At 69.3% G+C, this 56,498-nt stretch carries 58 protein-coding genes and 2 pseudogenes (1 of these 60 only partly in view); 25 read left to right on the forward strand and 35 right to left on the reverse strand.

All coding sequences use genetic code 11. The features are described 5' to 3' along the window. From ACL03I_RS23170 to ACL03I_RS23180, 3 genes are all read left to right on the forward strand, one after another. Positions 1-155, forward strand: the end of a protein-coding gene (locus ACL03I_RS23170; protein WP_412806945.1) for a YdeI/OmpD-associated family protein. The gene continues 418 nt to the left of window position 1, outside the view; only the last 155 of its 573 coding nucleotides appear in the window; the start codon falls outside the window, past its left edge; its stop codon occupies positions 153-155. Between the two features lie 89 nt (positions 156-244). After that, positions 245-1,090 (forward strand): ATP-grasp domain-containing protein, encoded by an 846-nt coding sequence (locus ACL03I_RS23175; protein WP_412806946.1) that lies wholly within the window; start codon positions 245-247, stop codon positions 1,088-1,090. Between the two features lie 164 nt (positions 1,091-1,254). Continuing rightward, positions 1,255-2,430, forward strand: a complete 1,176-nt coding sequence (locus tag ACL03I_RS23180; protein WP_412806947.1) for a lipase family protein — start codon at positions 1,255-1,257, stop codon at positions 2,428-2,430. A gap of 97 nt (positions 2,431-2,527) precedes the next feature. On the opposite strand, the pseudogene ACL03I_RS23185 reads toward ACL03I_RS23180, so the two are convergent. Continuing rightward, a pseudogene (locus tag ACL03I_RS23185) lies at positions 2,528-2,740 on the reverse strand (4-hydroxy-2-oxovalerate aldolase); the annotation flags it as partial. A 44-nt stretch (positions 2,741-2,784) separates the two neighbouring features. Here ACL03I_RS23185 and ACL03I_RS23190 point away from each other — a divergent pair. Both ACL03I_RS23190 and ACL03I_RS23195 read left to right on the forward strand, forming a co-directional pair. Continuing rightward, positions 2,785-3,423, forward strand: a complete 639-nt coding sequence (locus ACL03I_RS23190) for a hypothetical protein (protein WP_412806995.1) — start codon at positions 2,785-2,787, stop codon at positions 3,421-3,423. A 22-nt stretch (positions 3,424-3,445) separates the two neighbouring features. Then, positions 3,446-3,853, forward strand: coding sequence for a hypothetical protein (locus tag ACL03I_RS23195; protein ID WP_355076782.1), 408 nt, complete (start codon positions 3,446-3,448; stop codon positions 3,851-3,853). A gap of 102 nt (positions 3,854-3,955) precedes the next feature. Here the strand turns inward: ACL03I_RS23195 and dmpG are convergent, their stop codons facing one another. Genes dmpG through ACL03I_RS23215 form a run of 4 tightly spaced genes read right to left on the reverse strand, consistent with a single transcriptional unit; the run spans position 3,956 to position 8,337 of the window. Further along, a complete protein-coding gene (dmpG, locus tag ACL03I_RS23200; RefSeq protein ID WP_397074366.1) occupies positions 3,956-4,993 on the reverse strand; it encodes a 4-hydroxy-2-oxovalerate aldolase in 1,038 nt (345 codons plus the stop codon). A 12-nt stretch (positions 4,994-5,005) separates the two neighbouring features. Next, the gene (locus ACL03I_RS23205; RefSeq protein WP_063022250.1) at positions 5,006-5,914 is read right to left on the reverse strand and encodes an acetaldehyde dehydrogenase (acetylating); all 909 of its coding nucleotides are present in this window, start codon (positions 5,912-5,914) and stop codon (positions 5,006-5,008) included. Between the two features lie 10 nt (positions 5,915-5,924). Beyond that, complete coding sequence (locus tag ACL03I_RS23210) at positions 5,925-6,710, reverse strand: 2-keto-4-pentenoate hydratase (protein ID WP_355076778.1); 786 nt, start codon at positions 6,708-6,710, stop codon at positions 5,925-5,927. Position 6,711: 1 nt separating this feature from the next. Continuing rightward, positions 6,712-8,337 carry an FAD-binding protein gene (locus ACL03I_RS23215; RefSeq protein WP_412806948.1) on the reverse strand — a complete coding sequence of 542 codons (1,626 nt, stop codon included), beginning with the start codon at positions 8,335-8,337 and terminating at the stop codon, positions 6,712-6,714. Between the two features lie 114 nt (positions 8,338-8,451). Here ACL03I_RS23215 and kstD point away from each other — a divergent pair, with 114 nt between their 5' ends. Both kstD and ACL03I_RS23225 read left to right on the forward strand, forming a co-directional pair. Further along, on the forward strand, positions 8,452-10,152 hold the full coding sequence (kstD, locus tag ACL03I_RS23220) for a 3-oxosteroid 1-dehydrogenase (protein WP_412806949.1): 1,701 nt from the start codon (positions 8,452-8,454) through the stop codon (positions 10,150-10,152). 233 nt (positions 10,153-10,385) lie between these two features. Next, on the forward strand, positions 10,386-11,252 hold the full coding sequence (locus tag ACL03I_RS23225) for a MaoC/PaaZ C-terminal domain-containing protein (RefSeq protein ID WP_412806950.1): 867 nt from the start codon (positions 10,386-10,388) through the stop codon (positions 11,250-11,252). A gap of 123 nt (positions 11,253-11,375) precedes the next feature. Here ACL03I_RS23225 and ACL03I_RS23230 read toward each other — a convergent pair whose 3' ends face one another. The 9 genes from ACL03I_RS23230 to zapE form a co-directional block, all read right to left on the reverse strand. Beyond that, positions 11,376-11,831: a TraR/DksA family transcriptional regulator gene (locus ACL03I_RS23230; protein ID WP_412806951.1), complete on the reverse strand. Its 456-nt coding sequence runs from the start codon at positions 11,829-11,831 to the stop codon at positions 11,376-11,378. Between the two features lie 25 nt (positions 11,832-11,856). Continuing rightward, a complete protein-coding gene (locus ACL03I_RS23235) occupies positions 11,857-12,426 on the reverse strand; it encodes a CBS domain-containing protein (RefSeq protein ID WP_412806991.1) in 570 nt (189 codons plus the stop codon). A gap of 122 nt (positions 12,427-12,548) precedes the next feature. Beyond that, entirely contained in the window at positions 12,549-13,946 is a 1,398-nt protein-coding gene (locus ACL03I_RS23240; protein WP_412806952.1) for a PucR family transcriptional regulator, read from the reverse strand. Positions 13,947-14,221: 275 nt separating this feature from the next. Continuing rightward, entirely contained in the window at positions 14,222-14,683 is a 462-nt protein-coding gene (locus tag ACL03I_RS23245) for a hypothetical protein (protein WP_412806953.1), read from the reverse strand. Beyond that, positions 14,680-15,954 (reverse strand): DUF58 domain-containing protein, encoded by a 1,275-nt coding sequence (locus ACL03I_RS23250; protein ID WP_355076768.1) that lies wholly within the window; start codon positions 15,952-15,954, stop codon positions 14,680-14,682. The genes ACL03I_RS23245 and ACL03I_RS23250 overlap by 4 nt, the downstream gene beginning before the upstream one ends. Continuing rightward, positions 15,951-16,913, reverse strand: coding sequence for an AAA family ATPase (locus tag ACL03I_RS23255; RefSeq protein ID WP_355076766.1), 963 nt, complete (start codon positions 16,911-16,913; stop codon positions 15,951-15,953). Before ACL03I_RS23255 ends, ACL03I_RS23250 begins: the two co-directional genes overlap by 4 nt. 29 nt (positions 16,914-16,942) lie before the next feature. Next, positions 16,943-17,431 (reverse strand): hypothetical protein, encoded by a 489-nt coding sequence (locus tag ACL03I_RS23260; protein WP_355077044.1) that lies wholly within the window; start codon positions 17,429-17,431, stop codon positions 16,943-16,945. 34 nt (positions 17,432-17,465) lie between these two features. Continuing rightward, complete coding sequence (locus ACL03I_RS23265; protein ID WP_355076764.1) at positions 17,466-18,383, reverse strand: DUF4129 domain-containing protein; 918 nt, start codon at positions 18,381-18,383, stop codon at positions 17,466-17,468. A gap of 179 nt (positions 18,384-18,562) precedes the next feature. Then, on the reverse strand, positions 18,563-19,639 hold the full coding sequence (zapE, locus tag ACL03I_RS23270; RefSeq protein WP_412806954.1) for a cell division protein ZapE: 1,077 nt from the start codon (positions 19,637-19,639) through the stop codon (positions 18,563-18,565). On the opposite strand from zapE, the gene ACL03I_RS23275 reads away from it, so the two are divergent. After that, positions 19,638-20,210, forward strand: a complete 573-nt coding sequence (locus ACL03I_RS23275; RefSeq protein WP_412806955.1) for a TetR/AcrR family transcriptional regulator — start codon at positions 19,638-19,640, stop codon at positions 20,208-20,210. The genes zapE and ACL03I_RS23275 overlap by 2 nt on opposite strands. Here ACL03I_RS23275 and ACL03I_RS23280 read toward each other — a convergent pair whose 3' ends face one another. From ACL03I_RS23280 to ACL03I_RS23310, 7 genes are all read right to left on the reverse strand, one after another. Continuing rightward, a complete protein-coding gene (locus tag ACL03I_RS23280) occupies positions 20,211-20,648 on the reverse strand; it encodes an NUDIX hydrolase (RefSeq protein WP_397074386.1) in 438 nt (145 codons plus the stop codon). A gap of 113 nt (positions 20,649-20,761) precedes the next feature. Then, positions 20,762-21,940 carry a lipid-transfer protein gene (locus tag ACL03I_RS23285; RefSeq protein ID WP_412806956.1) on the reverse strand — a complete coding sequence of 393 codons (1,179 nt, stop codon included), beginning with the start codon at positions 21,938-21,940 and terminating at the stop codon, positions 20,762-20,764. Further along, complete coding sequence (locus ACL03I_RS23290; protein WP_355076756.1) at positions 21,933-22,337, reverse strand: MaoC family dehydratase; 405 nt, start codon at positions 22,335-22,337, stop codon at positions 21,933-21,935. Before ACL03I_RS23290 ends, ACL03I_RS23285 begins: the two co-directional genes overlap by 8 nt. After that, positions 22,334-23,269 carry a bifunctional MaoC family dehydratase N-terminal/OB-fold nucleic acid binding domain-containing protein gene (locus tag ACL03I_RS23295; protein ID WP_355076754.1) on the reverse strand — a complete coding sequence of 312 codons (936 nt, stop codon included), beginning with the start codon at positions 23,267-23,269 and terminating at the stop codon, positions 22,334-22,336. The genes ACL03I_RS23290 and ACL03I_RS23295 overlap by 4 nt, the downstream gene beginning before the upstream one ends. 18 nt (positions 23,270-23,287) lie before the next feature. Beyond that, positions 23,288-24,448 carry an acyl-CoA dehydrogenase family protein gene (locus ACL03I_RS23300; RefSeq protein ID WP_412806957.1) on the reverse strand — a complete coding sequence of 387 codons (1,161 nt, stop codon included), beginning with the start codon at positions 24,446-24,448 and terminating at the stop codon, positions 23,288-23,290. Further along, complete coding sequence (locus tag ACL03I_RS23305) at positions 24,433-25,497, reverse strand: acyl-CoA dehydrogenase family protein (RefSeq protein WP_355076751.1); 1,065 nt, start codon at positions 25,495-25,497, stop codon at positions 24,433-24,435. The genes ACL03I_RS23300 and ACL03I_RS23305 overlap by 16 nt, the downstream gene beginning before the upstream one ends. Before the next feature lie 25 nt (positions 25,498-25,522). Further along, a complete protein-coding gene (locus ACL03I_RS23310) occupies positions 25,523-27,676 on the reverse strand; it encodes an acyl-CoA dehydrogenase family protein (protein ID WP_412806958.1) in 2,154 nt (717 codons plus the stop codon). 139 nt (positions 27,677-27,815) lie between these two features. Between ACL03I_RS23310 and kstR the strand changes: the two genes are divergently transcribed. From kstR to ACL03I_RS23345, 7 genes and pseudogenes are all read left to right on the forward strand, one after another. Beyond that, positions 27,816-28,466 (forward strand): cholesterol catabolism transcriptional regulator KstR, encoded by a 651-nt coding sequence (gene kstR / locus ACL03I_RS23315; protein ID WP_039794748.1) that lies wholly within the window; start codon positions 27,816-27,818, stop codon positions 28,464-28,466. Between the two features lie 256 nt (positions 28,467-28,722). Beyond that, on the forward strand, positions 28,723-31,296 hold the full coding sequence (gene otsB, locus ACL03I_RS23320; protein WP_412806959.1) for a trehalose-phosphatase: 2,574 nt from the start codon (positions 28,723-28,725) through the stop codon (positions 31,294-31,296). 157 nt (positions 31,297-31,453) lie between these two features. After that, entirely contained in the window at positions 31,454-32,335 is an 882-nt protein-coding gene (locus tag ACL03I_RS23325) for a metal ABC transporter solute-binding protein, Zn/Mn family (RefSeq protein ID WP_412806960.1), read from the forward strand. Positions 32,336-32,339: 4 nt separating this feature from the next. Further along, a pseudogene (locus ACL03I_RS23330) lies at positions 32,340-33,197 on the forward strand (metal ABC transporter ATP-binding protein); the annotation flags it as partial. 695 nt (positions 33,198-33,892) lie between these two features. After that, complete coding sequence (locus tag ACL03I_RS23335; protein ID WP_355076743.1) at positions 33,893-34,762, forward strand: metal ABC transporter permease; 870 nt, start codon at positions 33,893-33,895, stop codon at positions 34,760-34,762. A 254-nt stretch (positions 34,763-35,016) separates the two neighbouring features. Next, positions 35,017-36,189, forward strand: coding sequence for an acyl-CoA dehydrogenase family protein (locus ACL03I_RS23340; RefSeq protein ID WP_355076741.1), 1,173 nt, complete (start codon positions 35,017-35,019; stop codon positions 36,187-36,189). A gap of 55 nt (positions 36,190-36,244) precedes the next feature. Continuing rightward, the gene (locus ACL03I_RS23345; RefSeq protein ID WP_355076739.1) at positions 36,245-37,051 is read left to right on the forward strand and encodes an enoyl-CoA hydratase/isomerase family protein; all 807 of its coding nucleotides are present in this window, start codon (positions 36,245-36,247) and stop codon (positions 37,049-37,051) included. 88 nt (positions 37,052-37,139) lie between these two features. Here the strand turns inward: ACL03I_RS23345 and ACL03I_RS23350 are convergent, their stop codons facing one another. The 6 genes from ACL03I_RS23350 to carD form a co-directional block, all read right to left on the reverse strand. Next, entirely contained in the window at positions 37,140-37,418 is a 279-nt protein-coding gene (locus ACL03I_RS23350; RefSeq protein WP_412806961.1) for a DUF4190 domain-containing protein, read from the reverse strand. A gap of 259 nt (positions 37,419-37,677) precedes the next feature. Beyond that, complete coding sequence (gene rlmB / locus ACL03I_RS23355; protein WP_355076736.1) at positions 37,678-38,655, reverse strand: 23S rRNA (guanosine(2251)-2'-O)-methyltransferase RlmB; 978 nt, start codon at positions 38,653-38,655, stop codon at positions 37,678-37,680. Then, the gene (cysS, locus tag ACL03I_RS23360) at positions 38,655-40,061 is read right to left on the reverse strand and encodes a cysteine--tRNA ligase (RefSeq protein WP_355076734.1); all 1,407 of its coding nucleotides are present in this window, start codon (positions 40,059-40,061) and stop codon (positions 38,655-38,657) included. Before cysS ends, rlmB begins: the two co-directional genes overlap by 1 nt. Positions 40,062-40,125: 64 nt before the next feature. Next, the gene (gene ispF / locus ACL03I_RS23365) at positions 40,126-40,593 is read right to left on the reverse strand and encodes a 2-C-methyl-D-erythritol 2,4-cyclodiphosphate synthase (RefSeq protein ID WP_062968866.1); all 468 of its coding nucleotides are present in this window, start codon (positions 40,591-40,593) and stop codon (positions 40,126-40,128) included. A gap of 2 nt (positions 40,594-40,595) precedes the next feature. Further along, on the reverse strand, positions 40,596-41,321 hold the full coding sequence (gene ispD, locus ACL03I_RS23370) for a 2-C-methyl-D-erythritol 4-phosphate cytidylyltransferase (RefSeq protein WP_355076732.1): 726 nt from the start codon (positions 41,319-41,321) through the stop codon (positions 40,596-40,598). Positions 41,322-41,323: 2 nt separating this feature from the next. Beyond that, positions 41,324-41,812, reverse strand: a complete 489-nt coding sequence (gene carD / locus ACL03I_RS23375) for an RNA polymerase-binding transcription factor CarD (protein ID WP_011206964.1) — start codon at positions 41,810-41,812, stop codon at positions 41,324-41,326. Between the two features lie 399 nt (positions 41,813-42,211). On the opposite strand from carD, the gene ACL03I_RS23380 reads away from it, so the two are divergent. Together ACL03I_RS23380 and radA are read left to right on the forward strand one after the other, a co-directional pair. Then, complete coding sequence (locus tag ACL03I_RS23380; protein ID WP_355076730.1) at positions 42,212-42,952, forward strand: hypothetical protein; 741 nt, start codon at positions 42,212-42,214, stop codon at positions 42,950-42,952. Between the two features lie 95 nt (positions 42,953-43,047). Next, on the forward strand, positions 43,048-44,445 hold the full coding sequence (radA, locus tag ACL03I_RS23385; protein WP_355076728.1) for a DNA repair protein RadA: 1,398 nt from the start codon (positions 43,048-43,050) through the stop codon (positions 44,443-44,445). A 9-nt stretch (positions 44,446-44,454) separates the two neighbouring features. Here the strand turns inward: radA and ACL03I_RS23390 are convergent, their stop codons facing one another. Together ACL03I_RS23390 and ACL03I_RS23395 are read right to left on the reverse strand one after the other, a co-directional pair. Beyond that, on the reverse strand, positions 44,455-45,102 hold the full coding sequence (locus ACL03I_RS23390; RefSeq protein ID WP_356963566.1) for a hypothetical protein: 648 nt from the start codon (positions 45,100-45,102) through the stop codon (positions 44,455-44,457). A 124-nt stretch (positions 45,103-45,226) separates the two neighbouring features. Further along, entirely contained in the window at positions 45,227-45,850 is a 624-nt protein-coding gene (locus ACL03I_RS23395) for a carbonic anhydrase (protein WP_412806962.1), read from the reverse strand. Positions 45,851-45,938: 88 nt separating this feature from the next. Here ACL03I_RS23395 and ACL03I_RS23400 point away from each other — a divergent pair, with 88 nt between their 5' ends. Then, positions 45,939-46,859, forward strand: a complete 921-nt coding sequence (locus ACL03I_RS23400; protein WP_355076722.1) for an A/G-specific adenine glycosylase — start codon at positions 45,939-45,941, stop codon at positions 46,857-46,859. 21 nt (positions 46,860-46,880) lie between these two features. Here the strand turns inward: ACL03I_RS23400 and ACL03I_RS23405 are convergent, their stop codons facing one another. Further along, complete coding sequence (locus tag ACL03I_RS23405) at positions 46,881-47,627, reverse strand: alpha/beta fold hydrolase (RefSeq protein ID WP_355076721.1); 747 nt, start codon at positions 47,625-47,627, stop codon at positions 46,881-46,883. Positions 47,628-47,685: 58 nt separating this feature from the next. On the opposite strand from ACL03I_RS23405, the gene mhuD reads away from it, so the two are divergent. From mhuD to ACL03I_RS23425, 4 genes are all read left to right on the forward strand, one after another. Beyond that, positions 47,686-48,000, forward strand: coding sequence for a mycobilin-forming heme oxygenase MhuD (gene mhuD / locus ACL03I_RS23410; RefSeq protein ID WP_355076719.1), 315 nt, complete (start codon positions 47,686-47,688; stop codon positions 47,998-48,000). Between the two features lie 262 nt (positions 48,001-48,262). Further along, positions 48,263-48,457 (forward strand): CbtB domain-containing protein, encoded by a 195-nt coding sequence (locus ACL03I_RS23415; protein ID WP_039794710.1) that lies wholly within the window; start codon positions 48,263-48,265, stop codon positions 48,455-48,457. Further along, positions 48,448-49,254 carry a CbtA family protein gene (locus ACL03I_RS23420; RefSeq protein ID WP_355076718.1) on the forward strand — a complete coding sequence of 269 codons (807 nt, stop codon included), beginning with the start codon at positions 48,448-48,450 and terminating at the stop codon, positions 49,252-49,254. The genes ACL03I_RS23415 and ACL03I_RS23420 overlap by 10 nt, the downstream gene beginning before the upstream one ends. Positions 49,255-49,289: 35 nt before the next feature. Then, positions 49,290-49,613 (forward strand): hypothetical protein, encoded by a 324-nt coding sequence (locus ACL03I_RS23425; RefSeq protein WP_412806963.1) that lies wholly within the window; start codon positions 49,290-49,292, stop codon positions 49,611-49,613. A gap of 61 nt (positions 49,614-49,674) precedes the next feature. Here ACL03I_RS23425 and ACL03I_RS23430 read toward each other — a convergent pair whose 3' ends face one another. The 3 genes from ACL03I_RS23430 to ACL03I_RS23440 form a co-directional block, all read right to left on the reverse strand. Beyond that, on the reverse strand, positions 49,675-50,115 hold the full coding sequence (locus tag ACL03I_RS23430) for an OsmC family peroxiredoxin (RefSeq protein ID WP_355076714.1): 441 nt from the start codon (positions 50,113-50,115) through the stop codon (positions 49,675-49,677). Between the two features lie 156 nt (positions 50,116-50,271). Further along, positions 50,272-50,592, reverse strand: a complete 321-nt coding sequence (locus tag ACL03I_RS23435; protein ID WP_355081674.1) for a DMT family transporter — start codon at positions 50,590-50,592, stop codon at positions 50,272-50,274. A 1-nt stretch (position 50,593) separates the two neighbouring features. Continuing rightward, entirely contained in the window at positions 50,594-51,241 is a 648-nt protein-coding gene (locus ACL03I_RS23440) for an FMN-dependent NADH-azoreductase (RefSeq protein ID WP_355081672.1), read from the reverse strand. A gap of 109 nt (positions 51,242-51,350) precedes the next feature. Between ACL03I_RS23440 and ACL03I_RS23445 the strand changes: the two genes are divergently transcribed. Beyond that, the gene (locus ACL03I_RS23445; protein ID WP_412806964.1) at positions 51,351-51,962 is read left to right on the forward strand and encodes a TetR/AcrR family transcriptional regulator; all 612 of its coding nucleotides are present in this window, start codon (positions 51,351-51,353) and stop codon (positions 51,960-51,962) included. Between the two features lie 56 nt (positions 51,963-52,018). On the opposite strand, the gene ACL03I_RS23450 is transcribed toward ACL03I_RS23445, so the two are convergent. Then, complete coding sequence (locus ACL03I_RS23450) at positions 52,019-52,882, reverse strand: ABC transporter permease (RefSeq protein WP_355079122.1); 864 nt, start codon at positions 52,880-52,882, stop codon at positions 52,019-52,021. After that, positions 52,879-53,781: an ABC transporter ATP-binding protein gene (locus ACL03I_RS23455; RefSeq protein WP_412806965.1), complete on the reverse strand. Its 903-nt coding sequence runs from the start codon at positions 53,779-53,781 to the stop codon at positions 52,879-52,881. Before ACL03I_RS23455 ends, ACL03I_RS23450 begins: the two co-directional genes overlap by 4 nt. A 229-nt stretch (positions 53,782-54,010) precedes the next feature. Here ACL03I_RS23455 and ACL03I_RS23460 point away from each other — a divergent pair, with 229 nt between their 5' ends. Next, positions 54,011-55,585, forward strand: coding sequence for a histidine kinase (locus ACL03I_RS23460; RefSeq protein ID WP_412806966.1), 1,575 nt, complete (start codon positions 54,011-54,013; stop codon positions 55,583-55,585). 32 nt (positions 55,586-55,617) lie between these two features. Further along, positions 55,618-56,322 carry a response regulator transcription factor gene (locus ACL03I_RS23465; RefSeq protein WP_355079128.1) on the forward strand — a complete coding sequence of 235 codons (705 nt, stop codon included), beginning with the start codon at positions 55,618-55,620 and terminating at the stop codon, positions 56,320-56,322. The last annotated feature ends 176 nt before the right edge of the window (positions 56,323-56,498 follow it).

A 56,498-nucleotide genomic window follows, 5' to 3' on the forward strand; every position in this document is an offset into this window, starting at 1 on the left:
TCAGCGCGAATCCACGCGCACGGAAGAGATTCGAACTGCTCGACCGCACCGCGCAGTATGCGCACTTCCTGCGGCTGATGAAGACACGGAGTTCCGCCGAGCGGGCTGGGCAGGTGCGGCGCATGCTCGATGAGTTGAATCAGCCAGCGGCGTAGTCCGAGTCGACTGCGGCATCGATGATCATCGATAGCGGCGAGGCGAAAATCGGTTGGGAATCGTGTGCGCCGACGCGAGGATATGTGTTGTGCTGCTTCTTGTTCCGGCCGATGTACTTCGTCCCCAACGCGTCGACGAGCATTTCGCCCCGGAGGCGGACGCGGCTCGTGCCGTCGGATTGGAAGTCGCCGTGGTCGATCACGACGCGCTGACCCGCGCCGACGGCGCCGAGGAGGCCGTTCGACGCGTCCGTTCCAGCGGGGTGGCTGTCTACCGCGGCTGGATGTTGCGCAGTGCTGAGTACGCCGCGTTCGAACGGAGCTTGCGGCAGCGGGGCGTCACGCTGCGCACGAGCGCCGAACAATACCGGCGGGCGCACGAGCTGCCGGGGTGGTATTCCGCACTCGCCGAGATGACGCCTCGATCGGTATGGACCAGCGGGGGCGATCGCGTCGCGTTCGATCACGCGCGTCGGGAGCTGGGAACCGGCCCCGTCGTCCTGCGCGACTACACCAAGTCGATGAAGCACTACTGGCACGAAGCGGCGTTCATCCCCGACGTGGCGGACCCGGACGCCGCCTGGCGGGTCGCGAGCAGATTCCGTGAACTCCGCGGCGAAGACCTGACCGGCGGATTCGTCCTGCGCCGCTTCGAGCGTTTCCAGTCTGCCGAAGTGCGCACCTGGTGGGCGGACGGCAAGTGCCGGTTGATCGGCCCGCACCCGGACACCCCGGAGGAAATGCCTGACGTCGCTTTCGATCCGGCCACCGTCGAAGACGCCATCACCACCCTCGGCCTCCCCTTCGTCACGGCCGACTTCGCACTACGCGACGACCGGACCTGGTGCCTGGTCGAACTCGGAGACGGCCAGGTCAGCGACCGGCCTGCGACCATTCCGGCCGAAGAGCTGATCGCCCTCCTCCGCGCGGGTTGAGCACGGGCAGACGAGTATCAGGTACTCGATGGCGGTCCTTGATTTCCGTGATCGAAGAGGTTACGAAGCCCTGCCGCGCGCGAACCGACTGTGGCCGGTACTCGCCGTAAGCTGGAATATGTGGTGCAGCAGTGCACTTCGGGTCGGGTCTGCGAAGGAAGCCGATGTTCGCCAACTGGTTCCACCCTGCCGCCGCCATCCCGAAGCCGCGGCGGGCGATGGCCTTAGTGCTCTGCTCACTCGCTGTGCTCGCTACCGACGTGGCGGGTACAGCCGCACATGCCGACGAGATCGCCGGGGCAACAATGGAACCGGGCTCGGCAGTCGGCTCGCATGGGTTTTCGGGCGGATGGGGTGGCATCGAGTCCGCGCGCTTCATCGAGTACATCACCGAGGGCCCGACCGGCGCGCCGACCATGGCGACCGGCGTGCTCGCGACACCTGACGGAACACCGCCCGCCGGCGGCTGGCCGATCGTCGCCTGGGAGCACGGGACCAGCGGACTCGGCGCGACGTGCGGGATCAGCACGAACCCGCGCTACGACGCGCCCATCGTCCGACGGCTGCTGGACCAGGGGTACGCGGTCGTCGCGCCGGACTATGTCGGCCTCGGCGCGGTCGCGGCCACCACGCACCCCTATCTCCAGTCGCGCACCGAGGCCACGGCGACCGTCGACCTCGTCCGCGCCGCCCGCCACGTCAATGCCGCGCTCGCGCGTAGGTGGGCGGTGACGGGTGTCTCCCAGGGCGGGCACGCCGCGCTCAACACGGGTGGCATCGCCGACATCTACGCTCCCGAACTCGAATTCCGTGGCACCGCGGCGCTCGCGCCACCGTCGAACATCGAAGGAGTTCTTGCACTCGCCGGACCGTATGTGCCGGAGGTCCCCGGCTTCGAAGGCTCCACCGCCCTATTCGCCGCCATGCTGAACGGGATGCGACTCGCCGCACCCGACACAGTGGCTGCCGCACTGACACCCGCGGGTGCGGACGCGCTGGCTCGGATCGACCGGCGGTGCCAACGGGAGTGGCAATCGGCGGTTCGCGGCACAACGATCGGATCGATGCTCCAGCGACCTGTGGCGGGCAGCCCTTTGGCCGACGCCCTCACCGGCTACCTGAGGGTACCGACCTCGGGGTATCGCGGCCCGCTGTTCATCGCGCACGGCACCGCCGACAACGTCGTCCCCATCGCGCTCACCCGGTTGTTACTCACCCAATACACGCTCGCCGGAACGAAATACGAATTCCGCAGCTACGACACCGATCACGAAGGAATCGTCGCCGCCGCTTGGCCGGACGTGCTCTCCTTCGTCGCCGCAGTTCTCGGCCCCGCGTAGTCGACCCACTCGACCGCCGTCGACCGGCAGAGCCTTACTCGAGCGCAGACGAACTGGGTCGCGAACCTCCGTCCGCGCCCCCGCTGCGTTCGCCCGGTCAGGCGGTGACGGTCGCCTTCTCCCGCTGCAATTCCAGCGCGATGTCGATCAGCTGATCCTCCTGGCCGCCCACCAGTTTGCGCTTGCCCGCGCGCACGAGCATTTCGGCGGCGGAGACGCCGTAGCGCTCGGCTTGGCGCTCGGCGTGCTCGAGGAAGCTGGAGTAGACGCCGGCGTAGCCCATCATCAGGGCCCGACGATCTAGCGCACAGCTACCTGTTCCCGACGATTTGACCGTCGCCTGAACGAACCCGCGTGCTCGAGTCCCGTGGACACCTCGCCGGTGATCCGCGCAAGCGCTGTGGACAACTCCAAAAAATCGCCGCTCGGTCGAGCTTACGCACCTCGACAACCCCCGCTCCAGCGGTGGTAGCACCCGCTGGAGCCGTGCTCAACTCGGGGATCAGCCGCCGCATCAAACCAGCACCCCGCAACGGCATCGGAAGGATAAGCATTCATCGACGATGGCGGCCCCTGGCGATGTCGGCGATGGCGATTGCCTGCTGCATCGCTGGCCAGGTCGCACTCCCCGCTGTCGCAGAGGCTACGCCTCCACTATGTCTCGCCTATCAGCTGAAGACCGAGCATGGAACTCTCAAATCTGAAATTAGGCCATATAATGGCGATCCAATCGGCTACTACACGTGGTGGTGGTTCATCAACGACTTAAGCCACCGACCTGGTGAATACGAGTGGCATTTATTCGTCAATAAATCGCCGATAAGCAAAATACAAAAATCAGAGAAGGACGACATGCTGCATTTTGGACAGGCGGTTTACCGTAACGGCAAGAACATCTGGAAGAGCGGCGACGTGCTGCATGTGGACGGCCTCCATACGGCGCCCGATGGCACCGTCTACATCACACCGCTCAACGAATTCATCGTCCCGTAACAGCCGTGGCAGGATAGAGGACGTGGACATAGATGACGCCGTCCGAGGCGCAAGGCTACTCGCTTCCGACATCGAAACTTCGCTCGGATTTGCGGTACATGTAGAAACCGGAACTTCCGATAAATGGCGCAGGTTCGCCGAACGGACCGGGCGCCCCGAGCCGAAGGCTCTGGTGCGCATTGCTGTGCCTGATGCCGGCACTGCCGCAGCCCTCGACCCCACCGAACCGGGTAGCGCGACCGCAGAGGAGTTCGCGATGGAACTGGCTCTGATTCTCCAGGACGATATCCAGATCCATATTCGGGAGCCGTGGCCCAAGGACCCAACCACGAGTGGGCGGTCGTTGGAACCGACCGAACGCGGTTGGCAAAGTCTCGCGGGCAAGGCGTATCTCGTCCGGTACGGACATTTAGGACACTCCGCTGATTAGGCCGAGCCGCACGCCGACGATGCCACCGACACATAATTCGGTGTTCTGGGCGCATCGGGCCGCGAACGGTAGCTTCGTTCGCGGCCCGCTGCGTTCGACCGCTCAGGCGGAGACGGTCGCCTTCTCCCGCTGCAATTCCAGCGCGATGTCGATGAGCTGGTCCTCCTGGCCGCCGACCAGCTTGCGCTTGCCGGCCCGTACGAGCATTTCGGCGGCGGAGACGCCGTAGCGCTCGGCTTGCCGTTCGGCGTGCTTGAGGAAGCTGGAGTAGACGCCGGCGTAGCCCATCATCAGGGCCTGGCGATCGAGCAGGCATTCCTGGGGCATGGCGGGGCGGACGACGTCTTCGGCGGCGTCGGCGATGGCGAAGAAGTCGATGCCCGTCTTCACGCCCAGCTTGTCGCACACGCCGACCAGCGCCTCGACCGGGGTGTTTCCCGCGCCCGCGCCGAAACGCCGTGCGCTGCCGTCGATCTGCTTCGCGCCGGCGCGGATGGCGTAGATCGAGTTGGCCACGGCCAAGTCGAGGTTCTCGTGACCGTGGAAGCCGACCTGCGCGTCGTCGCCGAGTTCGGCCACCAGCGCCGCGACGCGGTCGGAAACCTGCTCAAGCACCAGCGCACCGGCCGAGTCGACGATGTAGACGCACTGGCAGCCGGCGTCGGCCATGATGCGCGCCTGCTTGGCGAGCACCTCCGGCGGCTGAGTGTGCGACATCATCAGGAACCCGACCGTCTCCAGTCCGAGTTCCCGCGCCAGACCGAAGTGCTGGATCGACACGTCGGCTTCGGTGCAGTGTGTGGCGATCCGGCAGATGGACGCGCCGTTGTCCTGGGAGATCTTGATGTCTTCCTTCACCCCGACGCCGGGCAGCATCAGCACGGCGATCTTCGCCCGCTTCGCGGTCTCGGCGGCGATGGTGACCAGTTCCTGCTCCGGCGTCTTGGAGAAGCCGTAGTTGAACGACGAACCGCCGAGACCGTCGCCGTGGGTCACCTCGATCACCGGCACGCCCGCGCCGTCCAGCGCGGCCACGATGTCGCGGACCTCGGTGGCGGTGAACTGGTGGCGCTTGTGGTGGGATCCGTCGCGCAGCGAGGTGTCGGTGACGCGGATGTCGAGTTCTGCTGAGTAGGCCATGTCGAAAGCTCCTTACACCCGGGCCGTGACGATCTGCTCGGCGATGACCTCGCCGACCTGCGTAGCGGCGGCGGTCATGATGTCGAGGTTGCCCGCGTACGGGGGCAGGAAGTCGCCCGCGCCCTCCACCTCGACGAACACCGACACCTTGGCCATGCCGCCGGAGACCACCGAGGGCTCGTCGAACTGCGGCTCGTTGAGCAGCCGGTAGCCGGGCACGTACTGCTGGATGTCGGCGACCATCCGGTGGATCGAGTCGGCGATCGCGTCGGTGTCGGCGTCGTCGGGGATGGCGCAGAAGATGGTGTCGCGCATGATCATCGGCGGCTCGGCCGGATTCAGGATGATGATGGCCTTACCGCGCTGCGCCCCGCCGATGGTCTCGACGCCGCGACTGGTGGTCTTGGTGAACTCGTCGATGTTCGCGCGGGTGCCGGGGCCCGCGGAGACCGACGACACCGACGCGACGATCTCCGCGTACGGCACCGGGACGACCCGCGACACCGCGGCGACGATCGGGATCGTCGCCTGGCCGCCGCAGGTGATCATGTTGACGTTCGGCGCGTCGATATTCGCGCCCAGGTTCACCGGCGGCACGACGGCGGGGCCGACGGCGGCGGGGGTGAGGTCGACGGCGCGGATGCCCGCTTCGGCGTAGCGCGGCGCGGCGGCGCGGTGCACGTACGCCGAGGTCGCCTCGAAGATCAGGTCGGGCAGTTCGGATTGCCCGAGCAGCCAGTCCACGCCTTCGTGCGAGGTTTCCAGCCCGAGCCCGCGCGCCCGCTTCAGCCCCTCGCTGTCCGGGTCGATCCCGATCATCCAACGCGGCTGGATCTTCTGCGAGCGCAGCAGTTTGTAGAGCAGATCGGTGCTGATGTTGCCGGACCCGACGATCGCGGCGGTGACGGTCCCGTTGGACACGACAGCCTCCCTAGGTGAATTGCAAACGGACAGAGCCGAGTCCGGCGAACTCGGCGTGGAAGTCATCGCCCGGACGGGCGTCGATGGCGCGGGTGCACGAGCCGGGCAGCACGATGTCACCTGCCTTCAACCGGACACCGAAGCTCGCGACCTTGCGCGCCAGCCAGGCCACCGCGATCACCGGATCACCCAGGACCGCGTCGCTGCGGCCCTCGGCGACCACCTCGCCGTTGCGGGTGAGCACCGCGTCGATGGCCTTGATGTCGATGTCCTTCGGCGCGACACGCTGCGCGCCGAGCACGAAGCCCGCCGAAGACGCGTTGTCGGAGATGGTGTCGGCCAGGCCGATGTTCCAGTCCTTGATCCGCGAGTCGATCAACTCGATCGCGGGCGCGAAGGCGACCGTGGCGGCGAGCACGTCCTCTTCGGTGCACTCCGCGCCGGGCAGGTCGGCGCCGAGCACGAACCCGACCTCCACCTCGACCCGGGGGAACAGATACCGGCCCGCTTCCACCGGAACGTCCTCGTAGACTTCCATTTCCGCGAGCAGATGCCCGTAGTCGGGCTCGTCCACGCCCATCATCTGCTGCATGGCCTTCGAGGACAGGCCCACCTTGTGCCCGACCACGCGCGCGCCCGCGTCGAGCCTGCGGCGGATGTTGATCAGCTGGATCTCGTAGGCGTCGACCACGTCGATGTCGGGGTGGCGGGCGATCAGCGGATCGATCGCCACCCGGTCGCGCTCGGCGCGCTCGAGTTCGTCGGCCAGTTCGGTTCGTACCGCGTCGGACAGCACGCTAATTTCCTTCCACTGTTGCGTTTTCCAGCGCCGAGACCTGCTCGCCCGCGGCCGACCGCCCCGCCCTGCGGCCGGAGAAGACGCAGTCGGCCAGCGACAGCCCGCTGACGTAGGACTTGGAGCAGACGCCGACCGCGGTGCGCCCGGCCGCGAAGAGCCCGGGGATGTCGGCGCCCTCGGCCGTCTTGACCGCGCCGGTGCGCTCGTCCACGACGACGCCGCCGAGGGTGAGCATGGGGCACGGGTTGGTCAGGCTCGGTTTGATGCCCACATCCAACAACCAGAAGGGGCCGGTACGGACCGGTTCGGTGAACTCGGCGGGTTTCCCGACCGGATCGGGGGCGCCGTTCTCGATCGCGGTGTTGTGCGCGTCGACCGTCGCGCGCAGCCCGGCCGGGTCGATGCCCGCCTTCGCCGCGGCTTCCTCCAGCGTCGCGCCGCGAATCGCGGTGCGACGCATGGTCTCGAACTGCCCGCGCTGGAACCAGGCTCCTTGCTTGCCGATCTGCCCGATCGCGGTGCGCATCAGAGGGTTGTCGGCCAGCAGCCACCCCTTGCCGCCGTGCTCGGTGATCAGCTTGTTGCCGACCGCGGCGCCGTAGCGCGTCTCGTCGATCACCCGCCTGCCATCGGCGTCCACCAGCAGCGCCGCGGTGAACGCGCTCGGCGGCAGCAGGAATCGCCACGCGGAGACGTTGTCCATGTGATCCACGGCCGCGCCGACCTGCTCGGCCATCAGGATGCCGCTGCCGTCGTCGGCGGTGGTGCCGAGGGCGAGACCGCCGTGGAAGGCGGCCGCGTACTGCCGCACCAACTCGCGATTGGCGATGAACCCGCCCGCGCTGAGCACCACTGCGCGCCGCGCGAGCACCCGGATCGTCCTGCCGTACCGGCGTTCCAGCAGGTCCAGCCGCTGTTCCAGTGCCCGTCGCAGCGGCGGGTAGTAGATGCCGGGCTTGGCCGCGACCTTCGCCATGCGGGTGTAACGGTCGCGGACCCGGCCGGGCGCGTCGCGCAAGGTGTGGCACTCGACGCCGATCACCGCGCCCGCGCCGTCGGTGATCAGTCGGGTCACCCGGGTGAGGGTCTCCACGCGCACGCCCGCCCTGGACGCGGCGGCGGCGAGCGGGCCGGTGAGCTGCTTTCCCGAAGTGCCCCTTCCCTTTACCCGATGTCCGCGCTGGGCGGGCGGGATGTCGCGGAACGCGCCGGAGATCTCGCTGCCGGAGTAGTACAGGTAGTAGCGGTCGTTGGGGTAGGAAGTCTTGTACGGGCACAGCGAGGCTTCGAACGGAACGCCGTGCGCCTTCAGCCACTCGATCAGTTCCGGGCTCTCGTCGACGAACCGGCGCAACGTCTCGGGGGCGACCGCGTCGCCGACCTCGCGCTCGAGGTAGGCGTACATGGCCTCCGGGGTGTCCTCCACCCCGGCCTCCCGTTGCACGGAGGTGCCGCCGCCCGCGTAGATGATGCCGCCCGACAGCGCCGACGTCCCGCCTCCGGCGAAGCGTTCGAGCACGAGCACCTGCGCGCCCGCCTCGGTCGCTTCCAGCGCGGCCGCCGCCCCCGCGGCGCCGTATCCGACCACGACAACGTCGGTGGCCAGGTCCCATTCGAGGCCCATGTTCTTAACTCCGGTCTGAAACTGAAACAAGTTTCCTCGACAAACGGAACGTCGAGCAAGTCTTCTGCCACACAACATAGACCAATGGCGCGTCCATTCTATAACGTGTTCTACATGACTGATCGGGAATACGACGTGGTGGTGGTCGGCAGCGGCGCCGCCGGCATGACCGCCGCCCTCACCGCGGCCCACAACGGCCTGAGCGTGGTGGTCATCGAGAAGGCCGCGCACTACGGCGGGTCGACCGCGCGCTCCGGCGGCGGCGTGTGGATCCCGGGCAACAAGGCGCTGCGCGCGTCCGGTCGGCCCGACGACCGCGAGGACGCACGGACCTACCTGCACAGCATCATCGGCGACGTCGTCCCCTCCGAACGGGTCGACACCTTCATCGATCGCGGGGCCGAAGCGCTGGACTTCGTGCTCGATCACTCGCCCCTGAAGATGACGTGGGTGCCCGGCTACTCCGACTACCATCCCGAAGCGCCGGGCGGGCGGCCCGAGGGGCGCTCGTGCGAGCCCAAGCCGTTCGACACGAAGATCCTCGGCGACGAGCGGTTCAACCTGGAGCCGCCGTACGCGAAGGCTCCGCTGAACGTGGTGGTCATGCAGGCCGACTTCGTCCGGCTCAATCTGATTCGGCGGCATCCGAAGGGCATGCTCCGGGCAATGCGCGTCGGCGCGCGCACCTACTGGGCCAAGTTCACCCGCAAACACATCGTCGGCATGGGGCAGGCCATCATCGCGGGCATGCGCAAGGGGCTCATGGACGCGAACGTGCCGCTGTTGCTGAACACCCCGATGACCGACCTCGTGGTGACCGACGGCGTCGTCACCGGCGTCAACGCGCTGCACGAGGGCGAGCCGGTCACCTTCACCGCCCGCTACGGCGTCGTCCTGGGCAGCGGCGGTTTCGAGCACAACGCGGAAATGCGCACCAAATACCAGCGCCAGCCCATCACCACCGAGTGGACCACCGGCGCGGCCGCCAATACCGGCGACGGCATCCAAGCGGGCATGGCGGCGGGCGCGGCCATCGGTTTCATGGAGGACGCCTGGTGGGGGCCGACCATCTTCAAGGGCGGCAAACCGTGGTTCGCGCTGGCCGAACGGAACCTGCCCGGCAGCATCATGGTGAACGCCGACGGCAAGCGATTCGGAAATGAGTCCGCTCCTTACGTCGAGGCGGTGCACACCATGTACGGCGGCGAGTACGGGCAGGGCGAGGGGCCGGGCGAGAACATCCCCGCGTGGCTGGTGTTCGACCAGCGCTACCGGAACCGCTACATCTTCGCCGGGCTACAGCCCGGTCAGCGTTTTCCGTCCCGGTGGATGGAAAACGACTTCATCGTCAAGGCCGACAGCATCGAGGAATTGGCAGGCAAGATCGACGTGCCCGCCGACGAGTTGGCCGCTACCGTCACCCGCTTCAACGGCTTCGCCGAGACCGGGAAGGACGAGGACTTCGGCCGCGGCGACAGCCATTACGACCGGTACTACGGCGATCCGACCGTGCGGCCCAACCCGTGCCTGGCCGCGCTGGTGGAGGGCCCGTACTACGCCGCCAAGATCGTGCCGGGCGATCTGGGCACCAAGGGCGGACTGGTGGCCGACACCGCCGGGCGGGTGCTGCGCGAGGACGGCAGCGTCATCGAGGGGCTGTACGCCTCCGGCAACTGCTCCACACCGGTGATGGGCCACACGTATGCCGGGCCCGGCGCCACCATCGGCCCCGCGATCGCCTTCGGCTACCTCGCGGTGCTGGACATCGTCAAGCGCAAGAAGGAGCAGCCCGCAGTCGCCGCGGCGGAGGCCTGACGTTCGAAGCGGTGCGGGTCGCGCTGGACCTGTCCCGCACCGCGCGCCCATCTCGCCGGAGGAAGCCCGCCGCAGAGCGCGAGCCACTCTCCCATCCCACCGACCGGGCGGCGCACTGGCCGGCCGCGGTCGCGCCGAGCAGGATCGACCCGAAGGCGCATCGATTCCCGGCGCGGCCCCGGACGCGGCGCGGTAGATCCGGATCGATCCACATTCATGCACAAGGAGAACTGATGCCCATCGACCCGAAGATCGCGCTCGGCGCGCAACTGCCGAGCCGGGAGTTCGCCTGGACCGCGTCGGACGTGCAGCTGTATCAGCTGGGCCTCGGCGCGGGTACGCGCTGGACCGACCCGGCCGAACTGCGCTATCTCGACGATCGGGAACCGCAGGTGCTGCCGACCTTCGCCACCGTGGCGGCGACCGTCCACGAGACCGAGCCGCCCAAGGTGAGCTTCCCCGGCGTCGAGATCGACCTGGCGAAGGTGGTGCACGGCCACCAGGAGGTCGAGGTGCACCGGCCGATCCCGGCGGCGGGCAAGGCGACCAAGGTCAGCCGGATCGCCGAGGTCTGGGACAAGGGCTCGGCCGCGGTCATCGTGCAGGAGCACACCGTCACCGGCTCCGACGGCGCGGCGCTGTGGACGGAGCGCTCCTCCATCTTCGCCAAGGGCGAGGGCGGCTTCGGCGGCGAGCGCGGGCCGAGCACCAAGACCGAATTGCCGGATCGCGCTCCGGATTTCGACGTCACCACGCCGACGCTGTCGCAGCAGGCGTTGCTCTACCGGATGTCCGGCGACCGCAACCCGCTGCACTCCGACCCCGAATTCGCCCGCGCGGCCGGATTTCCCGCGCCCATCCTGCACGGGCTGTGCACCTACGGCATCGTGTGCAAGACCGCGACCGACATCGTGCTCGACTCCGACGTCAGTCGCGTCACCGGTTTCCGCGCCCGGTTCGCCGGTGTGCTGTACCCGGGCGAGACGATCCGCACCCGGATCTGGCGCGAGGACGATCGGCTCACCATCGCCGCGACCGTGGTCGAACGCGACGACGCGCCGGTTCTGGGCGATGTCGAGCTGCGGTTCCGGCCCGCCTGAGGAATCACTCCACAGCTTCACCCCAGCGGTTCGCGGCCGGGCCGCGTCCGACCCGGCCGGGAAACCGGCCGTGAGTGCCGGTCCGGGCGACTCCAGGCCGGTGCCGTCCTGGAGCATCGACGGTCAGCGGCATGCGAGCGCCTCTCGTTTCGCCTGCAGGCCGCGTCGCGGCGATCGGGAGCGGCGCCCAGGCCGCTGCCCCCGTATCACCCGGGACCCGTCGGCGGACGAGAGATGCCGATGGCACCGCAAGCACCACTGTGTGGTGGGAATGGTGCGCAGCAGCCGAATCGGGATCTCGGCGTGACAGCGGCGGCAGCGGCCGTATCGTCCGGCGGCGATGAGCAGCAGAGCGGCCTCGATGTCGGCCAGCGCTTGCCGTGCCGCCGCGGCCAGTTTGCCGTCGACCTCGTGTCTGGCCGCGTCAGCCGCGTCGGCGGGTTCCCCTGCGCGGTCGAGCTCGGCTTCGAGTTCGGCCAGCTGTTGCAGGCGGAAGCGGCGTTGCTGCTCGAGTGCGGCGCGCAGCAGGGGTAGGTGTTCGCTGAGGCTCGCGCGTTGAACGGGGTATGCGTGGGTCATCGTCGACTCCAGGGCTGGTTGGTGGTCAATGCTCGGCCGCGGCGGGTGTGAGCGCGATGCTCGCGGTGCGGATGCCGGGCACGGTGCGGGTCAAGGCGACGGCGATGCGTCGTTCGGATTCGTCGGCGAACCGGCCGTAGACGGTGGCGTCGCCGTCGTCGACGGTGACCTGCCAGCGCCGCGCGCCGCGGTATTGATCGAGCAGGCGCTGCGCATCGGCCGAGAGCGCGTCGTCCGGGGTGAGCATGAGCCGCAGCGCGTCGCCGCGGCTGAACATGCCGACCACGCGGTCCTCGGCGTCGACGACCGGCAGACTGCGTAGTCCGTGGGTCACCAGCCTGCTCATACCCTCGGCCAGTGCCGCGGTCTGGGGCAGGGCGACCGCCGGCGTGGTCATCACCGCGCCGACAGCGTCGTCGAGTTCTCCGGACCGCAAGAGGTCACCGCTGGTGAGCATTCCGATGAGGCGGTCGTCCCCGTCGAGCACGGGCAGCGCCGCGTACCGCAGTTCGGCGAGCATCAGCGCCGCATCGCGCGCCGTATCCTCGCGCCGAACGGTGGTGACCGGCCTCCGCATCACCTCACGTACCTGCATGTTCCTCACTCCGATACCTCCTTTCCGGCTCAACCCCATGGTGGCGTGGCGGCGAGGCGATCGATTGCGCTGATCGGACAATCGGAGGGCGGAGATTTGTGGCGACGGCACAGCGGGCCGGGTCAGTCGGTGTCGGCGACGGCGAGTTCGATCATCATGGCGAGACGTTTGCGCGGATCGTCCAAGCCGAGATCGGTCACCTCCGCCATCTTGCGCAGCCGGTTGCGGACGGTGTTCTCGTGCACGCCGAGCCGCGCGCTCGCTTGGGCCGAGTCGCCCTGCGCCTGCAACCAGGCGCGCAGCGTAGCCACGTACTGAGGCTCGGCCGCCGCGGGCCGGGCCTCGTGCAGCGCCAGGCACTCGTCGGCTTCTCGGCGCGCCGACGCCAATTCCGTGGCCCGTGCGAGACCGCTGACGCCGGCCGTCATTGTCATCCCCACGGGCAGCGCGGCCTGTAACTCACCGACCCAGCGGCGTGCCGCCGCAGCGGAATCAGCGGGGAGCACGGTGTAGACGGTGTCGCCGACCAAGGCGCTGCGGGTCGAACGGGACCAGCCGAATCCGGTCGTCGCTCGCTCGAAGATCAACAGCAGCGCGGCGTGCCGCTCGTGCGCGTCTCGATCCCGCAGCGCGATCACCCGCAAGTTCTCCGGCGCCAGCCCCAGTCTGCTGGCCACCGTCGCCGCGTCCGCCGCACCCTCCAGTAGACGAATGACCAGATCGGCTTCCACCTGACGCTCCAGGTCCGCGCTGGCCCGCGACCGCAACAGGTGCAAGGCCACCGTGCGCGCACCATCGGCCAAGGCCGTGCGCCGGGCCCCGCGTAACGGCGCCGGGCACGACACCCATATCGACCCCAGCAGTTGCCTGCCCACCCGCACGGCCACGACCATCCGCCCCGTCACACCGCGTTCGGCGTCCGCGGCGACGAACAACGGCTCATCCGAGGCGGCCAAATGCGCGAAGACACCGCGCGCGTCGAACAGGGCCCGCAACCACGGCGGCATCTCCCTACCGAGGATCGTCTCGACGCGGGCGGGATCGAGGTGCTGCTTCGGCTTCGAATACGCCAGCACCCGAGACCGCCGGTCCTCGATCGTCACCGCGCCCCCGACAGCGTCGGCCACGCTGTCGGCCAAGGCGAACAAATCGGTCGGGCCGCGACCGGCCTCGGTCTCGCGTCCTTCCAGCACCAATCCGTAAACGACCGCGGCCAGCTCGCTCCAGGCCACCGCGGGATCGACCACCAGCACCGCCACGCCATCGATATCCGGCTCGTGCTCGGTCTCCGCACCCCCACGAAAGACTGCGACGACAGCACCCGCCGAGACCGCCCATTCCACCACCTCCGACAGCGAGCGTGCCCCTATCCCCAGCAGCACGTCGCCCGCTTCCACGGGCCCCTGATCGGCCGCGTGGATCACCACGCTGCGCAATCGGGTGGACCGGGGCACCGAACCCAACCGCAAGCGGATTCCGTAGCCACTCAGCACGTTCGCCAACCGGTCCAATGTCACCACGAGCCGCTCCGAAGCCGAGCCGACAGCGCTGCGCGCCCAGGCGACCGACGCGGCCCGCACAAGGTCGTGGACGTGGCGGTCATTCGATCGAACTCGGCGAACGTCATAAGACCTCCCGCGGTTGTCCATCTCCCTCGATCACGCCTGCGGAGCCTCAGCGGGGGGACCTCGTCCGTCGGGACCGCCCTCGCACCACCGAACGGTACGCGCACGACCGTGTGGCTTTCGCGGTTCATACCGACACGGTCTCGGCGCCGAGGGCTCTCGCCTCCGCGTCAGGCTTCGCCCGTCGCCGGAAGTTCGCGATCGCCGCGCCCGCGCCGGGCCGCGGCGCCCTGGATCACCAGCGCGTACAAAAGCAGCACGAGCACCGGCGCGGCCAGCGGCGCCCAAGCCAAGCGCAGCGGGACGAGAGCGGCGACGACGGCGACCGCCGTGAAGCCGACCGCACCGGTCACGGACGGGATCGTGGTCGGCACCACGCCGTGCGGCGCGGTCACCGTGGCGGCGTTGAGCAGATAGGTCGTGGCCACCAGACCCGTCGCCGCGGAAGCGAGCACACCCGCGTCGGCGACCGCGAGCACGGCGAGCGCGAGCAGCACCGCGCAGACCGCCAGCGGCCGCAGCCACCAGCCGAGCGCGACGAAGACCAGGGCGGGAACGCCGATCCACGGCTCAAGCAGCGCCACCGACGCCACCAGCAGCACCCCGGAGAGAACGGCGAGGAATCTGGTCATCGGCGCACCCGTACGGTCCTGCGGTGCTCCGGCAGCACCCGCATGATCTGGTCCAGGCGCGCGTCTTCCGGCCACGCGACGATGTCGACGCCGACGGTGCCCATGTCCCGGTACATCGCCGCGCGCTCGAGCTGCCACATCTTGGCCAGGATCGGGTCGAGGTCCTCGCGGAACGGCGTGCCGCGCAGGACGTCCACCACGACCACCACGTGCCCGCGCTTGCGCAGATCGATCAGCGCAAGCGCGAACTGTGTGTCCAGCAGGGTGGAGAAGGCCACGACGATCGCGCCGAGCGGAACGGCGGAGTGCGGCGCGAGGGTGCCGGTGGTCGGGATGTGTTCGTCGCCCACGTCGAGCACGGTGTCCACGATGCGGTAGAACTGGCGCCGCCCGATGTCCGGCCGCAGCCAGCGCGGCGCCTGGCCCAAGCAGACCACCGCGGTCCGGTCGCCCGCCTGCAAGGTCGACTGCACCACCTGCGCCGCGCCGCGCACCGACAGCTCCAGCGAATCGGTCGCCGGTCCCGGCGCTTGCTGCGAGGTGTCCACCAGCACAACGACATCCGCCGAACGATTGGTCAGCCGCTCGGTGACGTACAGCCGCCCGCGCCGCGCGCTCACCGGCCAGTTCACGATGCGCAACTGGTCGCCGGGGGCGTAGGCGCGGATGTCCGCGTACTCGACGCCGGGGCCGTGCCTGCGGGTCAGGTGGGTGCCGAGCCGCTCGGGAAGTTCGGTGCGCGGCAACCGCATTCGCTGCGGATCGGTGATCGGGTACACGAACAGCTGCCCCGCGGGCAGCACCGCGGTGGCGACGGCGAGCCCGGCTGGGCTCAGCGCCGAGACCCGCACCGACATCGGGTAGCGCCCCCACCTGGCCGCCGAGAGCGCGAGCCGCAACCCGGCGGGCGCGATTCCGGAATCGCCGGCCTCCTCGATCTGGATCTCCAAGCCGGCCGAACGCTCCGGCTTCAAGCGCAGCAGCGCATGCCCTTTCTCCACGAAGGCGGCGACGGTCAGCGTCACCTCCTCGGTCTCGAAACAGCGCAGCGTGCCGCCGCCGTCGACCTGGATCCTGGTCGAGGACTGCTGCCACGGCGCGGTTGCCAGCACGCCGAGCAGCGGCGCGGCGAACACGAGCAGTTGCCACCGGCCGAGGACCACCGCGAGCACCAGGGCCGCGGCGGCGCACCCCGCGAGCATGAAGACCAGCGGTGCGGGTCGCCACCGCAATTCGGCGTCGACCGCGGAACTGGCGTCGCGGTGCCTCATGTCACGGTGGCGCGCGGTACCGGCAGACGGCGCAGCAGTTCGGTGATCACGTCCTCGCCGCGGATGCGGCGCACCCACATCTCCGGCCGCAGCGTGATCCGGTGCGCCATGGCCGGGATCGCCAGCGCCTTGACGTCTTCGGGAATCACGTAGTCGCGGCCGAGCAGCAGAGCCCGCGCCCGGGACATCTGCACCAGGTCCAGTTCCGCGCGAGGGCTGGCGCCGACCTCGACCTGAGGGTGCCCTCGGGTCGCCGACGCCAGCGCGACGACATAGCTCACCACGTCGGGGTGCACGGTCACGTACTCGACGGATTGCCGCATCTCCAGCAAACCGTTGGCGTCGACGACCTGGTTGACCTGCGGCACCTGCGCCCCGCGCTCCAGCCTGCGGCGGATCATCTGCGTCTCGTCGTGCTCGGACAGGTAGCCCAACCGCAGCTGGATGGCGAAGCGGTCGAGCTGCGCTTCCGGCAGCGGGTAGGTGCCCTCGTACTCGATCGGGTTGTCGGTGGCCAGCACGATGAACGGTTGCGGCAGCAGGAACGTCTCGCCGTCGATGCTGACCTGTCCCTCGGCCATCGCCTCCAGCAGCGCGGCCTGTGTCTTCGGCGGTGTGCGGTTCACCTCGTCGGCCAGCAGCACGTTGGTGAACACCGGCCCGCGACGGAAGGTGAACCGGCCCGAGGACATGTCGTAGATCGTCGAACCGAGCAGATCCGCGGGCAGCAGGTCCGGGGTGAACTGCACCCGGGTGAACTGCAACCCGAGCGCGGCCGCGAACGATCTCGCGATGAGCGTCTTGCCGAGACCGGGTAAGTCCTCGATCAGCACATGCCCACCGGACAGCACCGCGATCATGATCAACTGCAACTCGTCCTGCTTGCCGACCACGACCCGGGACAACTCCCGGAGCACGGCCTCGCTGCGCTGGATGGTCATGTCCATCGGCATGGTCATGTGTGTACCCGCACTTGCCTCAACCCATTTCACATTCTCTGCAGGCGGCTCAGGATCTCGTCCAGCGCCGCACGTCCCGGTGCCCTGCCGGCTTGATCACGAAGGGCCGAATTGGCCGGGTCCACCCAGCGCCACAGTTCCGGCCCGAACTGGTGGACACCCGCCGCCTCGACCGCTCTGCGGTTCTTCGCCACTCGCTGGCCGCTGGACAGCTCGAACTCCTTGGCCAGCAGAGGACGCAGGTGCCGGTCCCAATCGGCACGACTGCCGTCCGCCCGGTCGGCGAGCATCTCCGCCCTGGCGTGCCAGCGCTGCAACATCTCGGCCGGGCCGTTCTCCATGTCGTCGAACTCGTCGGCGTCCCCGGCCTCGGCGCGTTCGAGCAGCGACCAGATCAGCCAGCCAAGCGCCACCGCGACCGGGATGCCCGCGACGATCAGCAGCAGCCCGCGGGCGCGCTCGACGGCGACCAGCTCGATCACCGCGATGACGATCACCCCGGTGATCACCACCCCCATCCGATTCACGCGATGTCCTTTCTCACCCGGCCGGTCACGCGGGCACCTCCCCTTGCAGATCGGCGAGCACGATGCGCAGCAGTTGCTCGGCTCGCATGCGCTGCCATTCGAGCATGGCGTGCGGGCTGAACCTGGCCTCCTCGAACAAGGCGACCAGTTCGCGGGCGGACGCGTCGTGCAGCGCGCCGCGTTCGAACGCGCGGGCCAGCACTTCCATCGGGGTGTCCGAGGCGAGCGGAGCGGCGGCGCGGTCGGAGGCGAGGCCGCGCTCCATCGCGACGTAGCAGGCGATGATCGCGGTGCGCGGGTCCTGGCCCGGGGCGTTCATCGCGGCCAAGCCCAGCTCGGCCGCGCGGGCCAGCGAGTCGGCCACGGTGGGCGTCGGCGCGACCCCGGGCGCCTGCGCCGGGACGGGCTTGCGCCGGGACGACACCGCGACCACGACCAAACCGCTCATCGCCACCGTCACCAGGCCCGCGGCCGCGATTCCGGCCAGCACCAGCGCCGTTCCGGTCAACTCCGCCGACCTGGGCTCGCGTTCGGCGGGCGGCGGGGTCCCCTGCTCCGGCGCGGCGCCCGTGGTGGTGGCGGGGGTCGCCGGGCGCGCGGGTTCGCTCGGCCTGCCCGCGCCGATGAAGTAGATCGCCGTCACAGCCGCGAACAGCACGCCGAGCAGCGCGAGCGCACCGAGCACTGCCAGGCCCACGCGCCCCAACCGCCACTGCTTGCGCTCGTCCGCGCGTTCGGGCTCCGGCATGGCCAGCGGCAACCGGTGCTGGCTGGCGATGACGCCCGCCAGCAGGATGACGATCGATACGGTCAGCAACACGGGCATCAGAGCGACCGACAACGCGGACGGGACTTGCCTGCGCGACTCGCTCTCCGTGATTCCTGGGATGTATCCGTGCAATGCGATGGCGGCAAAAGCCAGCAGCGTGATCAGCACGATCACGCGCGATATCGGCGCTCGCGCCCTGGCCACTGCGTTACCACCAAATCTGAGTACTCCACAAAACAGCCACATAGTTACATGCCGGGCGGTCCGCTCGGGATGGAATGGAATACTTCGCAGTCCTTCCTCCTAAACCGCAACTGTGCGGGGAGGCGGCGGGTCGGCCATCGCGACGGTGCCTACCGGACGATTTCGGCCGAGGATTGGGACAATGCACAAAGCCGACTCGTCAAACGTGAGATATCCGGCACTTCCCGCACCTCCCGCACCAGCTCGCCGAGCGCTGCGGACGCGATGACGGTGAGTGCACGATCGGCGTCGTAGAGCACGTCGACGACGTTCACGAAACGCATCGTCCAGTCGGGCGGAACTGTGCGCAGCGGTGGTACATCCCGGATTTCCCAGCGCGGAAAACGTTGTGCCAGCGCAACATAATCCGCCGCGGAAGTTGGGGTACCGCACAATGCGGCGAAGTCGATGACGAGTGCGCCTCCGTCCGTCGCAATCGCCCGCAAACTTCTGGCACCGAGGGATATCTCGACGATCGATTCGATTTCCTGTTGTGTCGCATCATTATTGCGGGAGGACGAAGCCGACAACGCTTCCACGGTCATGTGCCATCGGGGCGCCACGACGTATCGCCCGGCCGCGAATCCGGTACCGGCGCCCCGGGCACCGAGGGTCCGGTAGTCGATCGCGCCGTCGACGGCGACCACGTCCATGTTCGCGAGAATTCGCTCGATCGTCGGCACGAACCGGTCGTGGAACAACGGATTCGGCAGCAGCTCGGCGGGCGGATAGTTCGACGTCACCACCAGCGCGACGCGGCGGGCGAACAGCGCGTCGAGCAGCCGGGCGAACAGCATCGCGTCGCCGATGTCGTGGACGTGGAATTCGTCGAAGCAGACCAGCAGGGCGTCGCCGAGCAGCGCGTCCACCGCGGCATCGATCGAGCCGGACGCGTGCGCCGCGGCGTGCAGGCTCGCGAAGAACTGGTGAAAGTGGTAGCGCCGCTTGCGTTCCGATGCCACCTCGGCGAAGAACCGGTCCATGAGCATGGTCTTGCCGCGCCCGGGCCTGCCGTGGAGGTAGACGCCACGGCTCCGTCGGCTCGGCCTGCCGCGCCGATCGACCAACTCGCGCAACCGCGCCGCCGCCCGCGCCTGCTCGGCATCCCACCGTAGTTCCACGGCACCTCCAAAGTCCTCTACATTTGTAGAGGACGAGGCCGCGCGGCGGCCAGGAAGGGTGATCATGTCCACAGGCGACCGGCGTGCGCTCCTCGTCGACACGGCCATCGAAGTGATCGCGGCACGCGGCCTGCGCGCGCTCACCCACCGCGCGCTGGACACGGAACTGGGCCTGCCCGCCGGTTCGGCTTCCTACTACTTCCGCACCAAACGCGCCCTCATCGAGGCCATCGTGGAGCGGATCACCACCCGCACCCGCGACGATTTCGCCGCTGCCGCGTTGACGCCGACCGCCGACCGGCAACCGGTCGCGGAAACCATCGCGGCCTGGCTGGACCGGCTACTCGCGCAACGGCGCGGTCACCTGATCGCACGGCACGCTCTGCTGATCGATCTGCTGGACGATCCCGACCTGCATCCCCGGCTGGTGCGCAGCCTGTTCTCCGTCGACCGCGCCCGCGACCTGTTCCGCGCCATGGGCGCGCCCGATCCGGATATCCGGGCCGCGGATTTCGTCGCCGTCATCGAGGGAGCCGTCTTCGACCGCTTCGCGGGCAATCGCACCGCCCTGCGCCCGGACACGCCGGAGAGCGTCCAGCAGCTCGCCCGCGTTCTCGCCGCGCACTTGCGCGTGTGATCAGCTGGGCCAGCCCCGCTGGCTGTAGGTCACGCCGGTGAGGTAGCCGTGGATACCGGCGGCCGGATACGGAATGAGGGTTTCCGGAAGGTTCGCGAGCGAGAACCACCGCAGCTCGTAGGACTTGTCCGGCTCGCGGTTGACCGGCTCGCCCGACCAGCGGCGCGTCTCGAAGAACAACCCGACCCGGGCTTCCCGTTCGGACTCGACGACGTGCGCGGAATGGACGTGCCGCAGATCCGCCGGATCGATCACCACGCCGACCTCTTCGTGCGCTTCGCGGACCACTGCGGCGAGCACCGACTCCCCCACCTCGAGCTTTCCGGCGGGCAGGTGCCACAGCCCGTCGAACTCGTCCGCGCTGCGCCGCCTGCTCAGCAATAATTCCGCGCCGCGCAGCAGCAACACATGCACATCCACCAAATGCCTGGCCACCACTTGCCCCAAGCTACGCGCCCCCCGCACCGGCGGCGGTTCGCACACCCGTCAGCACTCCGGACCCACCATGACGGGTGCCGGAGTGCTGAAGCAGGCAGGCGCGGCCGACCTGATCAGTCCGCACTGAGGACGAGGCCGGAGGTCGGCACGCCGGTGCCCGCGGTGACCAGAATGTTGGTCAGGTCGGCGACCGGGTTGACCGAGACGCCGCGGATCTGGCGCACCGCCTCGGCGATGCCGTTCATGCCGTGGATGTACGCCTCGCCGAGCTGGCCGCCGTGCGTGTTGAGGGGCAGGCGTCCGCCGACCTCGATGGCGCCGTCGGCGACGAACTCCTTCGCCTCGCCCCGGCCGCAGAACCCGAGTTCCTCCAGTTGCATGAGGACGAACGGGGTGAAGTGGTCGTACAGGATGGCGGCCTGCATGTCCTCCGGACGCAACCCGCTCTGCGCCCACAGCTGCTCACCGACCAGGCCCATCTCCGGCAGGCCGGTCATGGCGTCGCGGTAGTAGCTGGTCATCACGTACTGGTCGGCGCCGGAACCCTGGGCGGCCGCGGCGATGACGGCGGGCCGCTGCGGCAGGTCGCGAGCCCGCTCGACGCTGGTGACCACGATCGCGACGCCGCCGTCGGACTCCTGGCAGCAATCCAGCAGGTGCAGCGGCTCGGCGATCCAGCGGGAATTCTGATGATCCGCCAGCGTGATCGGCTTGCCGTAGAAGAAGGCCGCGGGGTTCACCGCGGCATGCTTGCGGTCGGCGACGGCCACGCGGCCGAAGTCCTCGCTGGTGGCCCCGTAGACGTGCATATAGCGCCGGGCGACCATCGCGACCTGCGCGGCCGGGGTGCCCAGTCCTTGCGGGTAGGACCAGCCCGCGTCGATGCCCGACGAGGTGGGCGCGGTGGCCAGCGCCGTGGAGAACTGCCCGAACCGCGACACCGACCGCTCGTTGAACGCGCGGTAGGCCACCACGACGTCCGCGACGCCGGTGGCCACCGCCATGGCGGCCTGCTGAATGGTGGCGCAGGCCGCGCCGCCGCCGTAGCCGATGTGGCTGAAGAACTTCAGCTGCGGAATGCCGACCGCCCTGGCCACAGCGGCCTGGGTGTTGGTGTCCATGGTGAACGTGGTCAGGCCGTCCACGTCGGCGGGCGTCAGGCCCGCGTCGGCCAGTGCGGCGGTGACCGCCTCGGCGGCCAGGCGCAGTTCGCTGCGTCCGGAGTCCTTGGAGAAATCCGTGGCGCCGATGCCGACGATGGCCGCACGGCCGGAAATCTTCTGCTCAGACATCGGCCCTCCGCAACGCGATGACGGCCGTAGCCGTGATGTGGTCGCCGAGGCTGTCCTTGCCGACCACGTCGATGTGTATGTCGTCGCCCTCCAGCGCGGTCACCGTGCCGGTCAGCGTCAGCGTGTCCCCGGCGTACAGCGGCACGCCGAGGCGCAGCGCGATCGACTTGACGACGGCGCGCGGGCCCGCCCAGTCGGTGACGAAACGCTGCACCAAGCCGGTGTCGGTGAGGATGTTGACGAAGATGTCCTTCGAGCCGCGGGCGACGGCCTTGTCCCTGTCGTGGTGCACGTCCTGGAAGTCTCTGGTGGCCAGGGCGGTGCTGATCACGAACGTGGGGTCGGCGCCGATCACCAGCTCGGGCAGCACCGTGCCCACGCGCACGGCGGCGCTCACGAGACCACCTGCCAGACCGGCAGTGTCGCCTCGTCGTCGAGCTTCTCGAAGCCCACCTCGACCGGCAGACCGATCCGCACCTCGGCCGGGTCGATGCCGCGCAGTTCACCGAGCATGCGCACGCCTTCCTCCAGTTCGACCAGCGCCACCACGAACGGCAACTGCCGCCCCGGCACCTTCGGCGCGTGGTGCACGACGTAACTGAACACGGTGCCGCGCCCGGAGGCGACGACGTAATCGGTCGGTTTCGACTTGTCCTGCCAGATGGCGGGAATGGGCGGATGCCGCAGCGAGCCGTCCGGCAGCCGCTGGATGCGCAGCTCGCCCGCTTTCGTTCCTTCCCAGAAGAATTCGGTGTCCCAGGAGACCAGCGGCTTGACCCGCGCGCCCTCCGGGGCTTTCGGCGCGGCGGTGCCGGGAGCGAATTTCAGCAGCCGGAACAGCATCTCGGCGACCACCTCGTCGCCGACCCGCCAGGTGGTCTGGAAGGTGACGAACCATCCCTCACCCAGCGCGGTGCGCTTCGGGCCGCGGATGTCCGACAGCGTGCTGGTGACCGAGACCTGTTCGCCGACCGCGAGGTAGCGGTGGTAGGTCTGCTGACAATCCGTGGCGACCACGGAGGTGTAACCCGCGGCGTCGAGCAGTTCCGTGGCCGACCCCATCGGGTCGTCTGCGGGGCGAGAACCGTTGAGCCCGAACATGGTCCACACCTGGGCCATGGCGGGCGGCGCGACGATGCCTGGATGTCCCGCCGCGCGCGCCGCCTCCTCGTCGACATAGATCGGATTGGCGTCGCCGAGCGCCTCGACCCAGTTGTTGATCATCGGCTGGTTCACCGGATCGCGCCCGAAACGGGGCGCGCTCGCACCCGCCGCCTTGATGGCCTCGGCTGCGGCGACGATCGCTTCCGGAGTAGTGGTTTCCGGCACGCGCGGCTCCTTCACTCGTTATCGGGGTACTCGCGGCAACCGCAGACCGGACGAGGCGACCAGTTCGCGCATCACCTCGTTGACGCCACCGCCGAAGGTGACCACGAGGTTCTGCTTGGTCCTGCGGTCCAGCCAGGTCAGCAGCTCGCCGGTGGCCGGGTCGGCCGGGTCGCCGTAGCGGCCGACGATCTCCTCGGCGAGCCTGCCCGCCTCCTGGAGCGATTCGGTGGAGTAGACCTTGGTCGCGGACGCGTCGGCGATCACTTGCGCCTGGTCGCCGTCCACAGTCGCGGCGACCTGCCAGTTCAGCAGTTCGTTCAACCGGACCATGGCATGGATGCGGCCCAGCGCCCTGCGCACGTCGAGTTCGGCGAGCACGCCGCGCGGTTGCGCCCAGTCGCGCACCCGGTCGTAGAGCTGCTCGATCTTGCCGGACGGCCCCAGGCTCACCCGCTCGTGGTTGAGCTGCGTCGTGATCAGCTTCCAGCCCCGGTTCTCCTCGCCGACCAGCATGTTCGCCGGGACGCGCACGTTGTCGAAATAGGTCGCGTTGGTGTGGTGAGCGCCGTCGCAGGTGATGATCGGCGTCCACGAGTAGCCGGGGTCGGTGGTGTCCACGATCAGGATCGTGATGCCGCGGTGGCGCGACTCGGTCGAGCCGGTGCGGCAGGCCAGCCAGACGAAGTCGGCCTCGTGCGCGCCCGTGGTGAAGATCTTCTGCCCGTTGACGATCCAGTCCCCGGACTCGTCACGCACCGCCGAGGTGCGCAGCGAGGCGAGGTCGGTGCCCGCGTCCGGCTCGGAGTAGCCGATCGCGAAATGGACCTCGCCGGAGAGGATTCCGGGCAAGAACCGCCGCTTCTGTTCCTCGGTGCCGAACTGCTGCAAAGTCGGTCCGACGGTCAGCAGCGTCACCAGCGGGAGCGGGACGTCGGCCCGGACCGCCTCGTTGAAGAAGATCTGCTGCTCGACCGGCCCGAAGCCTTGGCCACCGTATTCCTTGGGCCAGCCGACGCCGAGCCAGCCGTCGCGGCCCATCCGGCGCACCACGGCGCGATAGGCGTCACCGTGCCGGTTCACCGCCATCTCGGCCTCCTCCTCGGGAGTCACGAGATCGGCGAAGTAGGCGCGCAATTCGTCGCGCAGCCCGCGTTGCTCGGTGGTCAGGTCGATGAACATCTCGCCCCCAATCGGTCGAGCCGGAACGACGCGCCGCCGAGCCAGCGAGCGATGTCCTTGGCTTGTGAGTAGTAGCGATGCATCGGGTGGGTCACGTCCACACCGAGGCCGCCGTGCAGGTGATGGCACTTCTGCATGGCCGCGGGCAGTTCCGCGGCGACGGTGTAGGCGAGGATCTCCAGGTCGTCGTCGGTGCGCTCGCGATGCTCCCGGCTCGCGTCGGGCTGCGCCAGCGCCCAGTTCGCCGAGACCGCGGCCACGTGCAGGGTCCGCGAGACGACGTACAGGTCCGCGATCTGCTGGGCCACCGCCTGGAACTCGGCCAGCGGCCTGCCGAACTGATGCCGGGTGCGCAGATGCTCGGCGGTGAGCGTGATCGCGCCTTTGAGCAATCCGTCGGCCACCGATCCGATCGAGGCGAGCGCCAGCCGGTGCAGATCGGCGAGACCGACCGGCCACAGCTGGTCGGCCGGAATCTGCACCTGGTCCAGCCGGACCGTGTACTCGGGAATGCCGCCGGAGACCGGCGTCGGCGTGCGGGTCAGGCCGACGGCCTGCGCGTCCACCACGGCGATACCGGCGTCGGTCGGCACGAGCAGCCAGCTCGCCTCCTCCGCGTACGGCACCGCCACCTTGTGCCCGGTGATGCGCACCGTGTCGCCGCTGACGACGGCGGTGGTCTCCGGCTCGCGGACGAACGGCGCCCCCGGTTCGCTCAGCGCCGCGGTGAGCACCGCGCCCTCGGCGACCCCCGGCAGCACGAGCGACTGCACGCGCTCCGGCGCGCAGGCCACCAGCGGCAGCACGCCCAACCCCAGCGTCGACAGCGCCGGCACCGCCACCGCGTCGGTGGCCAGTTCGGTGAGCAGCGCCGACACCTCGAGCAGCCCCATCCCATCGCCGCCGAACCGTTCCGGCAACGCGACGACGAGCAGGCCGGAGTCGGCCAGCTTCGGCCACAATCGCATGTCGCGCGCCGGTTCGCGCTCCAGCAAGCTCACGACGACCTCGGCCACCGCGTCCTGGCCCTCGTCCCTGGTGAAGTCCACGCTTGTCTCCCGATTGGCTGTAGGGCTAGCTGTCCGCGTCACGAGGCAGCCCCAGAATCCGCTCCGCGGCCACGGTGAGCAGGATCTGCTCGGTCCCGCCCGCGATCGACAGGCAACGCGTGAGCAGGAACTCCTTGGTCACCTCGGAGTCCTGCGCGCCGAGCGGGCCCGCCGCCTCCGCGGCGAATTCCGCTACCGCTTGGCGGTGGCGCACGCCGACCAGCTTGCGCACGCTGCTCTGCGCGCCGGGGTCACCGCCCGCGAGCATCTTCACCGCGGCGCGTTGCTCGAGCAGCAGGCCCGCGATCGCCTCGGCCACGAATCCACCGAGCCGGTCGTTCACCAGCTCGGTGCCGGGGCCGGTGGCGGGCGATTTCGCGATCAGCTCTTCGAGTACCGGACCGATGCCGTTGCCACCCATGGCGACTCGCTCCGTCGACAGCGTGGAGCGGGCGATCTTCCATCCGTTGTTCAGCGCGCCGACCACGCAATCGTCCGGCACGAACACATCGTCGAGGAAGACCTCGCTGAAACGCGCCTCTCCGGTGATCTGCACCAGCGGGCGCACCTCGAGCCCGGCGCTGTGCATATCGACCAAGAAGTACGTGATGCCGCGGTGTTTGGGCGAGTCGGGGTCCGTGCGCGCCAGGCAGATCGCCCAGTTCGCCTTGTCGCCCAGCGATGTCCACACCTTTTGCCCGCGCAGCACCCAGCCGCCGTCGGTCTTTTTCGCGGTGGTGCGCAACGCCGCCAGGTCGGAACCCGCCTCTGGTTCGCTGAACAGCTGGCACCAGACCACTTCGCCGCGCAAGGTGGGCCAGGCGAAGCGCTCGATCTGTTCCGGCGTCCCGTGCTGCAACAGCGTGGGGATCGCCCAGCCGCCGATGGCCAGGTCCGGCGCGGTGAGTCCGGCACGGCGCAGCTCCTCGGAGATCACCAGGCCGGTCATCGGGTCCGCGGCGCGTCCGTATGGCCGCGGCCAGTGCGGCATGACCAGGCCCGCGTCCACCAGCGCGGCACGCTGCCGGTCGGCTGGCAGCGCCGCGATCCGCGCGACCTCGGCGGCGAGTTCGTGCGCGCTGTCGCCGTCCACAGCGGCCACGCCTTCCTCGGCGAAGACCCGATCGGCCCCGGTGGTGCGCCGCAGGCCCCTTCGGGTCAGTTCGGTGACCCGCGCCCGCCAGTGCGCCGAACCGCCGAGCAGTTGGCGCAAGGCCGTGGCCCGCCGCAGATACAGGTGCGCGTCGTGCTCCCAGGTGAAGCCGATGCCACCGAGCACCTGAATACAGTCCTTCGCGGTCTCCACCGCGGCGTCCAAGGCGATGGCGGCCGCGATGGCGGCCGCGATCGGCAGTTCGGCTCCGCCGTCGTCCACGGCCGCCGCGACGTCGGCCGCGGCGGCGCGGATGAGTTCGGTGCGGCACAGCATCCAGGCGCAGATGTGCTTGACCGCTTGGAACGAACCGATCTTGCGGCCGAACTGCTCGCGCACCTTCGCGTACTCGACCGCGGTCTCGAGGCACCAGCCCGCGAGGCCGGACAGTTCGGCGGTGACCAGCGCGACGAGCAGGTCCCCTGCCGCGTGCGGCGCGACGAATACGCGTTCGGCGGGCACGCGCAGGTCGGCGCAGTGCACCCGCGCCAGCGGCGTGCTCGGATCCAGCGGCGCGAGCGCTTCCACCCGCAGGCCCTCGGCGTCGGGCGCGACCAGGCACCACCGCTGTCCTTGCGGTTGGTCGATCGGCAGCAGCACGGCGGTGCCTGGGGCGGCGCCGACGACGGAATCCCAGGTACCCGTGAGCAACACGCCGTCGCTCGCGACGGGTACGCTCACCGTCGAACCGACGACGAAGTCGAGCGCCACACCGCACGGCAGGTCCTCGTCGAGCTGTCCGGCGGTGATCAGATTGGCCAGAGCCGTCGCGAGTACCGGGCCGCCGACGAGATCGTGCGCCGCCTGTTCCACCAGCACGGCCAGATCGGAGACCGACCCGCCCGCACCTCCCGCGTCCTCGGCCACCGCGACCCGGAAGATCCCGATCTCGGCCAGCGCGGGCCAGTAGGCGCGCCAGAAGTCGGCCGCGCCGGCCCGCATTGTTGCAATCGGACGGACCGAAGCGGCCCATCCGCGCATCGACTCCTGAACGGCTTTATGCTCGTCAGTGGTGGCGATGGTCACACTCCATACCGCCTTTCCGGCGTGACTCCCACACCTAGAACATGTTCTAATATCCTAGCCGGGCGGAAGTCAAGAGACCGCCGCGGCCACACCGCGCACGCAGCCGACGAAACGACGTTTCCGGAAAGGACTTTCATCAATGGCCAGTCCGTCCCGATCGCAGCCAGCCGACCCGAGCGCGGGACGGCCCGCCGCCACGGTCACCACGCTCAGCGAGGACGAGCTGAGCTCGGCGGCGCAGCGCGAGCGGCGCAAGCGGATCCTGGACGCGACCTTGGCGCTCGCGTCCAAGGGCGGTTACGACGCGGTGCAGATGCGCGCGGTGGCCGAGCGCGCCGATGTCGCGGTCGGCACGCTGTACCGCTACTTCCCGTCGAAGGTGCACCTGCTGGTCTCGGCGCTGTCGCGCGAGTTCGAGCAGATCGAGGGCAAACGCAAGCCGCTTGCCGGGCAGTCCCCACAGGAGCGCATGCACCTGCTGCTCACCCAGATCACCCGGATGATGCAGCGCGACCCGCTGCTCACCGAGGCCATGACCCGCGCGTTCATGTTCGCCGACGCCTCGGCCGCCGCCGAGGTGGACCGGGTCGGCAAGGTGATGGACCGCGTCTTCGCCCGCGCGATGAACGACGGCGAGCCCACCGAACGCCAGCTGGCCATCGCGCGGGTGATCAGCGACGTGTGGCTGTCGAATCTGGTCGCCTGGCTGACCCGGCGCGCCTCGGCCACCGACGTGACCGAACGACTGGAACTGACCGTCGACCTCCTCCTGGGCGAACGCAACCAGTAAGCTCTAGCGGGATCTCTCAGCACACAGCGAGCGAATCAGCGCCCAGTCACCCCACCGGGCCCGAATAGCTCGTTGTGCTGCGACGAAGCTCACCCGCTCGGATCCCGTTGCCGTTAGCTGGGCAGATCTACCGGACACCGGTTCAGGTGTGCGTTATCGTGCGCACGCGAACCGGCGCGCTTCTGTGCGGCAAATTCAACACAGTATTGTTTTGCCCGCCCCCTGAAAAAACTCCTCCGATCACTAGGTTGGATGCGTGAGCGCACAGGATCTGCCACTGGAACTTCGCCGTGCACTGTCGACGGTCGCGCGCGTGCCACGGCTGTTGGTCGCATCGGACTACGACGGGACACTCGCGCCCATCGTGTCCGACCCGACCAAAGCCTTTCCCCATCGGGAATCGGTGAGCGCGTTACGAGCCCTCGCCGGCCTGACCGGGACCACTGCCGCCGTGATCTCCGGCCGCGCGCTGCGAGATCTCGCGGCGCTGTCCCGCCTTCCGGTCGAGGTGCAACTGATCGGCAGCCACGGCTCGGAATTCGACGTGGGCTTCGTGCACGCGATCGACAACGACGCCAAGCATCTGCTCCAAGAGGTGCAGACGGCCCTGAATCAGGTCGCCGCGGACAACCCCGGCGTCACCGTCGAGATCAAACCGGCCAGTGTCGCGTTGCACGTGCGCAACGCCAGCCCGGAGATCGGCCATCGCGCGCTGTCGCAGGTCCGGCTCGGTCCGGCGTGCTGGTTCGGCGTGCAGGTCACCGAGGGCAAGGCGGTCATCGAACTGGCCGTGGTGCAGACCGACAAGGGCACCGCACTGGACACCGTTCGGCATCAGGCGGGGGCCTCGGCCGCGGTGTTCTTCGGTGACGACGTCACCGACGAGAAGGCGTTCCGCGTGCTGTCCGGCCCGGACGTCGGCATCAAGGTCGGCGACGGCGAGAGCCTGGCCAAGTTCCGGGTGGACAGCACCGAGGCCGTGGCGTGCGCGCTGGCCTACCTGCTGGAGGAGCGCCGGACCTGGCTGGCGGGCGCGAGCGCGCCGCGCATCGAGCGGCTGACCATGCTGGCCAGCCCGCGCTCGGTCGCGCTGCTCACCCCGGACGCCACGGTGACCTGGTTCTGCCACCCCGAGCCCGATTCGGCCGCGGTGTTCGCCCACCTGCTCGGCGGCCCGCAGGGCGGCCACTTCACCATCGAGCCGGAGCGGCCGGGCCTGCCGCTGTCGCAGCGTTACGTCGACGGCACGATGACCGTCGAAACCCGTTGGGCCAAACTGCAAGTCACGGACTACCTGCCGCACGACGTAGCCCCGACCCGCACCGACCTCACCCGGGTGATCACCGGCGACGCGAAGGCCGTGGTCACCTTCGCCCCCCGCCCGGAGTTCGGCCAGGTGCCGGTGAACCTCGAGGCGCAGGAGGGCGGGCTGCGGGTGTACGGCACCAACGACCCGATCGTGCTGCGTTCACCCGGCGTGCGGTGGGAGATCGTCTCGGACGGTACCCACGAGTCGGCACGGGCCGTCGTGGATCCGTCCAAGGGGCCGGTCGTGCTCGAACTGCGCTGCGGCACCGCCGATCTCGATCCCGCACCGGCCAGTGAGGCGGAGCGGCGGCGGGAGGCGCAGCGGTACTGGTCGGATTGGGCGGGGACGCTCACACTGCCGCCGCTCAAGCCCGACCTGATGAAGCGCTCCGCGCTGACCCTGCGCGGCCTGGTGCACGCGCCGTCCGGCTCGATCCTCGCGGCCGCCACCACCTCGCTGCCCGAGGACATCGGCGGCGTGCGCAACTGGGACTACCGCTACTGCTGGCTGCGCGACGCGGCGCTGACCGCGCAGTCGCTGGTCTCGCTCGGCTCGCTCGCCGAGGCGGAGGACTACCTGGGCTGGGTGCACCGCGTGCTGGAGACCTTGCCCGGCCCCGAGCGGCTGCACCCGCTGTACACGCTGTACGGCGAGACGCTGCCGCCGGAGGCCTCGATCGACCAGCTACCCGGCTACGCCGGCTCCCGCCCGGTGCGCGTCGGCAACGCGGCCAACATGCAGGTTCAGCTGGACGTCTTCGGTCCGATCGTGGACCTCATCGCCACCCTGGCGCACGCCAGGGAGCTGCGCGGCGTCACCGATCCGACGAACGTGCTGCCCGACGCCGACTGGGAGCTGGTGTGCGCCATGGTCTCGGCGGTGCAGCGGCGCTGGCAAGAGCCCGACCACGGCATCTGGGAGATCCGCGGCAACCCCCGCCACCACGTGTACTCGAAGGTGATGGGCTGGCTGACCGTCGACCGGGCGCTCACCCTGGCGCAGAAGTTCGATCGCGAGGCCGATCCGGCCTGGCCGGTGCTGCGCGACACCATCGCCGACGAGGTGAAGGCCAAGGGCTGGAACGACGAGGTGCAGTCCTACACCGCGGCGTACGACGGCACCGACCTGGACGCTGCGACGCTGCACATCGGGCTGAGCGGCCTGATCGACCCGTCCGACCCGCGCTTCGCGGCGACGGTCGTGGCGACCGAGGCCGAGCTGCGCAGCGGCTCGACGGTATACCGCTACCACCACGACGACGGCTTGCCCGGCGGCGAGGGCGGATTCCACCTGTGCGCGGCCTGGCTGGTCGAGGCGTACCTGCTGATCGGCAAGCGCTCCGACGCCGAGGCGCTGTTCGCCCAGCTGGTCGACGTGGCGGGCCCGACCGGGCTGCTCAGCGAGGAATACGACCCGGTGGCCGAACGGTCGCTCGGCAACCATCCGCAGGCGTACAGCCATCTGGGCCTGTTGCGCTGCGCGCAGCTGCTGGGGCAGCCGGTGGAGGCCGCGCTGGTCTGACCACGTAGGAGCCGAGGGCCCGCGAACGAGGAATCGTTCACGGGCCCTTCGCATTCGGTTTCCAGGTGGGCGTCGCATCCGAACGCTTGACGGCCCCTGCTAGAGTTAACGGGAACGATTTCCATTATGATCTAGAGCACGGCCAGGAGTACCCCACGTGAGAACCCGATTCGCCATCAGTTGCGCAGGTATCGCCGTGGGAGTCGTCTCCGCCCTGACGCTGACCGCCTGCGGCGGCTCCAACGACGACGGACGCCCGACCGTCGTCGCCTCCACCGACGTCTGGGGCGATATCGCCGCCGCCGTCGCGGGCCCCGACGCCGCCGTCCGGTCGCTGATCACCGATCCGTCCGCCGACCCGCACTCGCACGAGACCTCCGCGGTCGAGTCGGCGGCGCTCAGCGATGCCGACCTCGTGGTCTACAACGGCGGCGGCTACGACCGGTTCGCCGAGAAGGCGGTGGCGGGCACGAACAAGCGCACCGTGGACGCGTTCGCCCTGCGGGCCGATCAGAGCGACGACAACGAGCACGTCTGGTACGACGTGCGCACCGTCGACGTGGTCGCCGACCGGATCGCCGCCCAACTCGGCGAACTGGATCCGGGCAAGGCCGCGGCCTACGCCGAGCGCGCGACGACGTTCAAGAACCGGCTCGCCGCGGTTACCGCCATCACCGGCGCACTCGCCACCGAGCATCCGAAAACGCCGGTGCTGCAGACCGAGCCTCTCGCGCACTATCTCCTGGTCGCCACCGGAGCCGACGACCGGACTCCGCACGAGTTCCAGGAAGCCATCGAGCAGGAGACCGACCCGGCCCCCGCGGCCGTCGCGGCGACGCAGGACCTGCTCACCGGCAAGCGGGTCCGCGCCCTGATCTACAACGTGCAGACCGAGGACAAGATCACCAAAGACCTGCGCGCGACCGCGCGGAGCGCGGGCGTCGCCGTCGTCGAGGTGACCGAGACCCTGCCCGACGGCGTGGATTACATTCAGTGGCAGACGAAGAACGCGCAAGCGCTCGCCGCCGCGCTGGGCTGAGCAGATGAACAAGGGAGCCGCGCTGACCGCACACGCCGACGAGGTGGAACGGCGCTCGACCATCGGCGAATCGGCCGCGGTGCGACTGGAAGCCGCCTGCTTGTCGTTCGGAGACCGAACCCTCTGGGAGGGGCTGGATCTCACTGTCGCGCCGGGTGAATTCGTCGCGGTCCTCGGGCCGAACGGTTCGGGCAAGACCTCGCTGCTGAAGGTGCTGTTGGGCCAGGTCGGCCTGAGTTCGGGCGCGGCTCGGATCGCGGGCTCTCCCGCGCGCACCGGCAATCACGACATCGGCTACATACCGCAACAGAAGACGATCGACGCCGGGGTGCAGTTGCGCGGCGTCGATCTCGTCGGCCTCGGCGTCGACGGGCATCGCTGGGGGCTCGGGCTGCGCTCCCGCGCCGAACGCAGGCGAAAGGTGGCCGCGGCCATCGCCGACGTGGGCGCAGAGCGATTCGCCCACGCGCCACTGGAATCCATGTCCGGCGGGGAACAGCAGCGACTGCGGGTGGCGCAGGCGCTGGTCGGCGATCCGAAGGTGCTGCTGTGCGACGAACCGTTGCTCAGCCTCGACCTGGCGAATCAGCGACTGGTCGCCGAGCTCATCGATCGCCGCAGGCGCACTCACGACACCGCGGTGCTCTTCGTGACGCATGAGATCAACCCGATCCTGCCCCTGGTGGACCGGGTGCTGTACCTGGTCGACGGCAGGTTCCGGATCGGGACGCCGGAAGAGGTGATGACCTCGGCGGTGCTGTCGGAGTTGTACCGCACCCAGGTGGACGTACTACGGGTACGCGGGCGTCTGGTGGTCGTCGGCACCGGCGACACCATGGACGCGCTCGGCACCGCGGGCGGGCACTGCCACGGCCCGGCCGGCGACGAGTTCGCCCACGGCGATTCCGCCGGTAGCCCCGCACCGGACGATGACGCCACCTCGACCACGGGATCCGTCGAAGAGCCGGTCCCCTCAGCACCGACCTCAGCGCATGCCGCCGTCGCCGCTACCTCGACCGACACGGAAACCGGCACACGAACCAGCCGCTCGGCAATCAACGGCAGCGCCCCGGCCGAACGAACACCGGCAGTCCCGACGACCGCCGCCCCGACTTCAGGCCGATCGCCGACCACCGACGAGGCACGCGGCGCCGCTACCTCGACCGACACGGGAACCGGCACACGAGCCGGCCACGCGGCGACCCGCGGCACCGCTCCGGCCGAACGAACACCGGCAGTCCCGACGACCGCCGTGCGCCCGAACTCGGACCCACCCTCGACCATCGATGTGACGAGTGGTGGCTCGACGCCGATCGACCCGAAGACCAACGAACCGGCGGTGAGCAGTGCGCCGATGACCGAACCGACATCGAGCAGCCTGGCATCCGCGGTCGACACATCGCCCAGCCCGGCGAACGGCAACGCGGCAACGGGCGACGTGGCGTCCGGACACCCGATCCACGGCAACGGTTCGACGGCGGCCCACGCTTCGGCGGAGCGTGGCCAAGGCGACGGCGACCGTCCGACGGCGGATCCCGAGCAGAGCGGAGTGCGTTCGTGACCGACAAGCTCTCCAGCGTCCTCGGCAAGATGCTCGACTTCGGCACCACGGCGAACCTGCTGTCCTACGGTTTCGTCCAGCAGGCGCTGCTCGCGGCGGCCCTACTGGGGCTGCTGTCCGGCGTGATCGGTCCGCTGATCATCAGCAGGCAGATGTCGTTCGCAGTGCACGGCACCAGCGAGCTTTCGTTGACCGGAGCCGCCGCCGCGCTGCTGGCCGGTGTCGGCGTCGGTTTGGGGGCCATCGCGGGGTCGGTGGTCGCGGCGGTGTTGTTCGGCCTGCTCGGCGCGCGGGCGCGGGAACGCGATTCGGTGATCGCCGTGGTGCTCTCGTTCGGGCTCGGACTCTCGGTGCTGTTCCTGTGGTTGGGCCCCGATCGCGCGGGATCGAAATTCTCCCTGCTGACCGGCCAAGTGGTCAGCGTCGGCAACAACGGGCTCGGCCTGCTCGCCGTCTGCACCGCCGGAGTGATCGCGGTGCTGGCCTTCGTCTACCGGCCGCTACTGTTCGCCAGTTCCGACCCGGAAGTGGCCGTGGCGCGCGGTGTCCCGGTGCGGGCGCTGTCCATCGTGTTCGCCGTCCTGCTGGGCATCACGGCGGCGTTCGGGGTGCAGATCGTCGGCGCGCTGCTGGTCCTCGCCCTGCTGATCACCCCGGCCGCCGCAGCCGCCCAGCTCACCGCGGACCCGGTTCGAGCGACCGTGCTCGCCGTGGTGTTCGCTGAGATCGCCGCCGTCGGCGGCATCCTGCTGTCGCTCGCGCCTGGCGTCCCCGTCTCGACCTTCGTCACCACGATCTCGTTCCTGATCTACCTCGCCTGCCGCCTGCTCGGCACCCGTGACCGCAGACTCGCGCACGCCCGCTGAAGGCGTCGCGCGCCGGTCTACTGACGCCGCACCGGCATGTCGAGAAGTTCTCGCGATCGACGTCCGGGTGATGGCGGTGACCTCATGGCGAGCGCAACGCCGAGCGGTGCCGCGACCGCCAGTCCAGCGGCTATCAGTGCTGATCAGCGCCTAGCACGGAAACCGGACCAACTTGATGGCAGCCGCCTTCAGTCGTTGGCGAATGCTTTCGTATGCTCGACTCATCGCGCCCCCCGAACGAATGGTGACCAACGATGATCGACTTCGCGATTCCCGCCGACCTCGCCGCCGAACGCGACCGAGTGCGCCGCTTCGTCATCGACAAGATCGTCCCCTACGAGCGCGACCCGCGCCTGACCGCGCACGGGCCGACCGACGAGCTGCGGCAGGAACTCGTCGAACTCGCCCGCGCCGAGAAGCTGCTCACCGTGCAGGCGCCCGAGTCGCTCGGCGGACGCGGACTGACCCACATCGAGCAGGCGGTGATCTACGAGGCGGCGGGCTGGTCCACGCTCGGCCCGGTCGCGATGAACTGCGCGGCGCCCGACGAGGGCAACATGTTCCTGCTGTCCAAGGTGGCCGATCCCGACCAGGTCCAGCGTTACCTGGCCCCCGTGGTCGCGGGCCACCAGCGTTCGGTCTTCGCCATGACCGAGCCCGACGGGGCCGGCTCCGACCCGGCCCAGCTGGCCACCAGCGCCGCCTTCGACGGCGAGAACTTCACCATCAACGGCCGCAAATGGCTGATCACCGGGGCGAACGGCGCGAAGACCTGGATCATCATGGCCCGCCTCGCCGCCAACCCGCATCTGCCCGAGGGCCCAACGCTGTTCCTGGCCGACGGCGCGGAACCCGGCATCGTCATCGAACGCACGATGAACACGATGGACCGCAACTACGTCGCCGGGCACGGTGTGGTCCGCTTCGACAACCTGACTCTGCCCAGGGAAGCGCTGCTCGGCGAGGCGGGCCAGGCGCTGCGCTACGCCCAGCTCCGGCTCGCCCCGGCCCGCCTGACCCATTGCATGCGGTGGCTCGGCGCGGCCGAACGCGCCCAGAGCATCGCCGTCGAGCACGCGCGCACCCGCACCGCGTTCGGCAAGCCGATCGGCGAACACGAGGGCGTGTCGTTCATGCTCGCCGACAACGAGATCGCCCTGCACCAGTGCAGGCTGACCATCTGGCACGCGTGCTGGCTGATGGACAACGGCGAGAAGGCACGGCACGAGAGTTCGATCGCCAAATCGTTCGTGTCCGAGGAGTTGTTCAAGGTCGCCGACCGCTGCGTGCAGGTGCTCGGCGGCATCGGGATCAGCGACGAGACAGTCGTCGAGATGATCTTCCGGGACATGCGCGCCTTCCGCCTCTACGACGGGCCCACCGAGGTGCACAAGTACGCCATCGGGCGCAAGGTGCTGCGCGGATAGCCGAGGACTTTCGGCCCCGGGTCAGCTGCGCGCGCGTCGGCTAACATCCTGTGGCATGAGTTCGGAACTGCACGTCGACGTCTCCCGGGGCGTCGCCGTGCTCACGCTCAACCGGCCCGCCCAGCAGAATGCCTTCACCCCCACGATGGCCGCCGAGTTGGGCGCCGCGTTGCAGCGCTGCGATTCGGAAGACGCCATCCGTGCCGTGATCATCACCGGCACCCCGCCCGCGTTCTGCGCGGGCGCGGACCTGTCCAATCGGGTGGGCGAGGTCAGCGCCACCATCGATCCGCCGCCGTGGCGGGTGCGCAAACCGGTGATCGCGGCCGTCAACGGCCACGCGGTCGGCATCGGCTTGGCCCTGGCCTTGCAGTGCGATCTGCGGTACATGGCACGCGACGCGGTGTACGGGCTGAATCAGGTCCGCCGCGGCGTGCTGGCCGACGGCTACGCGCACTGGACGCTACCCAGGCTGGTCGGCATGGCCAACGCCGCCGACATCATGCTGACGGGGCGCACCTTCGACGGCGACGAGGCGAAGGCGATGGGCGTGGCCAACAGCTCGCTGCCCGCGGGCGAGGTGCTACCGACGGCGCTGGCCGTCGCGCACGACATCGCGAACGGCTCGGCGCCACTACCGGTGGCACTGTCCAAGCGGCTGCTCTGGGAGGGGCTCGGGATGAACCCGGCCATGGTCGGTCAACTGGAAACCGATCTCAACCAGCACGCGACCAAGAGCATCGACGGCGGCGAGGCCATGGCCGCGTTCCGGGATCGCAGGCAGCCCAGCTGGTCGGGCAGCGTCAGCACGGAATGGCCCGCCTGGGACACCGCCGGGCGCGAACGGCCCAGTCTGGACTAGGCGGCTCGCCCGGCTGAGTGCGATGCCGCGGAATGTCACCGCCGGCGGTAGCGCCCCTCCGCCCCACGCGGGACTCGGTCAGCGCCGCTCAAGCATTACCGCCGAGCACGATGAACAGGAACAGCAGCGCGAAGACGATCATCAGGACGGTGCCGATGACGCCGAGGACGTAGCCGACCACCACCTGAGCGCGACCACCGTACGCGCCACCGGATTCCTCGATCTGGTCGAGCGCGCGCCGTCCCAGCGTCCACGCCACCGGCCCCAGCACTCCGCAGCAGAGGACGCTCGCCGCGCCGAGAAACAACACCGCCGTCGCATTCGGATGTTCGACCGGCGCGCCAATGGGCTGATTGGGTATCACCACCAGCCGAATTCTACTGGGCTCCTCGGCGTCTCCGGGTTTTTAGGCCGTATGGGTCGGGAGCCGCGAGATTCGGGGGCAGGTCCTGCGTTCAGTGGTACTCGGGTTCTGGGCGTGCCCGGTGAGCTACCCATGTTCTGGCTAGATCAGTTGTTGCGCTGCGTTTTTCGTCGCGAACTACGAGCCGTCCGCAGCTCGGAGCGTGCCAGTGCGACGTGGGACACCCGGAGCCGGGCAACGGGAGTCCAGCACGGGAACGTGCTCAGGCGCGGCGTTGGCGGGCGACTTCGGACAGCACCACACCGGCGGCGACCGACGCGTTCAACGATTCCACCGGGCCCGCCATCGGAATCGACAAGATCGAGTCACAGGACTCCCGCACCAGGCGGGACAGTCCTTTGCCCTCCGAGCCGACCACGATCACGGTCGGCTCGCGACCGTCGAAATCGTCCAGCGTGGTATCGCCACCGGCGTCCAAGCCGACGACCTGAATGCCCTGAGCCGCCCAATCCTTCAGCGTGCGAGTGAGATTGGTCGCGCGGGCGACCGGAAGCCGAGCGGCGGCGCCCGCGCTGGTGCGCCAGGCCACCGCGGTGACGCTCGCGCTGCGTCGCTGCGGGATCAGGACGCCGTGGCCACCGAAAGCCGCCACGGAACGCACCACCGCGCCCAGATTGCGCGGATCGGAGATGTTGTCCAGCGCCACCAGCAACGCGGGCTCGGCGGCGTTGCGCACCCGGTCGAGCAGATCGTCCGGGTGGGCGTAGCGATACGGCGGCACTTGGAGCGCCACACCCTGGTGCAAACCGTTGGCGCTCAACCGATCCAAGTCGGTGCGCGGCACCTCCAGGATGGAGATACCGGTGTCGGCGGCCAGCCGCACGCTCTCGGTCAGCCGGTCGTCGTTCTCGGTGCCGACCGCGACGTACAGTGCCGTCGCGGGCACGCCGGCACGCAAGCACTCGACCACCGGGTTGCGCCCGAGCACCAACTCCGGCCCGTCCTCGGTCTTGCGTCCGGCGGGCCGTGCCGCCGCGCCACGAGCGGACGGACGGCCCTGCGCGGCTTTGGTTTTCGCGACCGCGCGCTTGGCGGCGGGATGCTTGGTGCGCATCTCCGCGGGCGGGGTGGCGCCACGCCCCTCCAGTCCGCGCCTGCGCTTGCCGCCGGAGCCGACCACGGCGCCCTTCTTGCTGCCGCTCTTGCGGACCGCGCCGCGGCGCTGCGAATTGCCTGCCATCACTTGGCCTTTCCGGGTTGCGGCGCACCGAGCGCCCATTCGGGACCGCCGGCCGTGTCGGTGACCTCGATCCCCGCGGACTGCAGACGATCGCGCACGGCGTCGGCGGCCGCCCAGTCCTTCGCGGCCCGCGCCTCCTGACGGCGGTCGAGTTCCGCACGCACCAGCACGTCCAGCGCGCCGAGCGCGGCCGAGGAATCGCTCGGTGTGTACCAGTGCGGATCGAGCGGGTCGACACCGAGAATGGCGAGCATGGCACGCACCTGGCTCGCCAGGTCGCGCGCGGAGTCGATCGCGCCGACCTCCAGCGCCTTGTTGCCCTCGTGCACCGCGCGATGGATCTCCGCCAGCGCCTTCGGCACCGCGAGATCGTCGTCGAGCGCGGCGGCGAACGCGTCGGTCCACTTGCCCACCGGGATCTCACCGGCCCGGTCCACCACCCGGTTCACGAACGCCTCGATGCGCTGATAGGACTGCGCCGCGTCGTGCAGCGCCTTGTCCGAGTACTCCAGCATCGAGCGGTAGTGCGCGCTACCCAGGTAGAACCGCAGTTCGACGGCCCGCACCTGCTTCAGCACGTTCGGCACGGAGAGCACGTTGCCCAGCGACTTGGACATCTTCTCCCCGCCCATGGTCACCCAGCCGTTGTGCAGCCAGTACCTGGCGAAGCCGTCACCGGCGCCCTTCGACTGGGCGATCTCGTTCTCATGGTGCGGGAACACCAGATCCATTCCGCCGCAATGGATGTCGAATTCCGCACCGAGATAGAACTCGGCCATCGCGGAGCACTCCAGGTGCCAGCCGGGGCGGCCGGGGCCCCACGGGGACGGCCAGGTCGGCTCGCCCGGCTTGGCCGCCTTCCACAAGGTGAAGTCACGCGGATCGCGTTTGCCTTCGCCCGCGCTCTCGCCTTGATGCACGTCGTCGAGCTTGTGGCCGGACAGCTTGCCGTAATCGGGGTAACTGACCACGTCGAAGTAGACGTTGCCCTCCGAAGCGTAGGCGTGACCGCGATCGATCAGCCGCCGCATCATCTCGACCATCTGCGTGATGTGGCCGGTGGCCCTGGGCTCCGCGGATGGCGGCAGCACACCGAGCCGTTCGTAGGCGCGATCGAAGGCGCGCTCGTGCGTGGCGGCCCACTCCCACCACGGCCTGCCCGCCTCGGCGGCCTTGGTGAGGATCTTGTCCTCGATATCGGTGACGTTGCGGATGAAGAAGACGTCGATGTCATGCGCGAGCAGCCAGCGTCGCAGCACGTCGAACGCGACTCCGCTACGCACATGGCCGATGTGCGGCTCGCCCTGCACGGTAGCGCCACAGAGGTACACCGAAGCACGGCCGGGGACCAAGGGCGCGAAATCGCGCACGGTCCGCGTGTCGGTGTCAAAGAGGCGCAGCGTCACGGCAGTCGATCCTAGCTGGTGTATAAGGTCGTTCACGGACCGGCTCGGGTCCGTCGGAGCTGGATCAACGACAGGCTTGCAGCAAGGCCGTCGCCACGGCGGCGACGCCCTCGCCGCGACCGGTCAGGCCGAGCCCGTCGGTGGTGGTGCCGGACACCGAGACCGGGGCGTCGAGGAGCTCGCCGAGTACCTGTTGCGCCTCGGCGCGCCGAGGCCCGATCTTGGGGCGATTGCCGATCACCTGCACCGCGGCGTTGACCACCTCGAAGCCCGCCTCGTCCAGCAGGCGGCGCACTTCCTTCAGCATGGCCGCGCCGGAGACGCCCGCCCATTCGGGGCGTCCGGTGCCGAATACCGCGCCGACATCGCCGAGGCCCGCCGCGGACAGCAGCGCGTCGCAGAGGGCGTGCGCGGCGACGTCGCCGTCCGAGTGGCCCGCGCAGCCGTCGTCGCCGTCGAACAGAAGACCGGCCATCCAGCAGGGCCTGCCCGCTTCGATCGGATGGACGTCGCTGCCGATGCCGACGCGCATGGTCACGGCGTCACCGCCCGTCCGATGCCCGCGCCGTCGAGCACCGCGTCGGCGAGCCGGAGGTCGAGTGGAGTGGTGATCTTGAAGGCGAGCGGATCGCCGGGAATGGTGTGGACCGCGACGCCCAGCCGCTCGACCAGGCCCGCGTCATCGGTCGCCTGGATGCCCTCGGGCGCGTAGGCGGAGCGCAGCAAGTCGGCCGCGAAACCCTGCGGCGTCTGGATCGCGCGCAACCGGGCGCGGTCGGGCGTGCCGGTCACCGCGCCGACCGCGTCGACGGACTTGATGGTGTCGGCCACCGGGAGCCCGGGGACCACGGCGGGACGGCCCGCCCGCAGTTCCGCCGCGACCCGGGCGATGAGCTCGGGCGGCGTGAGCGCTCGGGCGGCGTCGTGCACCAGAAAGTAGGCGGCGTCGGGCGCCGCGGCGATACCCGCCCGCACCGAGTCGATGCGTTCGGCGCCGCCGACGACCACCTGGACCGAATTCGTGGGCGGCAGCAGGGCAACGGCGCTGTCGACGAGTTCGGCGGGAACCATCACGATGATCCGCTCGACCGCGCCGGAGGCGATCAAGCCTTCGACGGCGAGCCGGACCATGGGTGTGCCGCCGACCGGGACGAACGCCTTGGGTGCGGATTCACCCAGACGCACGCCACGACCGGCGGCAGGCACCAGAGCAACGACGGGTCCGTCGGTGGAACGGACACCGTTGTCAGGTGTGTTCACGGTCAGGAAGCCGCTGCGAGGACCTCATCGAGCAGGGTCTCAGCCTTGCCGTCATCGGTGCCTTCGGCCAGCGCGAGCTCACCGACAAGAATCTGCCGAGCCTTGGCGAGCATGCGCTTCTCACCCGCGGACAGGCCGCGGTCCTGTTCCCGGCGCCACAGATCGCGGACGACCTCGGCCACCTTGTTCACATCGCCGGAAGCGAGCTTCTCGAGGTTGGCCTTGTAGCGGCGGGACCAGTTGGTCGGCTCCTCCGTATGCGGCGCGCGAAGCACCTGGAAGACCCGATCGAGACCCTCCTGACCCACGACGTCACGCACGCCGACGTATTCGGCGTTCTCCGCGGGAACCCGAACAGTGAGATCGCCTTGGGCGACCTTCAGGACCAGATACTCTTTTTGCTCACCCTTTATGGTGCGAGTCTCGATTGCTTCGATCAGCGCCGCTCCGTGGTGGGGGTAAACGACGGTGTCTCCGACCTTAAAAATCATGTGTCCCGTGCCCCTTTCGATGTTCACAGTTTAACATGCGACTCGATAACGGCGCGATCAACTGTGCAGGTCAGGGCCACAACGAGGCAACCGTGGGGCTTGACAGATGCCAGGCTGTGTGCATTACGTTGTGCCAGAACGGGTTATCTCCCGGCTGGAGTCGGCGCCGCTCGCCGCCCACGCGCCGGCACCTTCGTGGCAACCTCCGAAGTTCGATCGAACCGTTATCGACACGCCGGGTGTCGGCGCGGACGCCCCCGTGGCCCCGTCGCATGCGCCCGGGCCGAACCCCGAGTTCGACCCGGCCCCCGCGCCCGGGCTCTCGAGGGAACTACTACGCTGCCTAGTTACTACGCTCCCGCGCGGAGCCAGAGCCCGGTCGACATGGAGGGACAACCCGTGACTGCCCTGAAAGCTGTGACCGCCCCGAAGGGGGCGCGACGTCGCATGGTGACGGTTGCCGCACTCGCCGCCGGAGCGGCGATCGCGCTGTCCGGCTGCGGCGCGGGCCAGATCGCGCAGACCGCCGAACAGGTCGCCGCCGTGAACGGCAACCACGCCGACGTGGGCCGCATCGCGCTGCGCAACGTGCACATCGTGTACCCGTCCGAGGGCACCGCGTACAACAACGCCAAGGGCGGCAAGGCGCTCATCGCGCTGTCCATCATCAACAACGGCGAGTCCGTCCCCGACGAGCTGACCAGCATCACGACCGACCTCGGCACCGTCAAGATCACCCCCGCCTCCGGCAAGTCGGTCGTCGAACTCGCCCCGCAGCAGACCGTCGTCGCGGCGAGCCAGCCGGTCAAGCGCGAGGCCGCGTCGACCACCACCAGCGCCGCGCCGACCACGAGCGCCGGTGCGCCCACCTCAGCGCCGCGCTCCGCCGCGCCGACCACCACCGCCGAGTCGCACGGCTCCCCGGCCGCCGCCGAGGACCCGGAGGCCAACCCGATCCTGATCGAGATCACCGGCCTGACCAAGGACATCGCCCCCGGCCTGACCTACAACGTCTCGTTCAACTTCAAGCAGAACGGCACCGTCCAGGTCCAGGTCCCGGTCGACGCGGGCCAGCACACCGAGCGCCACGAGTCCGACAAGTCGGGCCCGGCCGAAGCCGAGCACACCGGCGGTCACTGAGGCTGTGTCTGATTCGCAGCGCCTGCGGCGCTGCGTGTTCGCGACGCAGTCGCGGCAAATCCAACACTGTCGGCCCTGGTGCGTATGGTGCCGGTGTGGCAAAGACCAAGCCGACCTTCCGCTGCTCCGCCTGTTCGCATGAAGTCGCCAAATGGGTGGGCAAGTGCCCCGAATGCGGGGCTTGGGGCACCGTCGACGAAGTAGTCGCCGCGGCGGGTGCGGTCGGGTCTCCTGGGCGCAAGGCGATGTTGCCGAGCACCGCGGCCGCGCCGATTTCGCAGATCGATTCCAAGGTCACCAGAGCGCGGCCGACGGGCGTCACCGAGTTGGACCGCGTGCTCGGCGGCGGGGTGGTGCCGGGATCGGTGGTGTTGCTGTCCGGCGAGCCGGGGGTGGGCAAGTCGACGCTGCTGCTCGAGGTGGCGCATCGCTGGGCGGCTCAGCGCGACGAGAAGTCGCTGTACGTCACCGCCGAGGAGTCGGCGGGGCAGGTCCGGCTGCGGGCCGATCGCACCGGCGCGGTGCACGACCGGGTCTATCTGGCGGCGGAATCGGACCTGTCGATCGTGCTGGGACACGTCGAGCAGGTGCGGCCGACGCTTCTGGTGGTCGACTCGGTGCAGACCATGCTCGCCCCGGAGGTGGACGGCGTGATCGGCGGCGTCACCCAGGTGCGCGAGGTGACCGCCGCGCTGACCTCGCTGGCCAAGGCGAGCGGGATCGCGGTGCTGCTGGTCGGGCACGTCACCAAGGACGGCAACGTCGCGGGCCCGCGCACGCTCGAGCACCTGGTCGACGTGGTCCTCCAGTTCGAAGGCGACAAGAACTCCACGTTACGCATGGTGCGCGGCATCAAGAACCGCTTCGGCAGCGCCGACGAGGTGGGCTGCTTCGAGCTGCACGAGGACGGCATCGCCTGTGTCGACGACCCGTCCGGCCTGTTCCTGCACCATCGAACGGATTCCGTGCCGGGCACGGCGGTGACCGTCGCGATGGACGGCAAGCGTCCGCTGGTCGGCGAGGTGCAGGGCCTGACCGTGAAGACCGAGATTCCGCAGCCGCGCCGCGCGGTGAGCGGTCTGGACTACAACCGGGTCGCCATGGTGCTGGCCGTCCTGCAGAGCCGCGGCCGGGTGTTCGTCGGCAAGAGCGACGTCTACGCCGCGACGGTCGGCGGCATGCGCCTGGTCGAGCCGTCCGCCGACCTGGCCATCGCGCTCGCCATCGCCAGCGCCGAGTCCGACGTCCCGATCCCCCCGGGCTGGGTGATCCTCGGTGAGGTCGGACTGGCCGGTGAGGTCCGCAAGGTAACCGGCCTCAACCGCAGACTGGCCGAAGCCGAACGCCTCGGCTTCACCACCGCCCTGGTACCCCCCGGCCTCGCCCCGGTGAAAAGCACCATGAAGATTCACGAGGTCACCGACCTCCGCTCCGCCATCCGCATAGCGGGCCTGCGCAAACTACGCGCCGCCCCTGAGGAGGCCGCCAGCTGACCTACCCTCTCAAGCGATGTTGAACGGCTCGGCCATGCTGCGTACCGAACCCAATTGCGCGACAACGCTGTACGCACCCGGTGGGACTTGGACGCGTTCGCCCGCGCAGTTGGGCTGGGATGTGGTGCCCGACCAGGTCACCGTGAACGCGGCCTGCTCGCCGCGGCTCATCGTGCGGACGTCGGGCTGGCCGTCCGGGTAGCAGTCGGTGCTCGACCACAGGCGCCGCTGGCCGTCGAGCGTGTGCACCGACACCTGTTGCAGACCGGAACCCATATCGCGGGTGCAGGCCATCGCCGAGATGTTGGTGATGACGATCCCGAACACCGGCTGCTCGCCCGTCTTGTAGGTGGGCTGCTCGACGGTCACCTTGATCGCCAGCGATTGGTCCGGGCACGGGCCTGCCGCGACGCTGGTTGCCGCCGCGGACGACTTCGGCGCGCCGGACTCGCCCGACGGCTTGGCCGCCGCGTCGGCGGACTTGGTCACGACCGAGCTGGTCCCGGCGGCCGCGGTGTCACCGGGCGAGTCGCCGCCACGCGCGACCGCGAGCACGACCCAGATCACCAGCGCCAGGGCCACCACCAGGATCCCGATGGCGAACACGCGTCGACGCCAGTAGATCTCCGGTGGCAGCGGTCCATTCGGTTCCAGCACGCCTCAACGGTAAGGGCACCATCGGGCGCATCGTCTCAGGGGCACGGCGTGTCGGCCGCCCGCACCCGCGGGCGACGAGTACATTCCGCCGGCACGCTGGGGCGATGGCGGGCGCGCGGCAGCCTCAGACCACCTCGCCGATGTTGCCGACAACCCGGTGCAACTGCACTTTGCCCTCGGCCAGTTTGTAGGTCACGCAGGCGATGGCGCACTCACCGGTCGCGACCCGCTGCGAGATGATCATCGACCGCTGCATGAGCAGGCGGCTGGTCTCCACCACGTGCCTGGCCTCCATCTCGTCGACGGTGTACAGGCCTTCGCGCCGTCCGACCAGGATGGACGGCGCGACCCGCTCGACCACGCTGCGGATGAATCCGCCGGGCACCTCGCCGCCGTCGAGCGCGTCGATAGTGGCCTTCACGGCTCCGCAGCTGTCGTGCCCGAGCACTACGATGAGCGACACGTTGAGCACCTGCACCCCGTACTCGATCGAGCCGAGCACCGAGCTGTCGACCACATGGCCCGCGGTACGCACCACGAACATGTCGCCGAGGCCCTGGTCGAAGATCAATTCGGCGGCGACCCTGGAGTCACCGCAACCGAACAGGATCGCGTGCGGGTGCTGGCCGCTGACGAGTTTGGCCCGGTCTGCGGCGCCCTGGCTAGGATGCAGCAGCGCACCGCTGACGAAGCGCTCGTTGCCTTCGCGCAGGGACTTCCAGGCACTGATCGGGTTGGAATCCGGCATACCGACCATTGTGCAGGACAGTTACGGTTACCAGCGAGTTCGGCCGGTTACAGGCGGGCAAATACCGTCTGGCGGCAGTAGTACGGGGATGGTGAGGACAGTGCGGAACGGCGCACCGAACGGCATCGACGCCGACACGTTGCTGGACTGGTACCAGGAGACCGCCCGGGATCTGCCGTGGCGCCGCCCCGGCGTCACGGCGTGGCAGATCCTGATGAGCGAGATCATGCTTCAGCAAACGCCCGTGGTCCGGGTCGAGCCGATCTGGCGGGAATGGGTGGCGCGCTGGCCGGTCCCTTCGGCGATGGCCGCCTCGTCGCAGGCGGAAGTGCTGCGTGCCTGGGGCAAGCTCGGGTACCCGCGCCGTGCGCTGCGGCTGCACGAGTGCGCGAGGGTGCTGGCGAGCGAGCACGGCGACGAGGTGCCCGCCGACGTGGAGGTACTGCTCGGGCTACCGGGCATCGGCGCGTACACCGCGCGCGCCGTCGCCTGTTTCGCCTACGGACAACGCGTTCCGGTGGTGGACACGAACGTCCGCCGGGTGGTTGCCAGGGCGGTGCACGGGCGCGCGGAAGCGGGCAACCCGTCGTCGCGCGATCTCCCCGAGACCGAGGCGCTGCTGCCGCTGCGGATCGATCGGGCCGCGGTGTTCTCCGCCGCCCTCATGGAACTGGGTGCGACCGTGTGCACCGCCCGCACCCCCGATTGCTCGCGCTGCCCGCTGCCGAGCTGCGCGTGGGTCACCGCCGGGCGACCGGTGAGCGAAGTGGTCCGCCGCACGCAGAAGTACGAGGGCACCGATCGCCAAGCGCGCGGTCGGCTGTTGGACGTGCTGCGCGCCGCGAGCGGCCCGGTGGAGCGGGTGCGCCTGGATCTGGCCTGGACTCGCGACCCGGGCCAGCGCGACCGCGCGTTGGACTCGCTGCTGGTGGACGGACTGATCGAACAAACGCCCGGCGGGTTGTTCGCATTGGCGGGCGAGGGCGGGACTCCTGGGGCCGACAGCTGAACGCCGAGATGGACTCCTGCCCTAGCTGCCAAGGACCCGCCGCAGGAAGCGCTCGACCTCCGCTCGGTAGCGCTCCGGTTGGTCGTCGTGCACGAGGTGTCCCGCACCGGGCACCAAGACATAGTCGGCGCCCGGATGGTCGGCGGCCATCTGCCGCATCTGCCCCGGCGGTGTGATGCTGTGCTCGCCCTCCAGCAGCAGGGCGGGCACTCGCACCGCATGCCAGTGCTGCCAGAAATCCCGCGTCCCCCACTCCTCGGAGATATCGCGGAAAGTGGTGACCGACCCGTGCAGCCGGTATCCCTCCGGCCCGCGTTCGAAAGAGTTCAGGAAATATCGCCCGGCGACCGGCCCGAAGAAGGACAGTACGGCTTCGTCGTCAGGGAATGGCTGCGGCCAGGCCTCGATCATCGCCGCCCAGTGCGTCGCGGTGCGGCCGGTGAAATCCGGCGCGATGTCCTCGATCACCAGCGCCCGCACCCGGTCGGGGTGAGTCGCCGCGAACACCCAGCCGTGCAGCGCACCCATCGAATGCCCGATCACCACCATCGGTTCCGCGATCGCGGCGGTGCCCGTGGCGAGGTCCGCGATGAAGGCCTCGGTCGTCAATTTCTCGGGTGCGGGCCTGCCGTGCCCGGCGGCGTCGAAGGTGTAGACGTGGCCGTGCTCGCGCAGCCAGTCCAGCTGATCGCGCCAGGTGCGCGCGCTGCCCATCAGGCCGTGCAACAGCAGGATCGGCGCGCCTGCTCCGCCTTCGTCGTGCAACATCGGTTCGACAATACGAGGCACCGAGCATCTGCTCGGCATCAGCCGCTAGCTTGGACACATGGCTGTTGTGAAGATCAACGCGATCGAGGTTCCCGAGGGCGCGGGCCCCGAGCTGGAGAAGCGGTTCGCCCACCGTGCGCACGCGGTCGAGAACTCCCCCGGCTTCCTCGGCTTCCAGCTGCTGCGCCCGGTGGCCGGAGAGAAGCGGTATTTCGTGGTCACCCAATGGGATTCGGAAGAGTCCTTCGCGGCCTGGCGGGACGGACCTGCGCGCGAGGCGCACGCGGGCGAGCGGCAGAAGCCGGTCTCGACCGGTGCGTCGCTGCTCGAGTTCGAGGTCGTGCTCGACGTGGACGCGAAGCCCGCCGACTGAGTCCGAGGCCCACCGCCGGGCAGGCCCGCCTGCCCGGCGACTCGCCCGACGCCGTGGTACGCCCGTGCCGGACCCGGTTGACGCCGGGGGTGTGCGGGTGTCACAGTTCGAAGGACAAACGCGAGGGTGACGCGGTAATTCCGGTGCGATTCCGGAGCGGTCGCGCCACTGTGTTCCACGCACCGAGTCCGGTGCCGGAAAGCCAGACACCGGCACCGTCGCGCCACCACCCTACGGGACGCGTATCCCAAGGAGGACTCGAATGGCCATCGCGCATTCACCCAGCCGGGCAACCGATTCCCTGGCCACCGTGCTCGTCACGGTCGGTGTCGTTCTTCTCGCACTGCTCACGCTGTACCTGGTCGGTTTCGACCAGGGCGTCATCTCGCGCAGCGGGATGTATCTGCATGAGCTGATGCACGACGGACGCCACCTGCTGGGGCTTCCGTGCCACTGATCGGTTCACTCCGAACACTGCTGTTGCGCGGCCTGCTGGCCGGTCTGATCGCCGGGCTGCTGGCCGCCACAGTCGGTTATTTCGTCGGCGAACCCAAGGTGGAAGCGGCCATCGCCATCGAGGAAGCGCACAGCGAACACGCCGGAGCCGCTGACGGGCACTCTCACGGCGAGCACGCCGAATCTCCTGGCGGGCATTCCCACGGTGACGAGGAAGAACCGCTGGTGAGCCGCGGCGGCCAGAAGTTCGGACAGTTTCTCGCCCTGGGGTTGGCCGGTCTCGCTCTCGGCGCCATCTACGCCTCGGTCGCGCATTTCGCGCGGCGCCACACCACGCTGTCCGGGCCGCGGCTCGCGCTGACGCTCGGTGTGGCCGGTTGGGCCGCGATCGTCGCGGTGCCTTTCTTCAAGTACCCGGCCAACCCACCGGCGGTGGGCGACCCGGACACCATCAACGAACGCACCCTGCTGTGGGTGGCGGCCGTCGTGCTCGGCATCGTGGCGGTCGGTGCGGCGGTGGCGGCGTTCACCGCGCTGCGCGCGCAATTGCCCACTTTCCGGCTGATCGGTGGCGTCGCCGCGTTCGTACTGGTCACCACCCTCGGCTACGTCCTGCTGCCCGGCGTGAACGAGGTGAGCGCGGATTTCCCGGCCACCCTGCTGTGGCAGTTCCGGGTGGCGTCGCTGGCCGAGACCGCGACCCTGTGGGCCTGCCTTGCTCTCGGTTTCGCGGCGCTCACCGAGTTCGCGACGCGTACCGATACCCGGGTACCGGTAGCCGCCGCTACCGGGGAGTGATTCGCGTCCGGAAACATTCAGGCAGTGTCGGTCCCATGACCGGCACTGCCTTTTCCGTCTGGCCCGCTTCGCCGCGTGTCCACCCGGGTGGACCGCCGCACGCCGTCCGCGTCGCGTTCGTCGCGCTGGTCGTCGCGTTGGTCGCGGGTGGCGCCGAGGCGATCACGCGAGCCGTCCGCGCGTTCTCGACTGCCGACCCGGCGAGCCTCGCGACGGGGTTGGGGTTCCGCGCGGCGCTCTACCTTCTGGTGCTGGCCGTCGCGGTGCGCATGACCTACGGCGACCGCTGGGCCCACCTGCTGATCGCCATCCCGGCTCTCTACACCCGCCACGCCCGGCGCTACTTCCGCAAACGCTGACTGCCCCCAACGGCTTCGTGCCCCGCACCTGTCCCGGTGCGGGGCACGAAGCCTGCGCGGACTACGCGAGTGCGGCGTCGAGGGTGATGTGGTCGACGCCGGCGAGGGCCTTGCTGACGGGGCAGCCCGCCTTGGCGGCTTCGGCGGCGGCCTGGAAGGCGTCGGCGTCGATGCCGGAGACGCGACCGCGAACGGTCAGCTTGATCCCGGTGATCCGAAAGCCGCCCGCCGGATCGGGGCCGAGGGTCACGTCGGCGGTGACGTCCAGGCTGTCCGGGGTGCCGCCCGCGTTGCCGATCTGCGCCGACAGCGCCATCGCGTAGCACGAGGAGTGCGCGGCCGCGATCAGTTCCTCCGGGCTGGTGGTGCCGTCGGCCTCCTCGGCGGAGCGCTTGGGGAACGACACGTCGTACTTACCGACCCCCGAACTGGCCAGTTCGACCTGGCCCGAACCCTCCTGCAGGGTGCCGGTCCAGGCGGTACGCGCGGTACGTGTGGGCATCACGGTCCTTTCGCCGATGATCGTTTCACGATTCAGCACGAACCTACCCCGGCCGATTCGTCCCGGCCCACCTGTTCGCCGATCGGGTTCGCCCGACGCCCCGGGCGCGCGCCGCGCGGTAAAGCAGCGGCGCGCCAAACGAATCCGCGCGGAGTTCTACTCCGGATTCGTGATCCTCGCCAGCACGATGCCGCCGAGGATCAACGCCAGGGCCAGCAAGCGCCCCGCACCGAGCGGGTCCTTGTGGACGACGATGCCGAGGGTGATCGCGCCGAGCGCGCCGATGCCGGTGAACACGGCGTAGGCGGTGCCCACCGGCAACGTCTGCATGGCGCGCGACAGCAGATACACGGCGGTGACGCCGAGAACGAAGCAGATCAGGGTCGGGACGAGCCTGGTGAAGTTCTCGGTCGGTTTGATGCTCTGCGACCAGACGATTTCCACCACTCCGGCGGCGGCGAGGACTACCCAGTTCACGTCAGTGCTCCCCGGCCAGAGCGCGCGCGGCGGCCAGAGCGCGGACGTAGGACGTGTCGTGCTCGGCACGCAGGTGTGCCAGCGCTGGGTCCTGGCGGGAATTGGCTAGTTCCGCGTGCACGAAAACGGTGTCGGAAACCGCGAAATGGCCCGCGAAGAAGTCGCGCAGGAAGCGCTCTTGATAGTCGTAGGCCGCTTTCGGAGCGCCGGGCGAGTAGGCGCCGCCGCGTGCGCTGGTCACGACGAACTTTCGGTGGCCGAGCGACATTCGCGGAAATGTCACCTGGTCCAGCCAGGCCTTGAGCGAAGCCGGAATCGAGTAGTTGTACATCGGGGTGCCGATCAGGATCACATCCGCCGCAAGCAACTCGGCCAGCAGGGGCTCGACGATCTCCCACGCGGCGGCATGTTCGGGAGTGCGCACCAATTCACCGATTCGTTCTACGTCCGTGTTCGGCAGGGTGAGCACAGCGTCGCACAGCTGAGTCCACCCCTCCCCGATGAACGGCACCGGGTCGGCCGCGAGGTCACGGTAGTGGTAGCCGCCGTCCGGGTGCCGTGCGCGCCACGCGTCCGCGAAGGCGGCGCTCAATTCCCGGCTGATCGACCGTCGCCGGGCGCTGGCATCCAGATGCAACAAGGTTCTCATGACCGACCTCCGATTAAGTGGACATAGCGTCCGATTCCTTCCGAGATCGACGATACGGTGAATGTGGACATATTGTCCACTTATTGCCGAATCGGCTACAGTCACGGGCATGGAACCCCGATCCGACCTGCTCGCCGGTCACGGGCCGGGCCGGTCGGCGACCCCGCCCGAACGCGCGGACGCCGCACGCAACCGGGCCAAAGTGCTCGCCGCCGCCGCGGAGTTGTTCGCCGCCCGAGATCCCCGCACGGTGACGATGGACGACATCGCGAAGGCCGCCCGCGTCGGCCGAGGCACCCTCTACCGGCGTTATCCGGACACCAACTCGGTGGCGGTAGCCCTGCTGGACGAACACGAACGAGCGTTGCAAGAGAAACTGCTTTCCGGTCCTCCGCCGCTCGGCCCCGGAGCTCCCCCCGCACAGCGGCTGGCCGCGTTCTACGCCGCGATGGTCGAATTGCTCGACACACACGCGCATCTGGTGCTGGGCGCCGAGATCGGCGGCGCACGCTTCACGACCGGTGCTTACGGCTTCTGGTACGCGCATGTACGAGGACTGCTGGTCGCGGCGGGCATGCACGAACCGGACGCATTGGTCGACCCGCTGCTCGCGCCGCTGGCAGCGGAGGTCTACCGGCAACAACGTGAGCGCGGCTTGACCTCCGGACAGATCGCCCACGCGCTGCGGATGATCGCCGAAACCATTCTCGGTCCAGGGTGATTCCACGAAAACGAAACCGGCGGTGGACAACCACCGGTTTCGATACCCCTCGTCGCTCACACCAGATCGCGTCTGCGCATCAGCCAAACCGTGCCGACCGCGAACAGCACCGAATAGACGGCCAGCACGACCAGCGATTCCGTCGGCGAAAGAATCTGCAGCACACCGGGCGTGGCGGGACCGTCCACGGTGCGCATCGCTCCGGCCAGCGACCCGGCCGCCGTGCCGGGCAGATGATCGGTGACCACCTCGATCGGCGCGAAGATCCCGGCCACGCCGCGCAACAGGTTCTCCACCACCAGCACCCAGACCAGGCCGAGGCCCACCGCGAGCGCGGGCCCACGGGCGATCGCGCCGATCAGCGCCCCCGCCAACGTCCACATACCGAGAATGGCCACGCCGGTGGAAATTCCGAGGAGCGACCGATCCAGTGCGGGCATGGTGAGCGCCTGCGACTGGGACGCCGCGATCAGCGCGGCGACCGCGATGTCGACGACGAATGCCGCACACACCAGCGCCACCACCACGGTCGCGAGACTCACCACCACCGCGGCGACCGCTTGCACGCGCGAAGGCCCTTGGGTGTAAACGGTTTTCCAGGTTCCCCAGCCGTATCCGCTACCCACGGTCAGCGCGCCGAGGACGAGCATCAGCGCGCCGCCGAACATGGCCATGCCTTGGGTGAATACTTCGGGAACCGCCGCGGGCAGCATCTGTCGCAGCAATGCCTCGCGCGGCAGCCCGTTGGACATCCGGCTCGATCCCCCGGAGGTGTAGGCCAGATAGTTGAACAGATACGCGAACGTGAGGTTCAGCAGAATCCAAGTTCCGAGAACGATCCAGAATGCCGGCCACTTTCGCAGCCGCAGCATCTCGGCATTCGTGCTCGCGATCAGGTCCCGGATCGCCATGCCGTTCATCGCGCCGCCTCCCATCGCGTCATCTCGAAGAACACTTCTTCCAGGGACTTCTCCTCGACCCGCAGCTCCAGTAGGTCCGCGCCCGCCGCCACGACCGCACGCGCCACGGCGGGCGCGGTGACGGTGTCCGACTCGATCCGAATGCCGCTCGCGGTCAACAGCGCCGAACGTCCACCCACCAGCCCGCGCACCGCGGGCAGAGCCACCTCCACCGGCTCCGCCCGCACCACCAGCGACGAGTTGCCGCGCAACTGCGCGACCGTCGCTTCGGTGCGCAGCCTGCCCTGCGAGATCACGCCGACCCGGTCGCAGATCGCCTGGACTTCGCTGAGCATGTGACTCGACAGCAGCACCGTGCGCCCCTCTGCGGCCAAAGCGGTGATCAGCTCCCGCATTTCGGCCATACCGGCAGGGTCGAGGCCGTTGGTCGGCTCGTCCAGGATGAGCAGGTCGGGGTTGCCCAGCAATGCCGCGCCCACGCCGAGGCGCTGTTTCATGCCCAGTGAGTAGGTCCGGTACTTGTCCTCGGCGCGGCCCGCCAGCCCGACTCGCTCGAGCGCGTCCTCCACCTCCGGGCGCCCGAGCCCGCGATATTCGGCGAGCACGCGCAGGTTGTCCCGGCCGGAAAGGTAGGGATAGAACCCGGGACCCTCGATGAGCACGCCGATCCGGCGCACCACCGCTGGATCGCCGGGCCGATGCCCCGCGACGGTGGCCGTACCCTCGCTCGGACGGATCAGCCCGGCCAGCATCCGCAGGGTGGTGGTCTTGCCCGCACCGTTCGGGCCGAGGAAGCCATAGATCTCGCCGTACGCGACGCTCATGCTCACGTCGTCGACAGCGGTGTGCTCCCCGTAGCGTTTGGTCAGCCCTCGGGTGACCACGATCGAATCTGCCATGCACCGAGAATCCGCCGCCGACCCCCTGCGGACATCCGTCGCCGGGCGACGATCCGCATACGTAGCTGGAACGACGGATCGATCCGTGGCCAGTGTCGGATCAGCTGGTGCGGAACCGCTTACATGGTCTGCGAACACCCGAATCGGTGCAATTTCCGCGAAATACGTTTCCAGGCGGACGTCGAATCACGACCGAGCCGCATAGGCTACGTGGGTGCGGGTGGCAGGGATGACAGATCGGAGTTCGGTCGGCTGGGATTGGGGCGTCGCGCTCGTCGTCGCCGCGGTTCAGTTGGTCGGAGGCACTTTCGCGAACATGCGGCAGACCGGAGTGCACTCCCTCGACGCGCTCGGTTACCTGCTGTTGCTCGCCGGCCCGGTGGCGCTGATCCGGCGCCGCGCGCAGCCGCTGCCCGTGCTGATCGTCGTGCTCGCCGTGTGCCTGGCGTACTTCCTGCGAGGCTACGGATACGGCCCGATCTTCGTCTCATTGGTCGTCGCCTTCTTGACCGCCGCGAGCAGCGGATCACGATGGTGGACTTATCCGCTCGTCCCGCTCGGGTACCTGGCGCTGGTCTGGCCGCTGCCCGCACTGCTCGACCGCCCCGCGAACCTGTGGCAGGTGTTCGCGCTGATGGCGTGGCTGGCCGTGCTGCTGCTGGTGGCCGAGGGCATCCGGCAGCGCAAGGCCGTGCTCGTCGCGCGCGGGCAGCGCGCCGAGGCCGCGCGCCGGGACGAGGAAGCGCAGCGTGAGCGGCGGGCCAGCGAAGAGCGGCTCGCCATCGCCCGCGAGCTGCACGACGTGCTGGCGCACAGTCTGTCGATGATCAACGTGCAGTCCTCGGTGGCGCTGGAACTGCTCGACAAGCGCCCGGAGCAAGCGGAGACGGCGCTCACGGCGATCAAGAACGCCAGTCGCGACGCCCTCGCCGAGGTGCACGCGCTCCTGCACACGATTCGGTCCGGAAGCGCACCCGCGACGCCCAGCGAGCAATCGCCCACAGAAGAGGCGAACGCCGAGGAGACCGGCCGCACAACCGAGGCCGAGCCGCCACCCGCCCCGCGTACCCCCGCGCCGAGCATCGGCGATTTGGACGACCTGTTGCAGCGCCCGCGCAGCACCGGATTGACCGTCACCACGCGAGTGCTCGGCACCCCACAGCAATTGCCCAGCGTCATCGACGTGGCAGCGGCGCGAATCATCCAGGAGTCGCTGACCAACGTGCTCCGGCACGCACCCGGCGCCGACGCAACGGTGACCGTGCGCTACACCCCGGACTCGGTCGACATCACCGTCGACAACAGCCGCCCGACCAGTGCCCCGTCGCGCTCCGGCAACGGCGGCGGCAACGGCATCATCGGCATGCGCGAGCGCACGCACGCCCTCGGCGGCGCCCTCACCGCGGGCCCGCGCCCCAGCGGCGGGTTCCGGGTCGCCGCCCGGCTGCCCACGCGAACACCCGGACCCGACGCGGCCACGGCGTCACCGGGAGTGCGAGGCGCCGGGGCGGCGGCAGCGAGCCGGAACAACGCGGCAGCACAAGCACCGGATCAGGACACCGCGACGACGAGTACGCCGAGACGCGGCGTCGCGGCCGCGACGAAAACCGAACAAAGCGGCACGACATCAGACGCACCCGAATCGAGCGCCGCGGGATCGAAGCCTGCCGGGAGATCGCGCTCGACGACCACGGCCACATCGAACACGACCGGCCCGAGCGAGAGCGAGTCGCGTGCCACACCGGACCGACCCGCTGATACGGCCGAACGACCGAGCAGCTCGGCCGGTCGCGCGCAGCGCTGACGGGATCGCCGGCCGACCGCAGAGGAGATCCGATGCACGACCACCACGATTCGGTCCCGGCCCACGCTCCCTCCGGCGGCATCCGGGTGCTGGTGGCCGACGACCAGGCGTTGGTGCGTGGCGGGTTCGTGGCGTTGCTGGATGCCCAGGACGGCATCGAAGTGGTCGGCGAGGCGGACAACGGGGAGCAGGCCGTGCGCATGACCCGCGATCTGCGTCCCGACGTGGTGCTGATGGACATCCGCATGCCCGTCCTGGACGGCTTGGCCGCCACCCGCGTGATCGCCGAGGACCCCCTGCTGGCCGCGGTGCGCGTGGTCGTGCTGACCACTTTCGAACTCGACGAGTACGTCTTCGAGGCGATGCGCTCCGGCGCGACCGGGTTCCTGGTGAAGCACACCGAACCGGCCGATCTGGTTCGTGCCGTCCGAGTGGTCGCCGCCGGCGACGCGCTGCTGTCCCCCGGCGTGACCCGCACGCTGATCGCGGAATTCTCCACACGCGCGAAAACGCCGCCGACGGCCACGCTCGCCGAACTCACCGACCGCGAACGCGAGGTGATGACGCTGGTCGCCGAGGGTCTCACCAACGCCGAGATCGGCGAACGGCTCTACATGAGCCCGGCGACCGCCCGTACCCATGTCAGCCGCATTCTCACCAAACTGCACGCCAGAGACCGCACCCAACTGGTGGTCATGGCTTACGAATCCGGACTCGTCCGCCCAGGCTGGCAGTGAGCGGCCGATCGTTGCCCAGGAGCCGGACTGCTTCGCCGCACTGCCATGGGAACCGGAATCAAACGACCCAGGCACCCATCCTCCGAATAAAGACGCAGGACGGCGACCAGTCAGTGGGCAAACCCGCGCCGAATTCCGTGATTCGGGGTCGGACCATCCGGCAGAGTGAGCCTCCC

Source organism: Nocardia sichangensis, assembly GCF_047200615.1.
Lineage (GTDB): Bacteria > Actinomycetota > Actinomycetes > Mycobacteriales > Mycobacteriaceae > Nocardia > Nocardia sichangensis.

Coding starts and splice junctions, on each gene's coding strand:
- ACL03I_RS23180 (WP_412806947.1), top strand. CDS start 1,255: ATGTTCGCCAACTGGTTCCACCCTGCCGCCGCCATCCCGAAGCCGCGG.
- dmpG (WP_397074366.1), bottom strand. CDS start 4,993: ATGGCCTACTCAGCAGAACTCGACATCCGCGTCACCGACACCTCGCTG.
- ACL03I_RS23215 (WP_412806948.1), bottom strand. CDS start 8,337: ATGGGCCTCGAATGGGACCTGGCCACCGACGTTGTCGTGGTCGGATAC.
- kstD (WP_412806949.1), top strand. CDS start 8,452: ATGACTGATCGGGAATACGACGTGGTGGTGGTCGGCAGCGGCGCCGCC.
- ACL03I_RS23225 (WP_412806950.1), top strand. CDS start 10,386: ATGCCCATCGACCCGAAGATCGCGCTCGGCGCGCAACTGCCGAGCCGG.
- ACL03I_RS23230 (WP_412806951.1), bottom strand. CDS start 11,831: ATGACCCACGCATACCCCGTTCAACGCGCGAGCCTCAGCGAACACCTA.
- ACL03I_RS23235 (WP_412806991.1), bottom strand. CDS start 12,426: ATGCAGGTACGTGAGGTGATGCGGAGGCCGGTCACCACCGTTCGGCGC.
- ACL03I_RS23245 (WP_412806953.1), bottom strand. CDS start 14,683: ATGACCAGATTCCTCGCCGTTCTCTCCGGGGTGCTGCTGGTGGCGTCG.
- ACL03I_RS23250 (WP_355076768.1), bottom strand. CDS start 15,954: ATGAGGCACCGCGACGCCAGTTCCGCGGTCGACGCCGAATTGCGGTGG.
- ACL03I_RS23255 (WP_355076766.1), bottom strand. CDS start 16,913: ATGACCATGCCGATGGACATGACCATCCAGCGCAGCGAGGCCGTGCTC.
- ACL03I_RS23260 (WP_355077044.1), bottom strand. CDS start 17,431: ATGGGGGTGGTGATCACCGGGGTGATCGTCATCGCGGTGATCGAGCTG.
- ACL03I_RS23275 (WP_412806955.1), top strand. CDS start 19,638: ATGTCCACAGGCGACCGGCGTGCGCTCCTCGTCGACACGGCCATCGAA.
- zapE (WP_412806954.1), bottom strand. CDS start 19,639: ATGATCACCCTTCCTGGCCGCCGCGCGGCCTCGTCCTCTACAAATGTA.
- ACL03I_RS23285 (WP_412806956.1), bottom strand. CDS start 21,940: ATGTCTGAGCAGAAGATTTCCGGCCGTGCGGCCATCGTCGGCATCGGC.
- ACL03I_RS23300 (WP_412806957.1), bottom strand. CDS start 24,448: ATGTTCATCGACCTGACCACCGAGCAACGCGGGCTGCGCGACGAATTG.
- kstR (WP_039794748.1), top strand. CDS start 27,816: ATGGCCAGTCCGTCCCGATCGCAGCCAGCCGACCCGAGCGCGGGACGG.
- ACL03I_RS23340 (WP_355076741.1), top strand. CDS start 35,017: ATGATCGACTTCGCGATTCCCGCCGACCTCGCCGCCGAACGCGACCGA.
- ACL03I_RS23345 (WP_355076739.1), top strand. CDS start 36,245: ATGAGTTCGGAACTGCACGTCGACGTCTCCCGGGGCGTCGCCGTGCTC.
- rlmB (WP_355076736.1), bottom strand. CDS start 38,655: ATGGCAGGCAATTCGCAGCGCCGCGGCGCGGTCCGCAAGAGCGGCAGC.
- ispF (WP_062968866.1), bottom strand. CDS start 40,593: ATGCGCGTCGGCATCGGCAGCGACGTCCATCCGATCGAAGCGGGCAGG.
- carD (WP_011206964.1), bottom strand. CDS start 41,812: ATGATTTTTAAGGTCGGAGACACCGTCGTTTACCCCCACCACGGAGCG.
- ACL03I_RS23395 (WP_412806962.1), bottom strand. CDS start 45,850: ATGCCGGATTCCAACCCGATCAGTGCCTGGAAGTCCCTGCGCGAAGGC.
- ACL03I_RS23400 (WP_355076722.1), top strand. CDS start 45,939: ATGGTGAGGACAGTGCGGAACGGCGCACCGAACGGCATCGACGCCGAC.
- ACL03I_RS23405 (WP_355076721.1), bottom strand. CDS start 47,627: ATGTTGCACGACGAAGGCGGAGCAGGCGCGCCGATCCTGCTGTTGCAC.
- mhuD (WP_355076719.1), top strand. CDS start 47,686: ATGGCTGTTGTGAAGATCAACGCGATCGAGGTTCCCGAGGGCGCGGGC.
- ACL03I_RS23415 (WP_039794710.1), top strand. CDS start 48,263: ATGGCCATCGCGCATTCACCCAGCCGGGCAACCGATTCCCTGGCCACC.
- ACL03I_RS23425 (WP_412806963.1), top strand. CDS start 49,290: ATGACCGGCACTGCCTTTTCCGTCTGGCCCGCTTCGCCGCGTGTCCAC.
- ACL03I_RS23430 (WP_355076714.1), bottom strand. CDS start 50,115: ATGCCCACACGTACCGCGCGTACCGCCTGGACCGGCACCCTGCAGGAG.
- ACL03I_RS23440 (WP_355081672.1), bottom strand. CDS start 51,241: ATGAGAACCTTGTTGCATCTGGATGCCAGCGCCCGGCGACGGTCGATC.
- ACL03I_RS23445 (WP_412806964.1), top strand. CDS start 51,351: ATGGAACCCCGATCCGACCTGCTCGCCGGTCACGGGCCGGGCCGGTCG.
- ACL03I_RS23450 (WP_355079122.1), bottom strand. CDS start 52,882: ATGAACGGCATGGCGATCCGGGACCTGATCGCGAGCACGAATGCCGAG.
- ACL03I_RS23455 (WP_412806965.1), bottom strand. CDS start 53,781: ATGGCAGATTCGATCGTGGTCACCCGAGGGCTGACCAAACGCTACGGG.
- ACL03I_RS23460 (WP_412806966.1), top strand. CDS start 54,011: ATGACAGATCGGAGTTCGGTCGGCTGGGATTGGGGCGTCGCGCTCGTC.
- ACL03I_RS23465 (WP_355079128.1), top strand. CDS start 55,618: ATGCACGACCACCACGATTCGGTCCCGGCCCACGCTCCCTCCGGCGGC.